48 protein-coding genes and 1 pseudogene (1 of these 49 running past the window's edge) are annotated in these 57671 nt (G+C 49.7%); 8 read left to right on the top strand and 41 right to left on the bottom strand.

From position 1 onward, the window contains the following. The 10 genes from pepB to trmJ all read right to left on the bottom strand — a co-directional run. A protein-coding gene (gene pepB, locus X965_RS13885; RefSeq protein WP_015422612.1) for an aminopeptidase PepB crosses the window boundary here: on the bottom strand, positions 1 to 631 show its beginning. 665 nt of this gene lie to the left of the window's left edge; 631 of the gene's 1296 nt are visible here — the first part of the coding sequence; it begins with the start codon at positions 629 to 631; its stop codon lies off the left edge, out of view. A gap of 157 nt (positions 632 to 788) precedes the next feature. Then, positions 789 to 989, bottom strand: a complete 201-nt coding sequence (gene iscX, locus X965_RS13880) for a Fe-S cluster assembly protein IscX (protein WP_004236931.1) — start codon at positions 987 to 989, stop codon at positions 789 to 791. A 14-nt stretch (positions 990 to 1003) separates the two neighbouring features. Then, positions 1004 to 1339 (bottom strand): ISC system 2Fe-2S type ferredoxin, encoded by a 336-nt coding sequence (fdx, locus tag X965_RS13875; RefSeq protein ID WP_004236932.1) that lies wholly within the window; start codon positions 1337 to 1339, stop codon positions 1004 to 1006. A gap of 10 nt (positions 1340 to 1349) precedes the next feature. Continuing rightward, on the bottom strand, positions 1350 to 3197 hold the full coding sequence (gene hscA / locus X965_RS13870; protein WP_036418514.1) for a Fe-S protein assembly chaperone HscA: 1848 nt from the start codon (positions 3195 to 3197) through the stop codon (positions 1350 to 1352). 8 nt (positions 3198 to 3205) lie between these two features. Further along, a complete protein-coding gene (gene hscB, locus X965_RS13865; RefSeq protein WP_004236934.1) occupies positions 3206 to 3724 on the bottom strand; it encodes a co-chaperone HscB in 519 nt (172 codons plus the stop codon). A gap of 29 nt (positions 3725 to 3753) precedes the next feature. Then, entirely contained in the window at positions 3754 to 4077 is a 324-nt protein-coding gene (gene iscA, locus X965_RS13860) for an iron-sulfur cluster assembly protein IscA (RefSeq protein ID WP_036418512.1), read from the bottom strand. 102 nt (positions 4078 to 4179) lie between these two features. Beyond that, a complete protein-coding gene (iscU, locus tag X965_RS13855; RefSeq protein ID WP_004236936.1) occupies positions 4180 to 4566 on the bottom strand; it encodes a Fe-S cluster assembly scaffold IscU in 387 nt (128 codons plus the stop codon). A 25-nt stretch (positions 4567 to 4591) separates the two neighbouring features. Then, the gene (locus X965_RS13850) at positions 4592 to 5806 is read right to left on the bottom strand and encodes an IscS subfamily cysteine desulfurase (RefSeq protein ID WP_004236937.1); all 1215 of its coding nucleotides are present in this window, start codon (positions 5804 to 5806) and stop codon (positions 4592 to 4594) included. 50 nt (positions 5807 to 5856) lie between these two features. Continuing rightward, positions 5857 to 6348 (bottom strand): Fe-S cluster assembly transcriptional regulator IscR, encoded by a 492-nt coding sequence (gene iscR, locus X965_RS13845; RefSeq protein WP_004236939.1) that lies wholly within the window; start codon positions 6346 to 6348, stop codon positions 5857 to 5859. Between the two features lie 84 nt (positions 6349 to 6432). Then, positions 6433 to 7170, bottom strand: a complete 738-nt coding sequence (gene trmJ / locus X965_RS13840; protein ID WP_004236940.1) for a tRNA (cytosine(32)/uridine(32)-2'-O)-methyltransferase TrmJ — start codon at positions 7168 to 7170, stop codon at positions 6433 to 6435. A 119-nt stretch (positions 7171 to 7289) separates the two neighbouring features. On the opposite strand from trmJ, the gene suhB reads away from it, so the two are divergent. Continuing rightward, positions 7290 to 8093 (top strand): inositol-1-monophosphatase, encoded by an 804-nt coding sequence (gene suhB / locus X965_RS13835; protein ID WP_004236941.1) that lies wholly within the window; start codon positions 7290 to 7292, stop codon positions 8091 to 8093. A 55-nt stretch (positions 8094 to 8148) separates the two neighbouring features. Here the strand turns inward: suhB and X965_RS13830 are convergent, their stop codons facing one another. Together X965_RS13830 and glyA are read right to left on the bottom strand one after the other, a co-directional pair. Next, the gene (locus X965_RS13830; protein WP_004236942.1) at positions 8149 to 9300 is read right to left on the bottom strand and encodes a 3-phenylpropionate MFS transporter; all 1152 of its coding nucleotides are present in this window, start codon (positions 9298 to 9300) and stop codon (positions 8149 to 8151) included. An 80-nt stretch (positions 9301 to 9380) separates the two neighbouring features. Beyond that, the gene (glyA, locus tag X965_RS13825) at positions 9381 to 10634 is read right to left on the bottom strand and encodes a serine hydroxymethyltransferase (protein ID WP_004236943.1); all 1254 of its coding nucleotides are present in this window, start codon (positions 10632 to 10634) and stop codon (positions 9381 to 9383) included. A gap of 370 nt (positions 10635 to 11004) precedes the next feature. On the opposite strand from glyA, the gene hmpA reads away from it, so the two are divergent. After that, entirely contained in the window at positions 11005 to 12186 is a 1182-nt protein-coding gene (hmpA, locus tag X965_RS13820; RefSeq protein WP_036418509.1) for an NO-inducible flavohemoprotein, read from the top strand. Between the two features lie 145 nt (positions 12187 to 12331). Here the strand turns inward: hmpA and X965_RS13815 are convergent, their stop codons facing one another. The 11 genes from X965_RS13815 to purL form a co-directional block, all read right to left on the bottom strand. After that, positions 12332 to 12601 (bottom strand): hypothetical protein, encoded by a 270-nt coding sequence (locus X965_RS13815; RefSeq protein ID WP_125112263.1) that lies wholly within the window; start codon positions 12599 to 12601, stop codon positions 12332 to 12334. Positions 12602 to 12695: 94 nt separating this feature from the next. Then, the gene (gene glnB, locus X965_RS13810) at positions 12696 to 13034 is read right to left on the bottom strand and encodes a nitrogen regulatory protein P-II (RefSeq protein WP_004236946.1); all 339 of its coding nucleotides are present in this window, start codon (positions 13032 to 13034) and stop codon (positions 12696 to 12698) included. Between the two features lie 12 nt (positions 13035 to 13046). Next, positions 13047 to 14669 (bottom strand): NAD+ synthase, encoded by a 1623-nt coding sequence (locus X965_RS13805; RefSeq protein ID WP_036418507.1) that lies wholly within the window; start codon positions 14667 to 14669, stop codon positions 13047 to 13049. A gap of 107 nt (positions 14670 to 14776) precedes the next feature. Then, positions 14777 to 16117 (bottom strand): two-component system response regulator GlrR, encoded by a 1341-nt coding sequence (gene glrR, locus X965_RS13800; protein WP_036418506.1) that lies wholly within the window; start codon positions 16115 to 16117, stop codon positions 14777 to 14779. Between the two features lie 7 nt (positions 16118 to 16124). Beyond that, a complete protein-coding gene (gene qseG, locus X965_RS13795; protein ID WP_036418504.1) occupies positions 16125 to 16919 on the bottom strand; it encodes a two-component system QseEF-associated lipoprotein QseG in 795 nt (264 codons plus the stop codon). A 21-nt stretch (positions 16920 to 16940) separates the two neighbouring features. Then, a complete protein-coding gene (locus X965_RS13790; protein WP_004241960.1) occupies positions 16941 to 18380 on the bottom strand; it encodes a HAMP domain-containing sensor histidine kinase in 1440 nt (479 codons plus the stop codon). A 622-nt stretch (positions 18381 to 19002) separates the two neighbouring features. Further along, positions 19003 to 19716, bottom strand: coding sequence for a TonB family protein (locus X965_RS13785; RefSeq protein ID WP_004236952.1), 714 nt, complete (start codon positions 19714 to 19716; stop codon positions 19003 to 19005). 3 nt (positions 19717 to 19719) lie between these two features. After that, positions 19720 to 22518: a pitrilysin family protein gene (locus X965_RS13780; RefSeq protein ID WP_036418502.1), complete on the bottom strand. Its 2799-nt coding sequence runs from the start codon at positions 22516 to 22518 to the stop codon at positions 19720 to 19722. Beyond that, positions 22515 to 24185 carry an ABC transporter ATP-binding protein/permease gene (locus tag X965_RS13775; RefSeq protein ID WP_230587921.1) on the bottom strand — a complete coding sequence of 557 codons (1671 nt, stop codon included), beginning with the start codon at positions 24183 to 24185 and terminating at the stop codon, positions 22515 to 22517. Before X965_RS13775 ends, X965_RS13780 begins: the two co-directional genes overlap by 4 nt. Before the next feature lie 65 nt (positions 24186 to 24250). Beyond that, entirely contained in the window at positions 24251 to 26602 is a 2352-nt protein-coding gene (locus X965_RS13770) for a TonB-dependent siderophore receptor (RefSeq protein ID WP_036418499.1), read from the bottom strand. Between the two features lie 373 nt (positions 26603 to 26975). Next, the gene (gene purL, locus X965_RS13765; protein WP_036418559.1) at positions 26976 to 30863 is read right to left on the bottom strand and encodes a phosphoribosylformylglycinamidine synthase; all 3888 of its coding nucleotides are present in this window, start codon (positions 30861 to 30863) and stop codon (positions 26976 to 26978) included. Between the two features lie 261 nt (positions 30864 to 31124). Here purL and mltF point away from each other — a divergent pair, with 261 nt between their 5' ends. After that, positions 31125 to 32564, top strand: coding sequence for a membrane-bound lytic murein transglycosylase MltF (gene mltF / locus X965_RS13760; RefSeq protein ID WP_004236959.1), 1440 nt, complete (start codon positions 31125 to 31127; stop codon positions 32562 to 32564). Here the strand turns inward: mltF and tadA are convergent, their stop codons facing one another. The 3 genes from tadA to X965_RS13745 all read right to left on the bottom strand — a co-directional run bounded on the left by tadA (position 32565) and on the right by X965_RS13745 (position 35373). After that, positions 32565 to 33092, bottom strand: coding sequence for a tRNA adenosine(34) deaminase TadA (gene tadA / locus X965_RS13755; protein ID WP_004241953.1), 528 nt, complete (start codon positions 33090 to 33092; stop codon positions 32565 to 32567). A 65-nt stretch (positions 33093 to 33157) separates the two neighbouring features. Further along, positions 33158 to 33796, bottom strand: a complete 639-nt coding sequence (leuE, locus tag X965_RS13750) for a leucine efflux protein LeuE (RefSeq protein ID WP_004236962.1) — start codon at positions 33794 to 33796, stop codon at positions 33158 to 33160. 98 nt (positions 33797 to 33894) lie between these two features. Beyond that, positions 33895 to 35373, bottom strand: a complete 1479-nt coding sequence (locus tag X965_RS13745; protein WP_036418497.1) for an MFS transporter — start codon at positions 35371 to 35373, stop codon at positions 33895 to 33897. A gap of 144 nt (positions 35374 to 35517) precedes the next feature. On the opposite strand from X965_RS13745, the gene X965_RS13740 reads away from it, so the two are divergent. Next, positions 35518 to 36111: a TetR/AcrR family transcriptional regulator gene (locus X965_RS13740; RefSeq protein WP_004236965.1), complete on the top strand. Its 594-nt coding sequence runs from the start codon at positions 35518 to 35520 to the stop codon at positions 36109 to 36111. A 68-nt stretch (positions 36112 to 36179) separates the two neighbouring features. On the opposite strand, the gene map is transcribed toward X965_RS13740, so the two are convergent. From map to X965_RS13715, 6 genes and pseudogenes are all read right to left on the bottom strand, one after another. Beyond that, a complete protein-coding gene (gene map, locus X965_RS13735) occupies positions 36180 to 36956 on the bottom strand; it encodes a type I methionyl aminopeptidase (protein WP_004236966.1) in 777 nt (258 codons plus the stop codon). Further along, positions 36949 to 37155, bottom strand: a complete 207-nt coding sequence (locus tag X965_RS13730; RefSeq protein WP_004241949.1) for a ParD-like family protein — start codon at positions 37153 to 37155, stop codon at positions 36949 to 36951. The genes map and X965_RS13730 overlap by 8 nt, the downstream gene beginning before the upstream one ends. Positions 37156 to 37272: 117 nt before the next feature. Next, entirely contained in the window at positions 37273 to 38286 is a 1014-nt protein-coding gene (gene trpS, locus X965_RS13725; protein WP_036418495.1) for a tryptophan--tRNA ligase, read from the bottom strand. Between the two features lie 1040 nt (positions 38287 to 39326). Beyond that, a pseudogene (locus X965_RS19905) lies at positions 39327 to 39443 on the bottom strand (GDCCVxC domain-containing (seleno)protein); the annotation flags it as partial. 243 nt (positions 39444 to 39686) lie between these two features. Continuing rightward, on the bottom strand, positions 39687 to 39899 hold the full coding sequence (locus X965_RS13720) for a hypothetical protein (protein WP_004236972.1): 213 nt from the start codon (positions 39897 to 39899) through the stop codon (positions 39687 to 39689). Between the two features lie 616 nt (positions 39900 to 40515). Then, positions 40516 to 41415 (bottom strand): DMT family transporter, encoded by a 900-nt coding sequence (locus tag X965_RS13715; RefSeq protein ID WP_004241939.1) that lies wholly within the window; start codon positions 41413 to 41415, stop codon positions 40516 to 40518. Positions 41416 to 41548: 133 nt separating this feature from the next. On the opposite strand from X965_RS13715, the gene X965_RS13710 reads away from it, so the two are divergent. After that, positions 41549 to 42064, top strand: a complete 516-nt coding sequence (locus X965_RS13710) for a type VI secretion system baseplate subunit TssF (RefSeq protein ID WP_225310101.1) — start codon at positions 41549 to 41551, stop codon at positions 42062 to 42064. Between the two features lie 147 nt (positions 42065 to 42211). Here X965_RS13710 and X965_RS13705 read toward each other — a convergent pair whose 3' ends face one another. Next, positions 42212 to 42550, bottom strand: a complete 339-nt coding sequence (locus tag X965_RS13705; protein ID WP_036418492.1) for a hypothetical protein — start codon at positions 42548 to 42550, stop codon at positions 42212 to 42214. A gap of 561 nt (positions 42551 to 43111) precedes the next feature. Between X965_RS13705 and X965_RS13700 the strand changes: the two genes are divergently transcribed. After that, the gene (locus tag X965_RS13700) at positions 43112 to 43492 is read left to right on the top strand and encodes a VOC family protein (protein ID WP_036418490.1); all 381 of its coding nucleotides are present in this window, start codon (positions 43112 to 43114) and stop codon (positions 43490 to 43492) included. A gap of 44 nt (positions 43493 to 43536) precedes the next feature. Here X965_RS13700 and X965_RS19780 read toward each other — a convergent pair whose 3' ends face one another. Next, on the bottom strand, positions 43537 to 43656 hold the full coding sequence (locus X965_RS19780) for a DUF1240 domain-containing protein (RefSeq protein ID WP_225310104.1): 120 nt from the start codon (positions 43654 to 43656) through the stop codon (positions 43537 to 43539). 587 nt (positions 43657 to 44243) lie between these two features. On the opposite strand from X965_RS19780, the gene X965_RS13690 reads away from it, so the two are divergent. After that, positions 44244 to 44504 carry a YfhL family 4Fe-4S dicluster ferredoxin gene (locus tag X965_RS13690; protein WP_015422607.1) on the top strand — a complete coding sequence of 87 codons (261 nt, stop codon included), beginning with the start codon at positions 44244 to 44246 and terminating at the stop codon, positions 44502 to 44504. Between the two features lie 31 nt (positions 44505 to 44535). Here the strand turns inward: X965_RS13690 and acpS are convergent, their stop codons facing one another. The 7 genes from acpS to lepA all read right to left on the bottom strand — a co-directional run bounded on the left by acpS (position 44536) and on the right by lepA (position 51033). Beyond that, complete coding sequence (gene acpS / locus X965_RS13685) at positions 44536 to 44922, bottom strand: holo-ACP synthase (protein WP_004236981.1); 387 nt, start codon at positions 44920 to 44922, stop codon at positions 44536 to 44538. Beyond that, positions 44922 to 45653 carry a pyridoxine 5'-phosphate synthase gene (gene pdxJ / locus X965_RS13680; protein WP_004236982.1) on the bottom strand — a complete coding sequence of 244 codons (732 nt, stop codon included), beginning with the start codon at positions 45651 to 45653 and terminating at the stop codon, positions 44922 to 44924. Before pdxJ ends, acpS begins: the two co-directional genes overlap by 1 nt. Before the next feature lie 36 nt (positions 45654 to 45689). Further along, entirely contained in the window at positions 45690 to 46448 is a 759-nt protein-coding gene (recO, locus tag X965_RS13675) for a DNA repair protein RecO (protein WP_032098547.1), read from the bottom strand. Positions 46449 to 46455: 7 nt separating this feature from the next. After that, entirely contained in the window at positions 46456 to 47364 is a 909-nt protein-coding gene (gene era, locus X965_RS13670) for a GTPase Era (protein WP_004236984.1), read from the bottom strand. Continuing rightward, positions 47361 to 48041, bottom strand: a complete 681-nt coding sequence (rnc, locus tag X965_RS13665; protein ID WP_004236985.1) for a ribonuclease III — start codon at positions 48039 to 48041, stop codon at positions 47361 to 47363. The genes era and rnc overlap by 4 nt, the downstream gene beginning before the upstream one ends. Before the next feature lie 178 nt (positions 48042 to 48219). Then, entirely contained in the window at positions 48220 to 49212 is a 993-nt protein-coding gene (lepB, locus tag X965_RS13660) for a signal peptidase I (protein WP_004236987.1), read from the bottom strand. 27 nt (positions 49213 to 49239) lie between these two features. Beyond that, the gene (lepA, locus tag X965_RS13655) at positions 49240 to 51033 is read right to left on the bottom strand and encodes a translation elongation factor 4 (RefSeq protein ID WP_032098592.1); all 1794 of its coding nucleotides are present in this window, start codon (positions 51031 to 51033) and stop codon (positions 49240 to 49242) included. Positions 51034 to 51563: 530 nt separating this feature from the next. Here lepA and X965_RS13650 point away from each other — a divergent pair. After that, positions 51564 to 57671, top strand: a 6108-nt coding sequence (locus X965_RS13650) for a neuraminidase-like domain-containing protein (RefSeq protein WP_036418486.1), incomplete at its 3' end; no start/stop codon positions are given.

The raw sequence follows: 57671 nt of genomic DNA, 5'->3' as shown, positions 1-57671 counted from the left end.
AAGTTGGTTTCAGGCTGTAGCCGCCGGAGTCAAAGGTTATCCCTTTACCGACCAGGCTGGCGAACACCGGCGCATTTTCCTGTTTGCCCGGATTGTAATCCAGCGCCAGCAGTACCGGCGGACGTACAGAACCACGGCCAACCGTATGGATCCCCATATAGCCCTGCTCGCGTAAATCTTCCCCTTTGATGATACGGTAACCGACTGAATTGCAGGAAACACCGCACAGCAGATCAACCGCACGCTGCGCCAGTTGTTCCGGGCTCAGCTCTTCCGCCGGGGTATTGATAACGTCGCGTACCCAGTCGATGATACGGATACGGTGTTCCAGTTCGGTTTTATCCGCTTCCGGTAATTCCGGCCATTCAATCGAGCGTGCGCCTTTCGGACCACGGAAGCCCTGCCAGAATGCCCAGCTGGTTTCCAGATCCCAGTTACTGCCGCTCAGTACCACATTACGGATACCCTGACCATCGATTTTGCGGCCCGCGCTCTGCACGGCGCACAGCATCCCTTTACGGCTTAAATGAACGGTCATTCCTTTGTCAGTCGCGCTGACCAGGGCTTTCTCTCCCCACGCCGGAGAAGCAGGTTCATACGATAAGGTTACAGGCATGATGAGTTGCGTCATTTCGTTCTCTCTTTTGACTTTTAGACTGCCGTAACAGTCAGATTTTATTTGAGGAATGCACGGCGTGCCGGTCTGCACAGGAGGCGGTAACAGCATACGCGCATCAGAGACCGCACGCTAACACAATTGTGCGGCCTGATGCGCGTAACAAAAGACATCATTCAAATTCGTCGAGCCAGACTAACAAAATTGCTTCTAATACTTTTTCGTTAGATTTTTCAGGGGCATCGTCAAATTCTTCCAGTTCGCAGATCCACTGGTGCATATCGGTGAAACGCACTGTTTTCGGATCTGTGTCCGGGTACAGATCATACAGAGCTTCGCCGATTTCACGGCTGTCCTGCCATTTCAGTCCCATTTCAGGCTCCTTTATCAGTGCTCACGCGCGTGGTTGATGGTGTATTTCGGAATTTCCACCACCAGGTCTTCATCCGCGACTTTCGCCTGGCAGCTCAGACGGCTTTCCGGCTCGAGTCCCCAGGCTTTGTCCAGCATGTCATCTTCCAGCTCACTGCTCTCTCCGAGGGAGTCAAACCCTTCGCGGACGATACAGTGACAGGTTGTGCAGGCACATGATTTCTCACAGGCATGTTCAATTTCGATACCGTTACGCAGGGCAACATCCAGAATTGACTCACCTTCATTTGCGTCGTATACCGCACCTTCAGGGCATAATGACTCATGCGGTAAAAAAACAATCTTAGGCATAATCTTCCCGTTATATCTCATCCACAGAGTGGCCCGCGAGTGCCTTGCGGACAGAATTGTCCATCCGGCGCGCCGCGAATACCTGTGTTTGCTTGTCCAGTTGTTTAATTGCGTTTTCAATGGCGGCTGGTGAGTCGCCTTCAACGCTCTCAATAAGCACACCGACTGCCGCATCAATAGCGGCATTTTCGTCGTCGCTCAGTAAATTGCCATCCTCTGAAAGCGCCTGAGTCAGGCTCTCCAGCAGGCGGGCAGCTTCCACTTTTTGTTCCGCCAGACGGCGGGTGGATAAATCGTTTTCTGCGTTTTCGAGTGAATCTTTGATCATCCCGGCGATATCGGTATCGCTCAGGCCGTAAGACGGTTTGATCTGAACTGAGGCCTGCACACCGGTGGATTTCTCCAGTGCACTGACACTCAGCAGCCCGTCCGCATCCACCTGGAAGGTGACACGGATATGGGCATTACCGGCGGCCATCGGCGGGATGCCGCGCAGGGTAAAACGTGCCAGGGAACGGCAGTCGCTGACCATTTCCCGCTCGCCCTGCAGCACATGAATGGTCATGGCGGTCTGGCCGTCTTTAAAGGTGGTAAATTCCTGGGCACGGGCTGCCGGAATGGTGGTGTTGCGCGGAATGACTTTTTCCACCAGGCCGCCCATAGTTTCCAGCCCCAGCGAAAGCGGGATCACATCCAGCAGCAGCATGTCGCTGTCCGGTTTGTTACCGGCCAGAATATCTGCCTGAATCGCGGCACCGATAGCAACCACTTTGTCCGGGTCAATCGAGGTCAGCGGCTCTTTGCTGAAGAACTCACCGACCAGCTCACGCACCAGCGGCACGCGGGTTGATCCGCCGACCATCACCACTTCGCGGACTTCATCCTGATCCGTTCCCGCATCTTTCAGGGCACGGCGGCAGGTCATCAGGGTTTTTCTGACCAGCGGACGAATGAGTTCCTCGAAGGTCTCACGGGTCAGCACACCCTGCCAGCCATCCAGGGAGATGGTGGTTTGTGCGGCATCAGACAGTGCAATTTTGGCTTCCGCCGCCGCATTTAATACTTCGCGGTGCTGCGAATGCCCCTGTGACTGAATGCCGCGCTGCTCATAAATCCAGTCAGCAATCAGATTATCGAAATCATCACCGCCGAGCGCGGTATCACCGCCGGTGGCCAGCACTTCAAATACACCACGGCTCAGACGCAGCACAGAGATATCAAACGTACCGCCGCCGAGGTCATAAACCGCAATCACCCCTTCCTGACCGGAATCCAGCCCGTAGGCGATTGCCGCCGCTGTCGGCTCATTCAGCAGACGTAAAACGTGTAATCCGGCAAGGCGGGCGGCATCTTTGGTGCCCTGACGCTGCGCATCATCGAAATACGCGGGAACAGTGATCACCACGCCATCCAGTTCACCACCGAGGGTTTCCTGCGCGCGCTGTGCCAGCACGGACAGAATATCCGCCGAGACACGGACAGGATCTGTCAGCCCGGCCGCAGTGCGGATGATTGGCAGGCCGTTTTCACCCGCCTGCAACTGATACGGCAGATCAGGATAGCGCTCAGTGATATCGGTCAGCGAGCGCCCCATCATGCGTTTGACAGAGATAATCGTATTCTGAGGATCGGCCGCCGCATTTGCGCGGGCATCCCAGCCGACCCGGCGGCTGTCCGCGCTGTACTGCACGACAGAAGGCAGTAAATAACGCCCTTCGTGATCGGGCAGCACATCGGTTTCACCACTGCGCACAGTGGCGACCAGTGAATGAGTGGTGCCTAAATCAATACCCGCGGCAAGGCGGCGCTGATGCGGGGCGGGAGCCTGTCCCGGTTCGCTGATTTGTAACAGTGCCATATTTTCCCCTAGAAACTGTCGAGCAAACGTTCTTCAAGATTTTCAATTTGTTGCGTCAGTTTACTCAAAAATCGTAATTTACGCACGCTGTCCGCTGCAGCGGTCCAGTCTTCGTCATCCAGCTGATGAATCATCTCTGCCATCCGGGTTTTTGTCATTTTAGTGATAGTGGCAGCAAAACCGGCCAGTGCATCACTGTCCTGTTTCTGTTCGATGATATCGAGGGCTTCGCGCAGTTCCAGCTGCTCCATCAGAAATGCAGTATCATGCATTGTGTGCTGTTCATTATTGATATCAATATCATGTAACAGCAGCATGTATTCCGCACGTTTCAGGGGATGTTTCAGGGACTGGTAGGCGTCATTGATGGTCGCGGCCATTGTCAGTGCCTGCGCTTGTTCTTTCGCATCACCGGCGGCAAATCTGTCCGGGTGATACTGGCGCTGCAAATCCTGATAACGACCGGCAAGTGCCTGTGTGTCAAGGTCATAACGCACAGGCAGGCTGAACAGGGAAAAATAGTTCATCGTGTTCTCTTCGCGGATAAATGGATCAGTTAAACGTGAAAACTCTCGCCGCAGCCGCATTCGCTGTTGACGTTCGGGTTATTGAATTTAAACCCTTCGTTTAACCCTTCCTTCACGAAATCCACTTCCGTGCCGTCAAGATACACAATACTTTTTCCGTCGATGATCACTTTTACGCCGTGATCTTCAAAGACGACATCATCTTCATTAATGACATCGGCAAATTCAAGTACGTAAGCCATACCAGAGCAACCGGAGGTTCTCACGCCTAACCGCAGACCTACTCCTTTACCGCGGTTTGCCAGAAAACTGGTGACCCGGCTTGCCGCACTTTCTGTAAGAGAAACGGACATTACACACCTCGCTCTATAAACCAGTATGGCGGATGACCGATGGGATCAGTATCCGCCATTATTTTATTGTTTTACCTGCTGCACACCGGCAGCGGCGGGCTATTAGTTGCCCCGGCGTTTACTTTTGTAATCCGCAATTGCTGCTTTGATCGCATCTTCAGCCAGAATCGAGCAGTGAATTTTCACCGGCGGTAATTCCAGTTCTTCCGCAATCGCGGTATTTTTGATGGCTTCCGCTTCATCCAGGGTCTTCCCTTTCATCCACTCAGTCACCAGTGAGCTTGACGCAATCGCCGAGCCGCAGCCGTAGGTTTTGAAACGTGCGTCTTCAATCACGCCGTTATCATCAACTTTGATCTGTAACTTCATTACGTCACCACAGGCCGGTGCACCCACCATGCCGCTGCCGACAGTCGGGTCTTCGTTGTCGAATGAGCCGACGTTGCGCGGGTTTTCGTAGTGATCGATTACTTTATCGCTATAAGCCATTGTTTATACTCCTGAAACCGTCTGATTAATGGTGTGACCATTCAATACTGTTAATATCAACACCTTGCTTGTGCATTTCCCACAGCGGGGAAAGATCGCGCAGGCGGCCAATTGCGTTATGGATAAGTTTGATAGCATAGTCAATCTCTTCCTCAGTCGTGAAACGACCCAGAGAGAAGCGGATTGAGCTGTGCGCCAGTTCATCGGTCATACCCAGGGCGCGCAGAACATATGACGGCTCCAGGCTGGCGGACGTACAGGCAGAACCGGATGATACCGCGAGATCTTTCAGCGCCATCATCAGGGATTCACCTTCAACATAGTTGAAACTGACGTTAAGAATATTCGGTGCGGAGTGCTCCGGGCAACCGTTCAGATAGGTTTCTTCGATATCTTTGATACCGTTCCACAGACGCATACGCAGTGCGGACAGACGCTCAGCTTCCGCTGCCATCTCTTCTTTGGCGATACGGTAAGCTTCACCCATACCGACAATCTGATGAACTGCCAGTGTACCGGAACGCATACCGCGCTCGTGACCACCGCCGTGCATCTGCGCTTCAATGCGGATACGCGGTTTGCGGCGGACATACAGTGCGCCGATACCCATCGGGCCGTAAATCTTATGGCCGGAGAAGGACATCAGATCCACTTTCAGTTTGCTTAAATCAACCGGCACTTTACCGACGCTCTGGGTGGCATCCACATGGAAAACAATCCCTTTGCTGCGGCACAGTTCACCGATTGCTTCGATATCCTGAATCACACCGATTTCGTTATTCACATGCATGATTGAGACTAAAATGGTGTCTTCACGCATTGCAGCTTCGAGTTCAGCCAGGTCGATCAGGCCATTACGCTGCGGCGCAAGATAGGTTACTTCAAACCCTTCGCGCTCTAACTGACGGCAGGTATCGAGTACCGCTTTATGCTCAGTTTTACAGGTAATAATGTGCTTGCCTTTTTTCTCATAGAATTTGGCTGCACCTTTAATCGCCAGGTTGTCAGACTCGGTGGCACCGGAAGTGAACACGATTTCACGCGGGTCAGCGCCGACCAGATCAGCAATCTGGTTACGGGCAATATCGACAGCCTCTTCGGCCTGCCAGCCAAAGCGGTGAGAACGTGAGGCCGGGTTGCCGAAGATGCCGTCCATTGTGAGGCATTGCATCATTTTTTCAGCAACACGCGGATCAACCGGGGTGGTTGCTGAGTAATCTAAATAAATCGGTAATTTCATCGCTCAATTGCTCCATGAACTACGGTTGCGTTGTTAACGCAGGTTTCTGCTTATGCTTGCAGATTGATAATCGTTTCGTTAATTGCCAGATTATGTGCACGACGTTTATCATCCTGGCGATCAGCAACATCAATCACTTCTTTATGATTTACTAACTCTTCCAGACTGATACTGCTTAAGAAATCAGTAATACGGTCACTCAGGTCACGCCACAGCGCGTGTGTCAGACAGCGGTCACCGCCCTGACAGCCTTCCTGGGTTCCCTGACAGCGGGTCGCATCAACGGATTCATCGACGGCCGAGATGACCTGAGCAATGAAAATCTCACCGGCACCGCGTGCCAGAAGATACCCGCCGCCCGGCCCGCGAACGCTGGAAACCAGCTCGTTTTTACGCAGACGGGAGAAGAGTTGCTCAAGATAAGAGAGGGAGATACCCTGACGTTCAGAAATGTCAGCCAGTGGTACGGGCCCCTCATGGGAGTGCAGCGCTACGTCGAGCATAGCGGTTACCGCATAGCGCCCTTTTGATGTCAGTCTCATAACCGGATCCCCGTGATAAATGGTGAAGAAATTGTGTCATTCCTGAGTAATTTAGTCAACTATTTAACCCAGTAATTTACTCAACTATTTTTTCGCCCATTTCTCAACAGAAGTCAGGATTCCACGCAGGATATTCAGCTCCTGTGTTTCCGGATGCGCGCGGGTAAATAAGCGGCGCAGACGGTTCATAATCTGACCCGGGTGTGCTTTGCGGATAAAACCGGATTCATTCAGTACCGATTCCAGATGCGTGTAAAACCGCTCCATATCATCCGCCGGCGGATAGTGTACCTCATCTGCCTCATCATTATTTGCCGGTTCGCTCTCATTCTGAGAGGCAAGAAATGCCATCCGGATCTCATAACTGACCAGCTGCACCGCCATCGCCAGGTTCAGCGAGCCGTATTCCGGGTTGGTCGGGATATAAAGATGATAATTACACTTCTGCAATTCATCGTTGGTCAGCCCGACACGTTCACGGCCGAAAATAATCGCGACCGGTGCGGTCTGTGCGATTTTAACACTTTTTTCCCCGCATTCACGCGGTTCAACCATCGGCCACGGCAGTGTGCGTGACCGGGCACTGGTGCCGATCACCAGTTCACAACCGGCAATCGCCTCATCCAGGGTGCTGACAATCTTTGCATTGCCGATAACATCACTGGCACCGGCAGACAGCGCGATGGCGTGAGAGTCCGGCTGTACCTGCGGATTGACCAGATAAAGGCTGGATAACCCCATTGTTTTCATAGCCCGCGCAGCGGAGCCCATATTGCCTGTATGTGAGGTTTCAACCAGGACGATTCGGATATTTTCGGACATAACACACTTTCTTTGAGAAATTATCGCAATATCTTAACACAAGAATAGTCAGATTGACGATCACCTGTTATACTCTGCCGCGTTTATTTTCGTTCTTTAACATCCCGGTGGACAACCCCATGCATCCGATGCTTACCATCGCCATACGTGCTGCACGTAAGGCCGGCAACCTGATTGCCAAACACTATGAAATGCCTGACACTGTTGAGACAACTCAGAAAGGTTCCAATGACTTTGTGACCAACGTGGATCGCGAAGCCGAGCAGATGATTATCGAGATCATCCGCAAATCTTATCCGAAGCACACCATTATCTCCGAAGAGTGTGGTGAGTTACCCGGTGAAGAACATGATATGCAATGGGTGATTGATCCCCTGGATGGCACCACCAACTTCGTCAAACGTCTCCCGCACTTCGCGGTATCTATCGCATTCCGTATCAAAGGCCGCACTGAAGTGGCGGTTGTTTACGATCCGATGCGTAACGAATTATTCTCTGCGGTCCGTGGTCAGGGCGCACAATTAAACGGCTACCGTCTGCGCGGTGCGACTGCCCGTGATCTCGACGGCGCGGTACTGGCTACCGGCTTCCCGTTCAAAGCCAAACAGCACGCTGATACCTATATCAAAATGCTCGGCAAACTGTTTACCCGCTGCTCAGACTTCCGCCGTACCGGCTCTGCCGCACTGGATCTGGCTTATCTCGCTGCCGGCCGTGTGGACGGTTTCTTTGAAATCGGCCTGAAGCCGTGGGACTTCCTCGGTGGTGAACTGCTGGTCCGTGAAGCGGGCGGTATCGTCACTGACTTCACCGGTGACCACCGTTATATCGACAGCGGCAACATCGTTGCAGGCAGCCCGCGTGTGGTCCGCGAACTGCTGGCAGAACTGCGTGATGAGCTGACTGAGTCTCTGAAACGCTGATTCTGTTCCGCCAGATGTGAAAAAGGGTTATGACTTTCGTCATAACCCTTTTTTATTATGCATTTTCCGGGGTCTGCGGCCGGACTTTCGGGCGCAGGAACAGTGCCGGAAGCACCGTCAGTGCCATCAGATAAAATATACCGCCGTGGATATCCTCATACAGATACCCGGCCACCAGCGTCATCACCGCAATCGCCCCGCCCATCGCCAGCGCGGAATACGCCGCCTGTAACGGAATGATCTCTGTGGATTTGCGGGCACCGATAAAGCGCATGGCCGCCAGATGACACACGGTATAGGTGCCGCTGTGCAGGATCTGCGCCGCAATCAGCACCGGCAGTGCCGCCGACATGCCCAGCAGCGACCAGCGAAGAATACCGCAGATACCGGAAAGCAGTAACAGATTGGCCGCACTCCAGCGGCGGAACAGCTTATTACTGAAGGTAAAGACAATCACTTCCGCCACCACGCCCAGCGACCAGAGATAGCCGATCGCGGCATCAGAATAGCCGACTTTTTGCCAGTAAATCACACTGAAGCCGTAATAGGCGGCATGCGCCCCCTGCAACAGACTCACACACAGCAGAAAGCGGACCACCGCATTATCTTTCAGCAGAACACGGAATTTCACCTGCGGACCGCGCTGTTTCATCTCTCCGGACGGCATAATGCGCGGTCGCAGCAGCGACGTCAGCAACAGCGAGCCGGTACTGACCACTAATGCAGCCAGAATCACCTCATGCTTCCAGATATCCATCAGCATCCCGGTAACCGAGGTGGCGATGATAAATGCCACCGATCCCCAGACACGGATCGAGCCGTAATCCATCGGGAACTGTTTTTGCCAGGTTGCGGCGAGGGAATCCCCCAGCGGGATCATCGGCGAGAAAAAGAGGTTGAATCCGGCCATAACAAAAAAGAGCCAGAGCCAGTGAGAACCGAAATAAAACGCCACCGCGAACAGGAAAGAACAGAGCGCCATCAGTCTCAGGGCAAAAATCAGCCGTGACGGGTCTTTAAACAGCGGTGTGATAAACAGGCTGCCGACGAACCGCGCCACCAGCCCCACACTGAGCAGCATACCGACCGTTGCCACATCATGCCCTTCACCTTTCAGCCATGCGCCCCAGTAGGGAAGAAAAATCCCGTAGGAAAAAAAATACGTAAAATAATCAAGCGCCAGCCAGAGCGATGACGGAACAAACATCTGCCTCTCCTTTCAGGAATACAAAAAACCCGCTCGCGGCGAACGAAGCGGGTTTTGGTTACATCAGATTGGTAACGCGATTATGCGTAAACCGGATATTTCGCGCAGATAGCCAGAACTTTTTGTTTCACAGCTTCAATGGTCGCTTCATCATTGAGGTTATCTAACACGTCACACATCCAGCCGGCCAGTTCACGGGCTTCTGCTTCTTTGAAGCCGCGGCGGGTGATCGCCGGGGAACCGACACGGATACCGGAAGTCACAAACGGGCTCTTCGGATCGTTCGGCACACTGTTTTTGTTGACAGTGATGTTTGCACGGCCCAGTGCCGCATCCGCATCTTTACCGGTGATGTCTTTATCGACCAGATCCACCAGGAACAGATGGTTCTCAGTACCGCCGGACACCACTTTATAACCACGGTTCAGGAAGACTTCAACCATTGCTTTGGCATTTTTCACAACCTGGACCTGATTTGCTTTAAATTCAGGCTCCATTGCTTCTTTTAACGCCACGGCTTTACCGGCGATAACGTGCATCAGCGGCCCCCCCTGGTTACCCGGGAATACCGCTGAGTTCAGTTTTTTGTACAGATCTTCATCACCGCCTTTCGCGAGGATCATCCCGCCGCGCGGACCCGCCAGGGTTTTGTGCGTGGTAGTGGTGACAACGTGAGCATGCGGAACCGGGTTAGGATAAACACCCGCAGCAACCAGACCGGCTACGTGGGCCATATCAACAAACAGGTAAGCACCGATGCTGTCAGCGATTTCACGCATTTTCGCCCAGTCAACCACACCGGAGTAGGCAGAGAAGCCGCCGATGATCATTTTCGGCTGATGTTTTTTCGCCTGTTCAGCGACATCGTCATAATCGATTTTACCGGCAGAATCGATACCGTAAGGGACGATATTGTACAGTTTACCGGAGAAGTTTACCGGAGAGCCGTGAGTCAGGTGACCGCCTTCCGCTAAGTTCATCCCTAATACTGTATCGCCCGGTGACAGCAGTGCGGAGTACACTGCAACGTTAGCCTGGGAACCTGAGTGCGGCTGAACGTTGGCATAGTCTGCGCCGAACAGTTCTTTTGCACGGTCAATCGCCAGCTGTTCAACGATATCCACATATTCGCAGCCGCCGTAGTAGCGTTTGCCCGGATACCCTTCTGCATATTTGTTGGTGAGCTGGGAGCCCTGAGCTTCCATAACGCGCGGGCTGGTATAGTTTTCAGAGGCAATTAATTCAATGTGCTCTTCCTGACGACGATCTTCGTCTTTCATCGCCTGCCAGAGTTGTGGGTCGTAATCTGCAATATTCATTTCACGCTTTAACATTCGCTTCTCCTGACTCGCCTGATGCCGATAAAAAAACACCCCTTTCCGGGGACGAATGCCCTACAGTGTAAACCCTTTTTCTGAATTGAGATAGCCCCGGAAACAAAAAATACGCAAACGATTGCATAGCGGTAAAATCAGGTAATTAGCATGCTTATTATTTCATAAGAATATCCTGTCCATCGGACACAATACCGGATTTGTGATCCCCTCTTACCCACGCTCACTGATCAATTTCGCTATTTTCACCGGATTTTCAGAAACAGCAGAAAAATTTGCGCTTTACAAATTCTGCCCTGTATTATAAGTTGCATAAAAAATACATGTTATAAATTTCACACTGATGTGATGCTTTTTCAGGAGCCCTGCTATGCTCGATGCACAAACTATCGCCACCGTAAAATCCACCGCCCCGCTGATTGCCGCCACCGGCCCGAAACTGACCGCCCATTTCTATGACCGCATGTTTCGTCAGCACCCGGAGTTAAAAGATATCTTCACCATGAGCCACCAGCAGAACGGCGCACAGCGTGAAGCGTTGTTTAATGCGGTCTGCGCCTATGCCATGAATATTGATAACCTCGGCGCACTGGGTGCGGCAGTGGAAAAAATTGCCAACAAGCACGCCAGTCTGATGATCAGACCTGAGCATTATCCGATTGTCGGGGAAAACCTGCTTGCCACCATTGAAGAGTTGCTCAATCCGGGTGAGGAAGTCCTTACCGCCTGGGGGAAAGCGTACGGCGTGCTGGCGGATATCTTTATTCAGCGCGAAGCCGGGCTGTATCAGGAAAAAGCGGCTTTACAGGGCGGATGGGAAGGACTGCGTGAATTCCGCGTGATCCGCAAACAGCCGCAGAGTGAACTTATTACCAGTTTCGAACTGGCGCCGGTTGATGATAAGCCTGTCGCGGATTACCGCCCGGGGCAGTATATCAGTGTCTATATCAATGATGATGCGCTGGAAAATCAGGAGATCCGCCAGTATTCCCTGACGCAGGCACCGGACGGTAAAACCTACCGGATTGCGGTCAAACGTGAAGACAAAGGTACGATTTCCGGCTGGCTGCACGCTAATGTGCAGGAAGGCGATGTGGTCAGACTGACACCACCGCTGGGGGATTTCTTCCTGGAGGCAGAAAAAGAAACCCCGGTGGTCCTGATTTCAGCCGGTGTCGGCTTAACACCGATGATGGCTATGCTGCAGACACTCGCCGCACAACAGCATCCGGCGGATGTGACCTGGCTGCACGCGGCAGAGCACGGCGGCGTGCATGCCTTTGCGGAGGAAGTAAACCGGTTTGGTGCGCAGTTGCCTGCGTTCAGCCAGACCGTCTGGTACAGAGAGCCGCGCGCAGATGAAGCTCATCCGCACCTGACCGGGCTGATGGATTTAACGGCTCAGCAGGATGCTCTGCTCAGTAAAACCCGCCACTATTACCTGTGCGGCCCGGTAGCCTTTATGCAGCACATTGCGCGTCAGCTGACTGCAATGGGCGTTAATGCAGACCAGATCCATTATGAATGTTTCGGTCCGCACAAAATTTTATAATCGCGACAGAACAACAATAACAACACGCTGGATATTCAGCGTATGTGCTTAAGCTGAAGCACATTTGAGTAACAGTGACATAACCGCCGAATTTATATCTATCCCATCCTTTCGCCCGGTTCACTGTTACTCTTTTTTTTGCCCGTCAGTTTTTATACCGGGCCCGGTTCACACATTTTTTTACTGCCTGTGAGAAATACATCACCTTGGCCGAATTGATACACGTTTCCAGCTCATCCTGTTCTTCTTTATTTAAATTCATCCCGGAAACCTCCGCAAAAAGTGCCGGTAATTCATGCTGACCGGGGTCTTTCATTGCTGACTGCAGAATAATAATACCGGCCATAACCAGAATAATAACCACAACACACACCGCCACTATCCATTGTATTGCCCGCACATGTATTGTCCGCACAGTCTTCTCCTTTTACTGACAGATAAAAGAATCCGGCGGTGTCAGAAATAACAGCCGCCGGATACGTTTAATTTGCAGGGATGCTCAGCAGAACTCAGATAGCATCTTCATCCTGTTCCCCGGTACGGATCCGGACAACCTGTGCCACATCGAACACAAAGATTTTACCGTCACCGATCTTACCGGTCTGCGCCGTCTGCATAATGGTTTCCACACAGGTTTCGAGAATGTCATCGGCGACAACAATTTCAATTTTTACCTTCGGCAGAAAATCCACCATATATTCCGCACCGCGATACAGTTCCGTATGCCCTTTCTGACGGCCGAAACCCTTCACCTCTGTCACGGTCATCCCGGTGATCCCCACTTCGGCCAGAGCTTCGCGGACATCATCGAGTTTAAACGGCTTAATAATTGCCTCAATCTTTTTCATTGTCAGATCCTGTTACCAATTTTTGCGGCCAAACCCGGATGTAATCGGGTAACGGCGATCTTTGCCAAAGTTCCGGGCGGTAATGCGCGGTCCCACCGGTGACTGGCGGCGTTTGTATTCATTGATATCCACCAGCCGGATAACCTTGCGGACCACCGCTTCATCAAACCCGGCGGCGATCAGTTCATCTGCGGACATATCTTTTTCAACATACCCGGCCAGCAGGGCATCGAGGATGTCATACGGCGGCAGACTGTCCTGATCCAGCTGACCCGGTGCCAGCTCTGCTGACGGCGGACGGGTGATAACCCGCTCCGGAATCGCCGGAGAGAGTGTGTTGCGGTATCTTGCCAGTTCAAACACCATAGTTTTCGGCACATCTTTCAGGACATTAAAGCCCCCGGCCATATCCCCGTACAGTGTGGAGTAACCAACCGCACACTCGCTTTTATTACTGGTGGTCAGCACAATGCGGCGGCGTTTGTTGGACATCGCCATCAGGATCACCGCACGGCAGCGTGCCTGTAAATTCTCTTCGGTGGTATCAACCGGTGTTCCGGCGAATTTCGGTTCCAGTTCGTGCATAAAGGCTTCAAACATCGGCTCAATCGACACCACATCAAATTCCACCCCCAGCAGCTCTGCCTGCTCACGGGCATCGTGAATGCTGATATCCGAGGTGTAACGGAACGGCATCATCACCGCCTGCACCTTATCTTTACCCAGTGCATCTGCAGCAATGGTGACAGTCAGGCCGGAATCGATCCCGCCGGACAGGCCCAGCAGCGCTCCCTGAAAACCATTTTTGCGGACATAATCCCGCGTTGCCATCACCAGCCCCTGATAAACCTGAGCCAGAACAGGTAACGACGGTGCCGGATCCACCATCGGCGTGATGGTTAAATCCGTAAAGTGACACTGCGCGACCTGCTCTGAAAACGCAGCAAGACGATGCGTTACGCTGCCATCTGCGGCGAAAACAGCGGAATCACCATCAAAAATAAGTTCATCCTGCCCGCCGACCTGGTTGAGATAGACCAGCGGCAGCCCGGTACGGCGGCAGTGTGCCTGTATCAGCACATCCCGGGTATCAATTTTATCAGTGGAATACGGTGACGCATTCAGTGTCAGAATAATTTCCGCACCGGCCGCTTTCAGGGCATCAACCGGACCGTCAGTCCAGATATCCTCACAAATAAGTAACCCGAGGCGGTAGCCGCGAAAATCAATCACACAGGTTTCTGTCCCTGCCGTAAACCAGCGTTTTTCATCAAACACGCCGTAGTTCGGCAGTTCCTGTTTGAAATAACGGGCGCGGAGTTCCCCTTTCTCAAAGAAAGAGAGGGCGTTATAAATGTGACCGTTTTCCTGCCACGGGTGTCCCACCAGCACAGCACAGTCACCGCTGGCCTGTTGGATCCGGGTGAGGCTCTGCACTATCCGCTGATGAAAATCGGGACGGAAAACCAGGTCTTCCGGTGAATACCCGGACAATGCCAGTTCGGAAAACATGACCAGGTCAGCCCCTGCCGCCTGCTGCTCCGCCATGGTTTTCAGAATACGTTCACCATTGCCTTCGATATCTCCGACCAGAAAATTCAGCTGGGCCAGGGCGATATTAAGTGTACGACGCATAAAATCCTGCTCTCCCGGGATAGATCTCACCGTATGTAAAAATTAATAATAAAACAGCTAATAATGAAGATGATAGCAAAATGTGCCGGTTCACACCGATTCTTTGCTTATTCTTTAAAGTCGGCCGCATCCAGCTCATGACGGGACAGTAATTTATAGAACTCTGTCCGGTTACGCCCTGCCAGACGGGCAGCATTGGTCACGTTACCTTTGGTCATCTGGAGAAGTTTGCGTAAATAATTGAGTTCAAACTGGTTACGGGCTTCCGCAAAGGTCGGCAGCGCCGTATTTTCTCCTTCCAGCGCCTGAGTCACCAGAGCCTCACTGATCACCGGCACGGTGGACAGCGCCACACACTGCTCGATAACGTTAAGCAGCTGACGGACGTTGCCCGGCCAGCTCGCGCCCATCAGGCATTTCATGGCATCCGGAGAGAAGCTGCGGACAAACGGCTTATGTTTTTTCGCCGCTTCGCGCAGAATATGATTGGCCAGCAGCGGGATATCTTCAGCCCGCTCATGGAGTGTCGGAATTTTCAGGTTAACCACATTGAGGCGGTAGTAGAGATCTTCACGGAATTCGTGTTTTTCCATCGCCTTGGGTAAATCGCGGTGTGTCGCGGAAATGACGCGGACATCAATATCAATGTCGCGGTTACTGCCGAGCGGGCGCACTTTGCGCTCCTGCAGAACACGCAGCAGTTTGACCTGCAGCGGCATCGGCATATCCCCGATTTCATCGAGGAACAGTGTGCCGCTCTCTGCCGCCTGGAACAGCCCTTCCCGGCTGCTCACAGCGCCGGTAAAGGCACCTTTGGCATGGCCGAACAGCTCGGATTCCAGCAACTGCTCCGGCAGTGCACCACAGTTGATGGCGATAAACGGTTTTTTCGCTCTCGGACTGGCTTTGTGGATAGCCTGGGCCAGTACCTCTTTCCCGGTACCGCTCTGACCATTGATCAGCACACTGACATCGGATTGCGCCACCATACGTGCCTGTTCCAGCAGACGCAGCATCAGCGGGCTGCGGGTCACAATCCCTTCACACCAGGATTCATCACTGACCGTGGTGGTGGAAAGTGCCAGCGCATCGTCAATCGCTTTATATAATGCATCGCGATCCACCGGTTTGGTCAGAAAGCTGAACACACCTTCACGGGTGGCGGCCACGGCATCCGGAATGGAGCCGTGGGCTGTCAGGATAATCACCGGCATGCCGGAATGGGTTTTCTGGATCTCGGCAAACAGCGCCATACCATCCATTTCATCCATCCGCAGGTCACTGATGACCAGATCGATTTTTTCTTTATTGAGTACCTTCAGCGCTTCAGGCCCGCTTTCTGCCGTTGATACCCGGAAACCTTCACTGCTCAGGCGCATACCCAGCAGTTTCAGTAAGCCCGGATCATCATCAACCAATAATAAGTTTGCGCTGCGGCGTGCTGTCATGCCGGGGTTACTCCTTTTTTTCCTGTGCCGGTTTCGTTTCTGCGGCTTTTGTTTCTGCGGCTGCCGGTTTGGCTTCTGCCGGTTTAGCATCAGCAGGTTTTGCTTCCGCCGGTTTCGGCTCTGCCGTACCTGCCGCCTCTTCTAATGCCTCACGGCGCTCCTCGAGCGCATTTTCCAGTTCCGCATCCGCTTTGGTCGGCTGTTTGCGGCCGGCCAGCTGGCGCTCAATGTTGCTCAGGTTATCCAGCTTGCGGGTGGTATTCTGTAATTCAAACTGCAGGCGGGAGTTAACCGCACGCAGCTGATCAATTTTGCCGTCCGTATCGCTCTGCAGGCGGCGGTAGCGCTGGCGTTCGTCACTCAGGGCAATCGCCTGTTTCAGCTGATCACGCCACAGGGTCATCAGCGGACGCAGGGAGACCGGGAACCCGGCACTGTAGGCATTCAGGGTTTCGAGCACCTTACGCTTGTCATTGGCGGAGGTACCGGTGTTATTAAGCAGAATGCTCTGACGCAGTGCGGTATCCCAGCTGTCCGGGGTGATTTTCCCCGCCATAATGCGGGCTGTATCACTGCTGAGCAGATCAGCACAATCCATCATCCGCAGCCAGTAAAGCGCGTTTTCTGTCGCGGCCGCAGAGTTGAGTTCCCAGATAGCGTGGCAGTCCGCAATCCGGTAATCCGCCGTCCGCTCCTGCGGCAGGACGACAGAGGCCAGCGCGGAGAGATCCGGCGGCGTTGCGGTTTTTACGCAACCGGCCAGCAACAGCGGGACGGCGGCAATCAGGGACTTAAATGTCATTTTCAAGTTAATGCTGACCTGTTATTCCAGTAAGGTGTGGAACGGAAGCTGAATACGGAAGCACACATCCGCACCTTCAGAACCGACTAATATCAGTTCGCCGCCCATCCGGTTAATACAATCCCGGGCAATACTCAGTCCCAGCCCGCTGCCTTTGACAGCACCTTTGCGCTGAAGCGAGCCCTGATAGAACGGTTCGAAGATCATTTCCTGCTCTTCTTCCGGGATCGGCGTACCGGTATTGGCGACATCAATCTGTATATGCTGACCGGCTTTCCGGCTGGTTATCCGGATCTTACCCGATTCAGCGCCATAGTGTACCGCATTTGAGTAGAGATTATCGAGTACACGTGTTAATAAGACGGGTTCAGCCCAGACACTTGTTTCATCCAGAGCAAGGTCTGTAGTGATTTCTTTGCTTCTCGCCGGTAAGCTGTGGGCATTAACCACCTCATGCACTACCGTATCGAGGTTAACCCATTTGGCTTCTGTCGGGCTGTCCACCAGCGTGCGGTTATACTCCAGCAACTGTTCAATCAGCACCTGCAAATGGCGGCTGCTTTCACTCAGTATTGATACCACATCTTTCTGATCCGCCGTCAGCGGCCCCGCGACTTCATCCGCCAGCAGTTCGGTACCTTCACGCATACTGGCCAGCGGGGTTTTCAGTTCATGGGAAATATGACGCAGAAATTCATGACGCTGGGATTCCAGCCAGTCGAGGCGCTCACTCAGCCAGACAATCCGCAGCGCCAGCGAGCGCAGTTCTCTCGGGCCGTTAAAATTATCAAGGCGCTGTATCAGGTTGCGCCCTTCCCCCAGGCGGTTAACCATCCGCTCAATCACTTTTACCGGCCCGATAATCATGCGGGTAAACAGAATGATAAGGCCGGTGCTCAGGACAAACACCAGCAGGCTCTGCCAGCCGAATGACTGGCCTTTGCGGGCGATGGCATTCTGAAGTTCCTCACCGCGCCGGAAATTCGCCTCACGGATAGCCTGCACCAGATCAGCGTTACTGCGGGCAAAGGCTTCCAGGTGAGTGGTCATCGCCGCAACCGGCTCGCCGTTCTCACACTGGAGGACAGACAACTGTCCGAGGCTGCCGGCGATATCATCAGTATAACGCGGATCCGGGGTGGATTGTTTCTGGCGGGCGAGATAGTCCTCATAGCGGAGATACTGTTTGTGCCAGACATTTTTCAGGGTTTCATTACCCAGCACACAGTACTGGCGGTAGCTGCGCTCCATTTCCAGCGCCAGGCTCGACATTTCCTCACTGCGCCGCGCATCCTGTACAGTTGAGATACTGATTTGCGCCGCCTGATTACTCAGCTCATCAAAGCTCTGATACGCCTGCCATGCCAGTCCCAGCAACGGCAGCAATACCAGACAGAATGCCACCACAACCAACTGACGCAGCGAGCGCGGAAATAATCGCCATTTTTTCAAGATTGTCATCTCTTAACCTGTTGTCATGAGCATGATGCTAACCGGATCCGGGATAAGAGAAAAGGATCAGGATGCATCTGTGCGAAAAAGAGAACAGAAAGAATGCAGGGAAGGTATAAAATGATGACGGGACGACAGTTTCCTGCCGTCCCGTCAGTGAGATTAAGGTGGTGCCTCACTCAACGTGTCGCCCTGTGTCTGATAAAGCTTGCGCAGTTATCGGTATTAACGGACGGTAGGCACCTTACTCTGGCATCATTCCCGGGCTTATGTGGCATGTTTCCGCCATATTGCGGGCCGACATAAAAAATTGAATGAGCAACTGCAGAAGACATTGCAACTGCTGTGCCAACTTTGAAAAATAAAATTCAATACACTGTTATTAAAGAGAAAATATTTTTCATCACCCGCTATTTTTTTCCGGCGTGCTGTCATACGCATCTTATCTTCCGGTTTCTTCCCCGTTTTACAAAAAAACGTCTCTGATTTGCGACAGTCTTTTTTGCTCTTTTTTACCTCTTTAAATATCAATGCATTAGATGTCTCCTTTTGGAGACATTAAAAATGATGACTGTCGTTATTTTATGACACAGGTGATTTTTTATACCGGACATGCAAACAAACACGCAGTTTACTTAATAAAATCCACCGTCAGGACAATGCTTTTGTCCAACCCCGGTGGCGGAATTCCTACCGGCTGATATTTACTGACCGCACTGAGCGCAATTTTATCCAGTATCCGGTTCCCCGAACTTCTGATCACCACGGGGTCAGAAAGTGTACCGGTTCCGGAAATACTGACATTAATATCAACGGCTGCGCTGACCTTTCTGATTCTGGCAGGATAATAAATATACCGCAGGATCTCTCTGCGCATTTTTTCCCGGTATAACCACAGCTCGTCGTCACTCCGCTGCCCGGCAACGGTATCGGCTGTTGTCAGGTTATGATTTCCGGCCGACAGAGATGACTGTAAACCGGTATCCGGAACCTCTGCCGGTTTATGCACATCTTTATCATGCCGCGGTGCAGTAACCGGCTTTTTAATTTTCTGCCGCAGTTTATTCTCACGTTTTTTTCTGTTTTTTTCCGCCTGCCATTCTGATTTTTTATCCGCTGCCGGGCTTATCACCGGTAACAGGCTTTTCTCGCTCTGTTCCGGTATATCCGGAGAGTGTTCCTCCGCCTTTTCCGGCGCAGGCAGCAATAACATGGCACTGCGGTTATCCGTCCTTATATTGCCGTTTTCCGCATAATCAGTCTGGCTGATACAGAATAAAAAAATAAGCAGTCCGCCGTGAAGACACAGAGAAAAGAATAAACCGGCCAGTTTGCAGCGATTCATTGATTACTCCGCAGGCAGTAATACCGCATGGAATTTTCCGGCATGACGTAAAAAGTCCTGTAAAACCATTTCAGTCTCTTCCGGAGATGCCTTTTCATTTGCCCGCAGTGAAGCGCCGATTAATAACGGGCCGCCGGTCAGCATATAACTGCGTTCAATATCTTCCAGTATGCCGGTCACCGAATTATGGGTTCGCTCAAGAATATTGCGGCTCTGAACGATTTTATTTCTGAATACCTGCCGATCAATCCCGTTGTGCTCAAATTCCGTCAGTACGCGTTCACTCAGGGCAATCAGTTCATCCACCCGTTCCGGTGCACAGGTGAACATGATCCGTCCCTCATCCTGTATTTCAGACGGGTTGTGCCAGAACCATGCGGTGACACTGTAAACACCTGATGCTTCCTCACGTAATTTTTCCCGCAGTTTTTCCTGAATCACCTCACCGCCGATCTCCAGATAATAGGCATTATCCGGCCGCCAGCCATTTTTGCGGACAAGATAGATCTCCACTTCAGCCCGCGGCTCCTGCAATCCCCTGACAATTAATGGTGTTTCCGGTGTTCCGGCTTCAATCGCAACGGGTTCTCTGCCATCCTTTTTTACACCAACAGATGCCAGATATTTTCCTGCAATTTTTTCCGCATCGCGGGGCTGAATATCACCGGTAATAAAATACGTAAAATCGGTTTTATTACTGATATAACGTTCATACAATTGCGTCAGTTTTTCCGCACTCAGTACGTCAAGATCCTGCTGTGTGGCATCATATATGGTATGTTTACCCGGATAACGCAGTGATGATATTTTCTGCATAAAGAGATGCTGACTGTCTTTATTATTCTCAGCCAGCTGTTTATCCATTTCCGATTTATATTTACGCCATACTTTTTCCGTTACCCGGCTTTCATTTAATTTCAGATGAAAAAGCGTCAGAATTTTTTCAAGATTATCCGTCTCTGCCCAGCCGGAAAAACCCTGCTGATGCTCATCCAGTAATGTTGACATTACCACCGGACTCTTATTAAAAACAGCCTGTAATGCGGATAGCGGATAACGGCCAAAACCGGTTTCATCCGTCAGGCTGACGGCAATCCGCAGCGCATGATAATCGTCATCCGGTACTGACCGTAATCCGCCGGGTGTCAGCGCCTTAAAGAACACTTTTCCCGGATTATCATTATTGTACTGATAGATTAACCGGCTGCCGTTACTCAGCTGATATTCCCTGATATTATATTCTTCAGCCGTTCTGATAAGTTTCACACTACCGTCCGTGACATTAATATCCGGTAGTTCTGTTATTTGTTCTGCGGCCGGGTCCCATTTTTTCTGTGGTAGCCGGTGACTTTCAATCCAGTTTTTTTCCAGTGCTGCCGCATCCATGGCCTGCGGCTGTATTTTCTCCGGATGCGTTATCATCACCAACCGGGATTTCACGGCTGTCATAGTATGAAATGCGCTGTTCACATCGGCTAAGGTGATATTTTTCAGATAATAGCGATTGAGAAGAAATTTATCATTCTGCCCTGCAAGCAGCTGATGACTGGCTGCCGCCGTCATCATATCCGCCGCAAGATCAATACTGTAAATGGTTTTATCTTTCTGTTTTTCATTAAGGCGGGTTAACCGCTCAAGCTCTTCATCCAGTTCAGCCTGTGTAAAACCCTGCTGCTCAACAGTAGCAAGAAAATTAAAAATACTCAGTGTGGCTTCATCATATTTTTCATCTGATAATTGCAGGGAAAATACAGATTGTATGGTTTCCCGTCCGGTCGCTGAAGAGTAATAATTCGCGGTACTGATAAACTCATCATTCTCTTTTTCCAGGTGTTGTAACCGGATATTTATCAGCCGGGTCATAATCTGATTAACCAGATCATCCTTATAACGGGCCAGTGAATAATCCTCCTGATAAGGACTGAAAAAACTGATTTCCACCGCCGGTGTCCGGATTTCATCTTCATGAACAAAAGCCGTACGCCAGTGTTCCGGCAACGGTACAGAATAATCAATCATCTCAGGCGGATCTGTTCTGACCGGAAGCATCGTTAATTTTGTTTTCAGCAGAGACAGGATGTGTTGTTTATTAATATCCCCGGCGACTACCAGAGACATATTATCCGGTCTGTACCAGCGATAATAAAAATCAGCCACCCGTTTACGGCTGACATTCTGTATTGTTTCCGCATCCCCGATAGGGTCACGTAATGCATAGCGCGACCCCGCCATCTCAATGGCGCTCTTTTTATCCCCCAGCCGCAGCATAGCTCCCAGTCTGGCGCGCCACTCTTCCAGAACAACGCCCCTTTCTGCATCCAGGTCCGCCTGATTTATGGTTACCCGCCCTGCCCAGTCAGCAACAATATCCAGCGCAAGGTTAATTTTTACCGGGTCATTGTCCGGCAGATTTAATGTGTAGACCGTATTTTCAAAATCCGTGAATGCATTAATATCAATACCGAATTTTAATCCCGCTTTTTCCAGGTCACGGATCAGCTTATTACCGGGGAAATGCGTTGTTCCGTTAAATGCCATATGTTCGACAATATGTGCAACGCCTCTCTGGTCATCATCCTCATTCATTGATCCGGCATTAACAACCAGCCGGATATACACTTTTTTCTCCGGTGTGCTGTTTTCCGCCAGAAAATAACGAAATCCGTTATTCAGCGTGCCGGTTTCTATTGCCGGGTCATACCGGAGTGTTTTCATTTTCAGCAGGTCATTAACCTGTGTCTGCTGACCGGAACAGGCGGACAAAATAAATAACATGCCGGTTATCAGTAGTATTCTTTTCATAAAATCAACCCGGGCTTATCATTTCTCACGTCTTCCCTGTGAGATATTTCGATAATATGACTGTGAGCCAGTTTTTCCCTGAGTAACCGGCTCAGTGTTTTATAATTTTCCTCATCGAGTGCGGATAAGGCCTCATCGAGAAACAGCCAGGCCGGTTTTTGTATCAGACACCGCGCCAGCATTATTTTCTGAAGTTCTCCGCCGGATAATGTGTGCTGCCAGTTTTTCACGGTATCCAGTTCAGGAATAAAATGACTGAGTCCCACATCCGTTAATGCACCGGCCAGCAATGCATCGTCATATTCCCCGTGAATATGGGGATATATTAAAATTTCCCGCAATGTGGCTTCCGGTAAATACGGTTTCTGGGGAATAAACATGCAGTTATTATCCGGAGGCATGGATAATGAACCTTTATAATGCGGCCATAATCCGGCGAGTGTGCGCAGGAATGTACTTTTCCCGCATCCCGACGGGCCTGTTATTGAGCTGCTGTCCGGAAAGGCACCGGACATATTTTCCTGAACCGGGCGGTTATCCGGTAAAAATACTGATAACTCAGACCATTCGGGAGAATCAGACTGACGGATTGTGCCGGTGCCGGTAATAGAATCCAGCTGCGAACTGAATGTCACCAGACGCCCGGTGACTGCCCGCCAGTTTGCCACTGACTCATAAGAATCGACAAACCAGCTGAATGCTTCCTGTACCCGGTAAAATCCGGTTGCGGTCTGCATCATATCCCCGAGTTGCAGGCTGCCGCTCATCAGCCGCGGCGATGCCACCAGATACGGGAAAATGCGGGCGACCTCATTATATCCGCTGTTAAAGGCCTGATATTTCATTTTCATTCCGGTCAGATATTGCCAGTTCTGCCATATTTTCCCGAATAACCGTTTTGATGAGGATAATTCCGCCTTTTCACCGCGCAGAAAACTGATCGATTCCGCGTATTCTTTTACCCGCATCAGATGAAAACGAAAATCGGCTTCACATTTTTCCTGCTGAAATGTCAGCGGGATCAGTTTTCTGGTAATTTTATGGGTGAGCCATGTACCGATAACGGAATACAATATTGCCACCCATACCATATATCCCGGTATTACCCATGTCATTCCGCCCAGTTCAAATGTCAGTATTCCGGAAAGATTCCATAAAATAACGGTAAAAGACACCAGACTGGTGATAGTCCGCAGTAATCCCAGTCCCAGCTGCAATGTCTGATCGCAAAATTCTTTTATATCCTGAGCAATACGCTGATCCGGATTATCACTCTCTTTGTATAAAAGCTGATGCCGGTAAATACGCTTATGGCTCAGCCACTGCGTAAGAAACCGCTCTGTCAGCCAGCCCCGCCAGCGGATACGTAATGTCCGGCGCAAATATTCTTCAATAAGATCGACAGAAGAATAAACCACCATGATCAGAACAAACTGACTCAGCATCGGCCAGAAATTATCCCAGTCCTTATTCTGCATAAGATTAAAAAAATCACGGTTCCAGTCGCTGTATTTCACTGCAATTTCAACAACAATATAATTAAGTGCAATAACAGAAATAATCAGCGGCCAGGCTATTTTCCATTCCCGGCTTTTCCAATACGGACAGGCCAGGCTCCAGACCTGTTTGATAAATTTATTTTTATTTAATTCAGATTTACTATTCATACTGTGTTTTGTCATGGGCTGCCGGCAGAAAACAGAATTTCCGCCGGCAGTTTCTTATGTCTCAATTAAAATTCATAACCGACTTCAAGCCAGAATTCACGTCCCGGAGTATAAATTCCGTACTCATTTGAACTGTAGCCTTTATTTTCCATTTTCCTGACCTGGTTCAGCACATTGAGTACTTCGGCACGGAAATAAAGCTGATGTGAACCGTAAATAGCCGGCTGCCAGCTCAGGCTGGTATCCCATTGAGTATGTGTTCCGAAGTTCTGCGTTTTATAAACAGTAATATCATCCGTACTGTTGGTTTCTGCATAAGAATGGACCGGTGCTTTAATATAAAATTTATTCGACCAGGTAATATTATTATCCGGGATCTTCATATCAACACCCAGACGGACCATCCACTCCTCTTCATTATTATTGACTTCTTTTTCCATCTGAGCACGGGACATCAGACGTCCATCAAGAATAACCGCCTCATCCGGATCTAATGTTTTCTCAAGATCGGCTCTGCCGGTATTCAGCCAGTCAGCACCTAATGTGGTATTCCACTCTGTCGCACCAAGAGTCCACGGTGTTTTATTGGTTATTTGCAGCGTATAAATCTGAGCATTAAAATCATCGCCGTTGGTGAATGAATCAACTTTCTTATCATCCTGAGTACTGCGCTTAACCACAATCCGCTGCTTATACTTTCTGTATGTATAATCTGCGGAAATACGCCAGTTATTCCAGTCCTGATTAACCCCGAAGTTCAATTCATCGGAATGCGGCGTACTTAAATGTGTCAGTGAACGGTAATCCCGGGTACGATCCTGATTCAGTTCCAGTATTTTCCCGGATAACTTCATCGTGGCAAATGAACGTCCGTAATAACGATTAAGTCCGAACTTAAACCGGGTATCCGGTAATGCCTGCCAGTAAGCCGTAAAACGGGGAGCGATATTTGTGTTACTTAAATAATTATCCCGTTCCAGACGTAAGCCGGGACGGAATGTGAAATCACCGGTTTTAATCGTGTCCTGAGCATAAAGTGCATAATTCTGATGAGAGGTATTTACGGTTCCTTTTGACGCGGTCAGTTCACTTAAAAGAACATCCCGGCCGGTACTGTCAATTAATGATACCGTTGAGTGAACATCTTCATCCCGCTTAAACGCATATGCCGTATGACGGTAATCTGCCCCTGTATTGAAAACGTGCTCTGTATTTCCGAAGAATACGGGGTCAGCATTATAATCCAGAATTAAATTGATATTTTCCTGCGTCAGCTGACTGTTACCATAACCGCCTTCTTCAAAATCAAGACCGGTATCCAGGTCAGTCACCACACTGGCTTCGGTACTGTTGGAACGGCGTTTATCGGAAAACTTGTCATATGCTGCCGTTGATGTCAGTTTACCGCCCGGCACAGACTGAATATACCGGATCGTCGTACCGTAAGCCTGATGGGTATCATTGACGTTATTATCAATATTATTGGCGTAAAACTTACCCTCTTTATAATCTGACATGCGGAACCCGGCTTCCAGTGTCCGGCCGGTATCCGGTGTCCAGTTAAAATTGACCAGCATATTATCGGAACGGCGGGTGTGATTACGGTTATCCGTCTCTCCTTTCGAATTCAGCATCCGGGTCTGGCGGATATCAGAATCACGGCGGCTGAAGCCGAATACCATACCGGTATTCTCCGTTAATCCGTATTCCGCCGTCAGATTAAAGAATTCCTTTTTATAAACGGGCTGAAATTCTGCATTCATTCCGTTGGGGACTTTTTTATCCAGCGCGTCTTTTACAGCCTCATCCGCTTTTAATGATGCCCAGGAGGACCGGGTGGTACGGTAACTGACTGATGCGTGATTTTCCCCGCTGTACTGCCGGGTTTCCGCCACAACTGCCCCGCCGGTAAATCCGCCCAGGTTTGCCGGAACGTTATTACTGTAAACCGTTATTCCCGAAAGTAGTTTCGCATCAAAGAAATAAGCCTGCTCTGAACTCTTATTCGGATTGACGCCCATGGTGCCATCAAATAAGGAGGAAGCCGGGTCAATATCGTTATTAATATTCACCCCGTCTATCATATACGCCGTCTGTTCTGAAGGCGCACCGTTAATGGAAACAGAGAGCGGTTTAATTTCACCATTGGTAAATCCTGTTTCTGATTTACTCTCCACACGGGCACCAGGGACGGCTTTCAAATAATCACTCAGGTTACTATTAGATGATGGTGAATCCTTTATTTCCTGCTCTGTTATCGTTTGAGACGACAGAGGATCATCTGTCTCTGCGTGTGCATCCGATTTAACCGCAACCTTAATATGGTTATCGGGGTTATATTGAGCTGCATGTGTATAAAAACTACAAAATGAACTGCCTGTAATAGCTGCAATAAGTAATTTATCTTTATTTTTCATTTGGTTAACTTTATTTGAAAGCAAATGATATCTATTCGCATTATCATTATTGTTTGCAAATGCTAACATGGTGAAACTACGTATTCAACGAAAAAAATTATAATGAAACTATGTTTCATCACATTACTGATAAAATCATTATTGAATATAATTGGATGGCAATATCGATACAGTGGAATTTTAAACTGGCTAAAATACTATTTTTAAATAGATTATCTTATTATTTATGTTTGTATTCAGGTGGGAACTAATTAATAACGATTATCAATACTGTTCAGCAACTGACAGAAGCAGAGAGGATTTATTATTGCGGTAATATTATTGTGGTAAGTAAAAAAGCGGGTAAAACTGAAAAGTTATACCCGCGTGTTTATCAGCCTAATTGTTTGCGGGCATTACGGAAGATCCGCAACCACGGTCCGTCCTCTCCCCAGTTTTCCGGATGCCAGGAGTTGCTGACGGTACGGAAAACACGCTCCGGATGCGGCATCATAATAGTGGTACGTCCGTCATCGGTCGTGACTGCAGTGATACCGTCCGGTGAGCCGTTCGGGTTGGCCGGATAGCGTTCAGTGACCTGTCCGTAGTTATCCACATATTGCAGCGCCACCAGGCCGCGTTCCGTCAGCGCCTGCTGATGTGCTGCATCACGGAATTCCGCCAGCCCTTCGCCGTGAGAGACCGCAATCGGCATCCGCGAACCGGCCATGCCGCTCAGCAGCAGTGACGGGCTTTGTGCCACTTCGACCAGACTGAAACGCGCTTCAAAACGTTCAGAGCGGTTACGGGTAAAGCGCGGCCATAAATCCGCCCCCGGAATCAGATCCCGCAGGTTTGACATCATCTGACAGCCGTTACAGACCCCGAGTGATAAGGTATCCGGACGCGCAAAGAACTGCGCAAATTCATCCCGTACCTGCGGATTGAACAGAATCGATTTCGCCCAGCCTTCACCGGCACCCAGTACGTCCCCGTAAGAGAAGCCGCCGCAGGCAACCAGCGCCTGAAAACTGTCCAACGGAAGGTGCCCGTTCAGCAGGTCACTCATATGCACATCGATGGCATCAAACCCGGCACGGTGGAAGGCGGCCGCCATTTCCACATGGGAGTTAACCCCCTGCTCACGCAGCACCGCGACACGCGGACGCACGCCTTTTACAATATATGGCGCGGCGATATCGTCATTCTGATCGAACGTCAGTACCACATTAAGGCCCGGGTCTGTCAGATCCTGCTTGGCTTCATGCTCTTCATCCGCACAGGTAGGGTTATCACGCTGACGCTGCATCTGCCAGGTGGTTTCCGCCCACATGATCCGCAGTTCACGGCAGGACTGGTGATAGACTTCTGTATTATGGCTGCGGACAACAAAATCATCCCCCGGTACAGCTTCACCGAGAACATGCAGCATATCTGCCAGACCGGCATCGGTGAAGGCCTGCACAACGCCATCCAGATCCGCTTCACGCACCTGGAGCACAGCCCCCGGCTCTTCGGTAAACAGCGCGCCGAGGATATCCTCATCAAATGCACTGATATCCGCATTCACACCACAGTGTCCGGCAAAGGCCATTTCCGCCAGTGTGACAAACAGGCCGCCGTCTGAGCGGTCATGATACGCAAGCAGTTTTTCATCCCGCACCAGGGTCTGCATTGTGTCAAAGAATGCACGCAGCGCCTGCGGATTACGCAGATCCGCACCTTTCTGTCCCAGCTGACGATACACCTGCGCCAGCGCGGTTGCACCGAGGGTATTACGGCCTTCCCCCAGATCCACCAGCAGCAGACGGTTCGGCACATCACTCCGCAGTTGCGGAGTAACGGTCCGGCGCACATCATCCACACGGGCAAATGCCGTGATCACCAGCGACAGCGGCGAGGTCATCTCGCGCTCTTCGCCCTGCTCGTTCCAGCGGGTTTTCATCGACATGGAATCTTTGCCGACCGGGATAGTCAGGCCGAGCGCCGGACATAACTCCTCACCCACCGCTTTCACCGCTGAATATAACCCGGCATCTTCGCCCGGATGCCCGGCTGCGGCCATCCAGTTGGCGGATAATTTAATCCGCTTAATATCGCCAATCTGCACACCGGCAATATTCAGCAGCGCTTCCGCCACCGCCATACGCGCTGAAGCGGCAAAATCAAGCAGAGCAACCGGCGCACGTTCACCGATGGACATTGCCTCGCCATAGTAACTGTCAAGGCTGGCAGTGGTCACCGCGCAATCCGCCACCGGAATCTGCCACGGGCCGACCATCTGATCACGGGAAACCATGCCGGTCACCGTGCGGTCACCGATGGTGATCAGGAAGGTTTTTTCCGCTACCGCCGGTAAGTGCAGCACGCGTTTTACCGCTTCATGCAGATTAATATCGCGGCGATCAATCGGTGTGCCTTCCGCGGTCAGTGTGGTGACATCACGGCGCATTTTCGGGGTTTTACCCAGCAGGATATCCAGCGGCATATCAATCGGCTGATTATCAAAATGGCTGTCATTCAGGATCAGGTCACGTTTTTCTGTCGCTTCACCAATCACCGCATACGGCGCGCGCTCGCGCTGACAGAGTGCCTCAAACAGCGGCAACTGCTCAGGCGAGACCGCCAGCACATAGCGTTCCTGGGATTCGTTACACCAGATTTCCAGCGGGCTCATACCCGGCTCATCACTGAGGATATCGCGCAGCTCGAAACGTCCGCCGCGCCCGCCGTCACTGACCAGTTCCGGCATGGCGTTGGACAGACCGCCCGCACCGACATCATGGATAAACAGAATCGGGTTGTTATCCCCCTGTTGCCAACAGGCGTCGATCACTTCCTGGCAACGGCGCTCCATTTCCGGGTTATCGCGCTGCACAGAGGCAAAATCCAGATCCGCATCCGACTGACCGGATGTCATGGAAGATGCCGCACCACCGCCCAGGCCGATATTCATCGACGGGCCGCCTAATACAATCAGTTTCGCCCCCGGCGGGATCTCTCCTTTCTGCACGTGATCAGCACGGATATTACCGATACCGCCCGCCAGCATAATGGGCTTATGGTAGCCGCGCAGTTCCTCGCCGTTGTGGCTGCTGACTTTCTCTTCATAGGTCCGGAAATAGCCGAGCAGTGCCGGACGGCCGAATTCGTTATTAAATGCCGCGCCGCCGAGCGGACCTTCAGTCATGATGTCATAGGCGCTGACAATGCGGTCCGGTCTGCCGAAATCCTGCTCCCAAGGCTGGGTAAAGCCCGGGATACGCAGGTTGGAGACAGAAAAACCGGTTAATCCCGCTTTTGGCTTGGCGCCGCGCCCGGTCGCGCCTTCGTCACGAATTTCACCGCCGGAGCCGGTTGCCGCCCCCGGCCACGGGGAAATGGCGGTCGGGTGGTTATGGGTTTCCACTTTCATCAGGATATGGGTTTCTTCCTGATGATACTGATAACTGCGGTCTTCCCCCTGCGGGAAGAAACGTCCGGCGGAGGAGCCTTCCATCACCGCCGCGTTATCTTTATACGCGGACAGCACATGATCCGGTGTCTGCTCGAAAGTATTTTTAATCATCTTAAACAGAGATTTCGGCTGCTCTTCGCCGTCAATCACCCAGTCCGCATTAAAAATCTTGTGGCGGCAGTGTTCGGAGTTTGCCTGGGCAAACATATAGAGTTCCGCATCGGACGGATTGCGGCCGAGTTTCGTGAATGCATCCGCCAGATAATCGATTTCATCTTCCGCCAGCGCCAGCCCCAGCGATATATTGGCTTTTTCCAGTGCCGCGCGGCCCTGACCCGCGAGGTCAATCACGGTCAGCGGTGCCGGTTCATGACGGGCAAACAGCGCCTGTGCCTGTGACAGTTCGCTGAAAACCGTTTCTGTCATGCGGTCATGCAACAGCGCACTCAGTTGCTGATGTTCATTCTCTGTCAGCCCTGTGGTAGTAATATAGTAGGCGATTCCCCGCTCCAGCCGGGTAACGGCTGACAGACCGCAGTTATGCGCGATATCCGTGGCTTTCGATGACCAGGGAGATAATGTTCCCGGGCGCGGCGTGACAAGAAACAGGATCCCTTCCGGCGCATGCTCTGCCAGCGACGGGCCGTAGCGGAGCAGCTGCTGTAATTTGGTGTGCTCATCGTCGGTCAGGGGTGCGGAAAGATCAGCAAAATGCACATATTCCGCATAGATGTTGGTCACCGGCAGGTGGTGTTCAGTGAACGCGCTGATAAATTTTGATACGCGAAACGCAGATAACACAGGTGAGCCACGCAAAATTTCCATAGTTGTCAGTTCTCTCTTTTTAACACGCAGAGCCATCGGCCCGGAGGGGAAACGGGCACATTATAGAGCAATACTGACGCCGACGAAACCGTTTGCGTGACGTTTTTTCCCGGGGGGATTTTTTCCGGATTTCAGCCCCGGAAAACGGAATAAAGTTGCACAGTGACAAAATGTTGAGCAAAATGTCCGATTACTGGAAATATAACCATGGTAATTTATGCCTCAGAATGAATCCTTTTGTGTAACCGGTGAGATGCGCCTTTGGTACATAAAAAGCTAAATTATGTCGTTATCGTCGTCGTCGCGCTGTTCGCGGCGGCGCTGATCGCCATCAATATCAGCTGGCCATCGCAGCAGCCGCAGCTCAACCGTATTCTCGCGCGGGGGGAACTGCGTGTCAGCGCAGTGGCATCACCGCTTATCAGCTTTAATAAGCAGGGACAGGCCAGCGGTTTTGATTACGAACTGGCGCAGCGTTTCGCGGACTACCTCGGGGTAAAACTGGTGGTGCGGGAACGCGACGGTGTCAATGACCTGTTCAGCGACCTTGCCAATAATGATGCCGATCTGCTCGCCGCAGGGCTTATCTATAATGAAGACCGCCTGGACAACGCGCTGAGCGGCCCGACATATTACACCGTCGCACAGCAGCTTCTCTACCGCATGGGTAACAAACGTCCGCGGGATTTGGGCGATCTCGGCTCTCCGGTCTGGGTCACAGCCGGCAGTGCTCACGCCCGCCTGCTCCGCCAGCTCAAAGCAGATAAATATCCGGATCTGGATATCCGTGAAATTGCCGATAAAAACAGCAGCCATCTGCTCCAGCGCCTGGCAAAAGGTGAGATTGATTATGTCGTCAGCGATTCTGTCAGCGTGGCACAGGAACAGCATATTCATCCGAATGTCACGGTGGCCTTTGAGGTCACAGAAAACCAGCCGCTGACCTGGTATCTGAAACGCAGTGAAGACAGCAGCCTGAATGCCGCCCTGCTCGATTTTTTCAACCAGACACGGGAAACCGACACCCTGGCGCGTCTGGAAGAGAAGTATTTCAGCCACATGAATCAGTTTAATTATGTGGATACCAAAACCTTTATTAATGCCATCAACACCCAACTGGCCACTTACCGCCCGCTGTTTGAAAAGTACGCGGGGAAAATGGACTGGCAGGTACTGGCTGCGATAGCCTGGCAGGAATCACACTGGAACCCGACCGCCACCTCACCGACCGGCGTGCGCGGCATTATGATGCTGACCCGGCCGACGGCGGATTTCTTCGGGATTGAGGATCGCCTTGACCCGGAGCAGAGCATCAAGGGCGGCGGGACATATATAAATTACCTGATGGACAAACTGCCGGATTCCATCCCCGATGATGAAAAAATCTGGTTTGCCCTCGCCGCTTATAATATGGGCTACGGTCATATGCTGGATGTCCGCAAACTGACCGAGATGCAGGGGGCGGATCCGGACAGTTGGCTGGATGTGAAATCCCGTCTGCCGCTGCTGAGCAAAAAAGCCTATTATCAGTCTCTGCCGTACGGCTATGCGCGCGGTTACGAAGCTTACCGCTATGTGGAAGGGGTGCGTCGTTACCAGCTCAGTTTACAGGGCTATCTCGATTTACATCAGGAAGAGCTGCTGTTACAGCAGCCGCAGGAAGAAACGGCAGAGATTCTGACCTCTGCCGCACCAAACTGATCACTCATTCTCTGATTTCTGACTTTCCGCATGCTGTTTTTTCAGGGCTTTTTTCTCCGCACGGCGGTGGCGGAAAAATTCACTGAGCATTGCCGAACACTCCTCCCCCAGCACGCCCCCTGTCACTTCCATATAATGATTGAGACGCGGTAAGGTCAGCAAATCAATAAATGACCCCGCAGCACCGGTTTTCGGCTCTGCCGCGCCGTACACCAGACGTTTGATCCGGCTGTGGATCAGTGCCCCGGCACACATCATGCAGGGTTCGAGGGTGACATACAGTGTGGCATCGGTAAGACGGTAATTTTCCAGCACCGCCCCGGCCCCGCGCAACGTAACAATTTCAGCGTGGGCTGTCGGGTCATGGCTGAGGATCGGCTGATTGAAACCACCGGCAATGCGCTGATTATCTTTCACCAGCACAGCCCCGACCGGGATCTCTCCGGCCAGCGCCGCCTCTTCTGCCAGCGCCAGCGCCTGCCTCATCCAGAATTCATCATTATTATAAGGTGTTGTACTGTCAGTCACGTGGATACCTGCTTATTTAAAATCAGGCACAGTATAGCGTCACTTTTGTCAGGCAGGCAGTTTCTTTACGCCGTAAACAGCGCCAGTTTGGCGGCAAAGCCCATAAAAAACAGTCCGATGGTGCTGTTGCCCACTTTTGCCGCCTGTTTTTTGTGGCGGAAGAACTGTGATAATTTAGTGCCGCTGTAAATTAAAAAGGAGAGATACAAAAAACTGACCGTTTCCAGAATCAGCGCCAGCACGCCATAACTCACCGCCGGATGAGAATAATTAAAATCAATAAACTGGATAAAGAAAGAGACATAAAACAGAATCGCTTTCGGGTTTGTCAGGCTCAGGATCAGGGCTTTATTAAAGGCATTTTCCGCTTTCAGCGGCTTATCCTCATGATGCCCCTTCTTCTGCATAAAGGTGGCATAGAGGATTTTCAGTCCCAGATACAATAAATACGCGGCACCGAGGTAACGCACGGCGGTAAATAATGCCGGAGAGGCTTTAATCACTGAGGCCACGCCCAGAAATGACAACATGATCAGTACCGCATCACCGGTAAATACGCCCAGTGCGGCCTGGTAACCTTTTTTATATCCGAATGTCGCACTGGATTTAAGGACATACAGTGAGTTCGGCCCCGGCACAAGGATAATAAAAATAACGCCGATAATATAAGTACCGATATTCAGTATGCCCAGATTTTCAAACATAACGCCTCCGTGGTGTGTGCAAATTTACTGCTGATTTTTATTATTTTGTGTTCAGATTAATAAATCACAAAATACATGCCACGGATATACCCACTCTGTTATAAGGTTATTTTCCCGTTTTCCTGCGGCATTTTGCGGCCGCGGGGATAAAATATCAGGATAAATACCCATACTGCCGATAATGCTGCGCCTGCCATTGCCAGATTAAACCCGCCCGCAAAGGCTTCATAAACTGTATTCTGCACGGCAACTGTCAGTTCTCCGCTCTGTGCGCCGGTAATAAGCTGCTCTGCAGACGGCAGCTGACGGTGCTGCGCAATACTGACCGCCCGCTGTATCATCAGTGTACCGAGCAGTGCCACCCCCAGCGTCATACCGGTCTGGCGCATCATATTCAGTGTCGCCGATGCCACGCCGGAACGCGCCGGATCAGCGGCATGCATAATCAGCGCCCCGGTGGCGGGAATCGATAATCCCATACCGGTGCCGAGCATAAACAGCATCAGCCCTGTCAGCGGATACGGCGTATACGGCGTCAGTAAAGTCATCAGCCCGCAGGCCGCTGCGGTCAGCAGCAGACCGGTGCCGAGGATCAGCCGGATACTCAGTTTGCGGGCGATCCGCCCGAAAGAGAATGCAAACAGCGCCATGGCGATAAATTCCGGCGACATCCGCCATCCTGCTTCAACGGCATTCCAGCCCTGCGCTTTCTGTAAAAACAGCGCGATAAAAAACACATTGGTGTAAGCCGCAAAACCAATCACAAACGAGGCCAGATTATAGTGCAGATACTCGCGGCGTCCGAAATCCGCCAGCGGCAGCAGCGGTTTTGCCACCCGGCTTTCGGTGTACAGAAATAATAAAAGAAAAATAATTCCGCCGGTGACAGTTAACAGCGTCAGCGGATGCAGCCAGCCATGAATACCCGCCTCTGTCAGCCCGTATGTCACACAGCCCAGCGCTGCGATACTGAGTAACTGCCCTGCCGGATCAAACGCCGCTTTCTCCGGATCCGCACTTTCACGGATGCCGTACTGCCCGAGCAGAAACGTGATTATACCAACCGGAATATTGATCAGAAAAATGCCTTCCCAGCCGGTGGTATGCACCAGCACGCCGCCGAGGATCGGCCCGGTAATCAGTGACAGCGCACTGACCGATGACCAGATACCAATCACACGGATCCGCTGCTGATTATCCGCAAAAGTATGCGTGATCAGCGACAAGGCTCCGGGGATCAGTAACGCCGCCGCTATCCCCTGTACCACCCGTCCTGATAGCAGCAACGGCAGCGTATCCGCCAGTGCACAAAGCAGTGAGCCAAAGGTAAAAATCAGTACTCCCGCCAGCCACATCTTTTTACGCCCGTAACGGTCACTCAGCGGACCGGCGGACAGGATAAGGGCGGATAAGCACAATGCATAAGCATCTATCAGCCACTGTAATGACACCATCGGTGCATCCAAATCATGCTGAATGGCCGGCAGTGCCACATTCACGATACTGATATCCAGCGTTGCCATAAAAGTACCCAGGCAAATCGCGGTAGTAACGGCAAAATAACGAAGTCTGTTCATAGTGTTCTCCTTTCACAGAGGCAGAATACACATTGACTGACCGACGGTCAATAAAAATGAGAACGTATTTCATTTGCGCATTTTTTTCGCCTTCATACCCCGGAAATGGCATAATGAGGGTTTTCCGTTATACAAGGCACGTTTATGACTCAGTCAGCAGAACACAAACCCCGTTTTAAACCTGCCGATGTCCGGATCAATGAACTGATGGATGCCGCCGAATCACTGTTTCTCGAAAAGGGATTTGATGCCACTACAGTCAGTGACATTGTGGCGCGGGCCGGTGTCGCCAAGGGAACCTATTACCACTATTTTGCCGCCAAACCGGACATTTACGAGGCATTACGCCACCGTTATATGGACTGGTTTCTGTCACAGACTCAGCAGGCGATGGATGCCTGTGCGGCAGGTGATGCGGATGCCAGACTGGCAGCCTGGTGTGATCGTTCTGTCACGGCCTATACTGAAAAACAGGAACTGCATGATGTCCTGTTCCATCAGGGATTTCACCAGCAGGGCAATGACCATGAAAATGCCGTGCTGAATCAGCTGCTTGCCCTGATTGCGGAAGGTGAGAAGCACAGTCACTGGCGGGTGGCACATCCGGATATCACGGCCATGATTATTTATCACGGTATGCATGCGGCGGTGGATACCCTGCCGCAGTCCGGACACTACACCGCACAGACGCTGGGCGGCGTGCTGTATGAACAGTTTCTGCGCTTTCTGAAGGCCTGATCTGCTCTGATAAAAAAAGCCCGGTCGCAGCCGGGCTTTGCACACTCTGTTGTTTATACAGATAAAAATCAGCGTAATGTTTCATCCGCACGCAGAGTTAACACTTCATAGCCGGTCGCGGTCACCAGAATGGTGTGTTCGGACTGCGCGGATAATTTTTTATCCCGCGTCACCACCGTCCAGCCATCTTTTTTGGTTTTGATTTTCGCGCCGCCCTGGTTAATCATCGGTTCGATGGTAAAGGTCATCCCCTCTTTCAGTTCCGTTCCTTTACCGCGCACACCATAGTGCAGCACCTGCGGGGCTTCATGCATCTCACGGCCGATACCGTGACCGCAATACTCGCGCACCACGCTGTAGCCGCGTGATTCCGCGTAATGCTGAATAGCTGAACCGATATCCCCCAGCGTCGCGCCCGGTTTCACCTGCTGAATACCTTCCCACATGGCATCATAGGTGGTTTTCACCAGTTTACGGGCCAGCGGCGATGCTTCCGGCATCACATACATTTTACTGGAATCGGCAATAAAGCCGTTCTTTTCCAGTGTGATATCCACGTTAATGATATCTTTATCTTTCACCAGTTCGTCCGCTTTCGGAACGCCGTGGCACACCACTTCATTCAGCGAGGTATTCAGCACATACTGAAACCCGTACTGTCCTTTACTGGCAGGGCGTGACTGAAGGGTATTCACAATATAATCTTCAACTTTGTCATTAATCGCCAGCGTGGAAACACCCGGTTTAATGAAATCGTCCAGCATGGCAAAAACGCTTGCCAGCAGACGGCCTGATTCCCGCATCAGCTCAATTTCTTCAGGTGTTTTTATAACGATACTACTCATGCTGTTCTCCTTTCCGGCTGACAGACTCTTTTTCCAGCATTTCGCTGACAAGCATTGTGAAGGTTTTATCCGGATTCATTTCAGCCTGCATTCCGATTTTGATCCAGAATTCTGCCTGAGCATTGATAGAGCGCGACATCACTGTGCTCGCCCGGCGCAGATATTCATGTAATTCATCGGAGATTTTAACAATACCCACGTGAAATCCTTAACTGATAAACCATATATAAAACAGATATGGTTCATATAGTAGACCTCCCGCAAACGGGAATCAATCGCATCCTGCTTATTCAGCATAATCCGCAAAAAATGCGGTTCAAAAAATAAGCAGCCCCATTCCTCTTTTTACCTGATCCAGCGTCTGCTGTGTCACTTCCCGCGCTTTTTCTGTCCCGCGGCGGATAACCGAAAGCAGATAAGGTTTATCCGCCATCAGCCGCGCCCGCTCCTCACGGATCGGTGCCAGCAGTGCCTGCAGGCATTCGTTCAGCACTGATTTGCACTCCCTGTCGCCTAAACCGCCCGCCTGATAACGGGCTTTCATCTCAGCAACCAGGGCTGTATCCGGATGAAACGCATCAAGATACGCAAACACCACATTGCCCTCAATCCGGCCGGGATCAGACACCCGCAGATGCTGCGGATCGGTAAACATAGCATTGACGGCACGCGTCAGGTCATCCGCACTGACAGAGAGATTAATGGCATTTCCCAGTGATTTGGACATCTTACCGTTACCGTCAATCCCCGGCAGGCGGCCGGTTTTACCGACTTCAGCACGGCAGTGAACCAGTAATTCCTGCCCGGTAACATGATTGATTTTGCTGACAATCTCATTGGTTTGTTCAATCATCGGCAGTTGATCTTCCCCGACCGGCACCAGATCAGCTTTAAACGCAGTGATATCCGCCGCCTGGCTGACCGGATAAATCAGAAATCCGGCCGGCAGTGTACGGGAGAACTGCTTCTGAATGATTTCCTGTTTAACCGTCGGATTCCGCTCCAGCCGGGAAACGGTCACCAGATTGAGATACAGCAGTGTCAGTTCAGCCAGTGCGGGCAGCGCCGATTGCAGACAAATCACCGAACGGGCGGGATCGATGCCTGCCGCCAGGTAATCCGCCGCTACATCATAAAAATAACGGTTTACTTTTTCGGGTTGCGCACCGTTATCCGTCAGTCCCTGCATATCCGCCATCAGAATATACTGCACGGCAGAATGCTGAAGTCTGACCCGCTGTTGCAGCGAGCCGGTATAGTGTCCGAGGTGTAACGGCCCGGTGATACGGTCGCCGGTCAGAATAACGGATTGGGTGTGATGAACAGACATACGATTTCCTCTTTTATTGTGATCAGAGGCCGCCGGGGTGAATGCAATATGTCTGAAATGAAATCGCCGCACTCCGGCGGCGATTTTTGCAATTAAAACTGAATAACAAAACCGGCGCCGCATGTTGTGCGCCACCAGAAAGCATTGTGTGATAAACAGCCTGGAATTTTATTATTCATCATGCTGACAATGTACAACCTTTATATCTTATTGCCACTCTTTTTTTTGCTGCGACGGATATTTTCATTTCTGCTGTTTTTATTTACATACTTTATTCTTTGTCAGCACACCCCGGACAAAGATGACAAATCATGACAATAAATCAGTTTTCTTTCATTGAGTTACCGGCTTTATCAGGTAGAATCAGTCAGTGAAGACACATTATGATTTATTACCTTCCGCCGGAGAATGTTTATCGGATCAGACTAAAGTTATATTAAGGAGAATATATGTTTTTACTGACACTCGGATTTATTATCTTATCCTGTCTGTTTGCCACCGTCATGAGCCCGAAATGGGATGATTAAATGAACGCAGACGTATTGTCTCTCTGAACGCCTTTCAGTGTTATATCAAAACTGAAAGGCGTTTTTATTTATGATGCTGTGCAATACTCTGTTCTCCCTTTCCTTCCCGGCAAAAGTACATTTTTTTGATCAGTCATTTTTTGACTAATTCATATAATTTAACTATCTTTAAGATGTTACCAAGCTGAAAGTAACGCCTGACGCCTCTGAACCGGTTTCGTTTGTTCAGAGAATTTTTTATTTCCCGCGAAAAAACCTGATCAACACCCTGTCAATATATTGTATTTGCTGGATAAATCACGTCGCAACACATAAACCCGGCCTGATATAAACAACTACGTGTAAATACTAAAAATAACCGTAAATACATTTTTATGCTGTACATCTTCCGTACAGCGACTATATTGATAAGCAATTTTAATTAATTGATATTCACATTACTGACCTGCTCCTGACTGTGCAGGTACACGTTCTGACATGATTTACCCGCACACTAACCTGTGCGGGTATTTTTTATTCCCCGGACGACTGACAGCAGCAGGATTTTTTCCCCGTCAGCGCGGCTTCCTGTACCGGCGGACAAGCCACCGTGCCGTAAGAACAAAATACACAGCAGTCTCCCGGAAGCGGTTATGGTGTGACACCGTATAAAACAACACCTGCCACCAGTTTCCCTGTAACGGCCTTGTGTTGTGCTTTTGTTTAGACAGCTCCCTTTATTATACACACATGAACTTTCCATACTGTTCATGATTATCATACCTATATCCTTTCCGCCCGGTCACGTTTTGTGTCCGGGCTTTTTTTTATTCTTTTCACTTTCTTCCGGGCACAAAAAAGGTCACCGCAGTGACCTTATTTATTATCTTTGTATCAGCGGGGAATTTTAATGATCCCGCCAATGAAAACACCGACGATAAACGGGAATCCCCCGAAGCCCAGACCGATTCCCCCGCCGATAATCAACTGACCACCGGTTTTTTCCGGTGTTACCGACGGAGAAACATCACCGCTTCCCGGCCGGAGAAAATCAGCGATTCCGCTGCCGATGACAGCGTCACACTCACGAACAGATAATTCTTTCATACGGATATCCTTATCAATAAAAAAGTCATATAGCGACACACCGGTTTACAGATAACGTCATGGTATGTGCATATATACTCCATATTATTTAAATCTTAATCAAGAATTCCTTTTTTACATCATGAAAAACAGAGAATAATCCGTATATACCGGTATTCATGCTAACTAATCCGTGGTCTTATTTATTATTCACAGCGACAATATAATCAGACATTACCTATCACCCCTCTTCAATAAAAAATAATTTCATTATTTATCTTACACTTCAATTTTAATTACTGACTGTTATTAAATAACACATTACTTACACGGACTGAATCGTTCTTTATTAGCCTGAGACAGTTCCAATGCCGCAAAAGCTTTGGCTTTTTCATCATACTGATCACTTTTCAGTACATCAGAGGCCAGAGTTTCAATATCGCTCTGGTTTGTTTTTTAGTATTTGATTGTACCAGTACCGATGTGGCCAGTTTCTTTATCATAGGAGATGGATTTTTATGTCCCGGCACCCGGCCGCCTGTGATATTAATTTTTAAAATAATCGGGATTAATGACACTCCATTATTATTTACCAATGGAAATAAATAAAAAATAACAAGCATCATCCCCCTTTACTTTACCCCTGTTTTTTCGCAGAAGAACAAAAATAAATTCCGGAAATAATTAAAGCACCACTTAAAAAATGGAAACTGTGTAATTTTTCACTGAGGAAAAGAACACCAAAGAAACCGCCACTCAGTGGGATCAGGTGAGAGAAAATCTCCCCTCTTGTTGCACCGATAGTCAGGATACCTTTATTCCACAGCAGGTATGATAGCCAAGACGGAAAAATAACCAGATAGGCAAGCCCGGATATAAACAGCGGCGAGGCATAATTTCCCATATTGCTGATCTGAAAATCATGTGAAAACAGATAAATAATCAGTATTGGTAACATCATCAGGCTGCCGGTCACCGAGCTGATGGCCACAAATGCATTACCTTTCACCTCACGGGGTTTCAGTCTTAAAAAAGCACAATACAACGCCCAGCTGATGGCGGACCCCAGTGCCCACAAATCTCCTTTATTCAGATGACTGATCACTTCTGAAAAATTCAGATTACCTTTAAATATCAGATAAATCACACCTAACGTACTCAATAATACGCCGATATAATTTTTCCCCTGAATTTTTTCTTTAAACACCAGCGCATTGATCAGTAAAACAATTGACGGCGTTGCCGACATATAAATAGCAGCATTAAGTGCTGTGGTATATTGCAGACCAATATACAATGTGACCGGGAATAAAACCTGTCCGCATAATGACAGAAACAGAATTATCCCTTTTGCCTTTTTCATGAATTCCCACTGCTGTTTCACCTGACTGAAATACAGCGTCATCAGTAAAACCGCCGTCACCAGCCAGCGCAGTTGCGATAAAATCACCGGGTCGGCTTCTGTCACCAAAAGATGCCCGACAACATAGTTCCCGCCCCAGAAACACGCCGCCAGCGTTAAGAATAAATAAGGCATATCCCGCTCCCGCCTGGCCAATATTTATCCGACCGTAACATGGTGACCACAAAGCAGACTTGTTATTTATCAAAATAGTTATGGTTTTTAAAATAATTTTTAATGAATGTGGCCAGGAGTGGCCGCCGGTTCTGTGCCCGGAGATGTCATAATCATATTCCGCCCGCTGCTGCCGGATCTGCTGGAAGCCACCGGCATCACACAATGCACGCCGTGCTACCCGCCGATAACGGATAATCACGCTTACTGGAATCTGCTGTCACACTACAGTGCCAACAGCTTTATGCTGTCGTCAGTGGATTCGGTAAAACAGCTGATCAGCGACTATGTGCTGTATCAGGATACAGACCGGCAGCGCTGCAAACAGATAAACCAGCTGCTGAGCGGTATTCACGCGGTTGATTCAGTACTGGATGACCGCCTTGTCCGGGGAAAACCTTACCGCTGTCTGGATCTGACAATGACTCTTGATCCGCATAAATATGACAATACCGGCGATGCCTTTATGTTTGTCATGCACTTATATCATTTCTTCCCGTTCTGCCTGTCAGAAAATATGATGCTGAAAATGAATGTGCAATTTACCGATAATGATACGGTCTGGCATTTGGCGCCTTATTTACTGAACGGGTATAAATCACTGATTTAAACATGTGCATCTGAGGGAAGTAGCTGAAATAAACGGGCCGCTATCACAGATTAACAGCCCGTTTTCAGAGACAGGAATTAACAGCGTATTTATTCGTCAACCGCCAGCGCCGGCGCTGAAAGAAGCAGGCACAGAGGTAACAGTAAATTAATTTTTATTTTCATCATCATCCGTACTGTTATTTGAGTAGTTACTCCGGACATCTGCCAGCATTTTTTCCTTGGCAAAATCTTCTTCCAGCGCATTCATGCAGTAGTTGATATAGAAGTATTGAAATAAAAATGTCCAGAATCCGTTAAGACGCAGAGAAATGCCGAATTCTTTTGCTGCATAATATTCTAAAGCGCTCTTCATCTTAAATGCCCAGATAATCCAGAAAACAGTCATCCCGATTGTGATGATAGTACCCAATATATCATAAATATTGTTTGATTCAGCGATATACCCGTAATTATAGGCATCACTCATAAAGCTGAATACATCCATAAAGACACCCCCATTGCAATCGCCAGATAAATGAACACTGAACTTTCAAATGGTTTCATTTTCAGCTCTGAATTAAAGGCATCAGTATTTTTTCAGGCCCACATTATCGGATAAATACCCGCAGTTAATATGCTGAGCAATACAAATTTACCGGTTCCCTGATTTGTGATTGACTTCAATGTGTTGATATTTTTCATTGCATACCTGTTGCTTTGAGTGAAGAATATACAGGAAGTCCCTGTTCTGTTGATTCATACCGATATAAATTGTGTCAGCAATTCCTGCCACAACTGTGCAAGATAATTTTTTCACTGTTACAATATATTTTATTCTGCAAATGTTACACTTCCGGCAATAAATAATAAAGCCACAGCAATACTTCGGCCCTTTATTCCGGAAAAACAAATAACATCAAAATAATGATTTACCAATCACATCAGATCATTATTATTTTTTTATAAAAATACACAGGTAACCCCGGTGGCACTATTCCGGATTTATCACTGCTGACAATTTCTGTCATTCAACGGGGCTATGATATGAAAAACCACAGGAGGCAGCATGTTTAAACCAAACAGCATTATTCTGTACGTCAGCGACGTTGAGAAAAGTACCCGTTTTTACACCAGACTTCTTAATGCAGAGCCTGTTGAACAATACAGTGAATTTTCTGTTTTTGCCTTATCGGACGATATGATATTAGGACTTCAGGCAAAATCCGGTATCGACCCTGCACCACAACCACATATTGGCGGTACGGAAATATGCATGTCAGATATCAGTAACCGGGAAGTTGATGTGATTTTTCGCAAATGGAGTGAACTGGATGCGAAGATTATTATGAAACCCGCAATGCTGGATTTCGGCTACACTTTCGTGGCAACCGACCCCGACGGACATCGCCTGAGAGTCTGTGCGACTGACACCACAAATATTGATTGATGATAATCTGTGATCTGAAAAAATAACAGGGAATACACTCCCTGTTATTTTTTGCACAAACCAGTATCAGCAACATAAACCGTTGATGACCTGAATGAGGCTTTCGGGCATTCGATATATCCCTCAGATATAAGTTTTTTATCCATGTACATCGGACCGATTATTAATAAAATAAAATGAAAAAATAGCCAAAGAAAGGAATATATAAAATAACACTTTGAAAAATTTATGCTTTTTAAGAAATTTTTCTTTATTTAAAAAAATCATGATACTGCCTGATGCAAAGTACAGTAACAATGGTACAGAAAGTATAAAAAACTGACCAATATGAACCTTGATAATATCTTTTTTATTTATATAGTCTGAAAAGTACACTACCGATAGCCATATATAAAAAACAGATAGCATAATCAGCAGCAATGCCATGAACGCTATATTATATTTTTTCTTCACCGGCTCATCCATGTCTCTGTTCCCTGAAAATGTACATCTATGATGAAAGTCATGTCCTGACTCGGTATACCGGTACATTATATTGAATTCTGTGCACCGTTCAGTTTTTGAGGCATTTTATCTCCGTTCCGGAAATTTTTGGGCATACTGTCATCTGTAACAGCCTTACCGGGTGTTACCAACCGATAAAAGCCGCTATAATCAGTTCTGGGAACACTGCCGGAAGCGGCAGAGAGTAACGTATAAGTGCAAGATATAAGTTACTGAATTTTAAATAATTTATATGGTGATAGCGACTATGGCGTTACTGATTACCGAACGTTGCATAAACTGCGATATGTGCGAACCTGAGTGCCCTAATGAAGCAATTTCAATGGGGGATTCTATCTATGAAATTAATCCTGATTTATGTACTGAGTGTGTCGGGCATTATGATAAACCGACCTGCCAGTCAGTCTGTCCGATTACCAACACCATTATTATCGATCCTGAGCATACCGAAACACAGGAAATGCTGTGGGATAAGTTTGTGCTGATGTATCACGCCGATAAGATTTAAGCGTAATGATGCGCCCGCAGAGGGCGCAATTTCAGGTGTTTGTTTCGAGAATAACCGTAGCACAAGCGTAATGACGCTCGTCGGCAATAGAGACATGGTAGTGTGTGACTTCACGGGCGGCAGCCAGTTCTCCGGCATAGCCGAGAAAGGTCAGATTAGGTTTGCCGAGTGAATCATTACTGACTTCAAACTGGTTAAACGCCAGCCCCTGACGGATCCCGGTGCCCAGTGCTTTGGATGCCGCTTCTTTAACCGCAAACCGCTTGGCCAGAAAGCGCACCGGCTGTTTATGCTGCCGGTACACGTCCCATTCCGCGTCACTGAGGATCCGTTTTGCAAAGCGGTCGCCGGAACGCCCGATAACCGCTTCAATACGACTTATTTCAACAATATCTGTACCAATGCCGACAATTGCCATTAACGACGGGCTTCCCGCAGCAGGGTTTTCATATCCGCAACAGCAGCAGCCAGTCCGCTGAAGACCGCACGGCCGATGATCGCATGGCCGATATTCAGCTCATAAATCGCCGGCAGTGCCGCAACACGCTGGACGTTGTGATAGTTCAGACCGTGTCCGGCATTCACTTTCAGGCCCTTACCAGCCGCATAGGCAACCGCATCTTTGATACGGATAAATTCTTTGTCTTCTTCCTGAGACGTTTCCGCGTCCGCATAAGCACCGGTGTGGATCTCAATAAACGGCGCGCCGACATCGTCCGCAGCATCAATCTGGGTATGGTCAGGGTCGATAAACAGGGAGACTTTAATTCCGGCTTCAGTCAGACGTTTCACCGCACGGGCGATTTTTTCTTTCTGACCGGCAACATCCAGACCGCCTTCCGTAGTAACTTCCTGACGCTTTTCCGGTACCAGACAGCAGAATGCCGGTCTGATACGGCAGGCGATATCGACCATTTCATCAGTGACCGCCATTTCCAGGTTCATACGGGTCTGAATGGTTTGTCTCAGCAGTTCCACATCACGGTCGGTGATATGACGGCGGTCTTCGCGCAGATGCACAGTGATACCTTCCGCCCCCGCCTGCTCTGCGACAAATGCCGCCTGAACCGGGTCAGGATAGTTGGTGCCGCGTGCATTACGGACAGTTGCAATGTGGTCAATGTTTACACCCAATAAAACTTCACTCATTTTTTATCATCCTCCGGGTAACTTTTGTTATTCAGTTTAACCTTTTTCAGACGAAGAGGAACCACTGCGGCCATTTTCTTTTGAAACCAACGGCGGGCGCACAAATTGACGAAATAATTCGCGGCTTTTCAATGGCTTTCCGCCGAGATAGGGTTTTAAAGCGATGCGGGTGAAGCGTTTGGCGGCACGTAAAGTTTCCGCATCCGGGAATTCCCTGGCGGCAAGTGCTTTCAGTTCACGGCCGGTGAAACTGCTGTTATCCATCACCAGGCTGGCGATAAAGCCTTTTTCCTCACGGTAGCGGTACGTCATGGTATCAGAGACTTCCTGTCCGCTGCCCGCACAGTGGAGAAAGTCCACGCCGTAGCCGATATGGTGCAGCAGTGCCAGCTCAAACTGACGCAGTGCCTGCTCCGGTGTGGTGTCACTGGCCGCGAGATACTGAAGGCAGCGCAGATAATCAAAAAACAGGGCGGAATAGGTGACGCCGTTAGCCAGCACACGGGAGAGCAGCTCATTGATATACAGGCCGCTGTAAAGGACGGTACCGCTCAGAGGTAATGCAAGGGAGATAGGATCCGCATCACGCAGGGTTTTCAGTTCCCCGCGCCCGCCCCAGCGGATCAGAAGCGGCGTAAAGGGCTGTAATGCCCCTTTGAGACCGGAACGGCGGCGGCGTGCCCCTTTCGCCAGCAGGCGCTGCCGCCCTTCCTGTTCAGTGAACACATCCAGCATCAGGCTGGTTTCACTGTAAGGGCGACTATGGAGTACAAATGCGCGCTGCCAGCCGTCCATTGGTGCGTTACTTCAGGTCGTCAACATAACCCAGGCTGCGCAGTGCACGTTCATCATCTGCCCAGCCGGCTTTGACTTTCACCCACAGTTCGAGGTGAACACGGGCATCAAACAGGCGTTCCATATCAATACGGGATTCCGTCCCGATAGTTTTGATACGGCTGCCTTTGTTGCCGATAACCATTTTTTTCTGGCCTTCGCGTTCAACGAGGATCAGACCGTTGATCTGAAATACGCCGTTGTCCTGCACAACAAACTGTTCGATTTCCACAGTCACCGAGTACGGCAGTTCATCGCCGAGGAAACGCATCAGTTTTTCACGGATGATTTCAGAGGCCATAAAACGCTGTGAACGGTCAGTGATGTAATCTTCCGGGAAGTGGAACGGTGCCTGCGGAATGTGCTGACGCACGATGTTCGCAATGGTATCGACGTTCATTTTCTTCTCGGCACTGAGCGGCACCACGTCGAGGAAATCCATCTGCTGGCTGAGAAACGCAATATGCGGCAGCAGTTTGGTTTTATCTTCCACGTTGTCCACTTTGTTGATGGCAAGCAGTACAGGGCAGCGCAGAGAGCGGACTTTATTCAGTACCATCTCATCATCCGGCGTCCAGTTGGTGCCTTCAACCATGAAAATCACCAGCTCAACATCACCGATGGAGCTGCTGGCCGCACGGTTCATCAGGCGGTTGATCGCCCGTTTTTCCTCAATATGCAGCCCCGGGGTGTCCACATAGATAATCTGGTAATTATCCTGTGTATCGATCCCCATAATGCGGTGCCGCGTGGTCTGCGGTTTCCGCGAGGTAATAGAGACTTTCTGCCCCAGTAACTGGTTCAGTAAGGTGGATTTGCCCACATTGGGACGTCCGACTATCGCGACAAAGCCGCAATAGGTGTTTTCTTCGCTCATTCAAGCTCCAACAAAATTAATGCTTGTTCCGCCGCGGCCTGTTCGGCTTTCCGGCGGCTGGAACCGGTTCCTTTTACCGGCTGTTCAACACCGCTGATTTGGCAGTGAATGGTGAACTCCTGATCGTGAGCTTCACCTTTTACCTGAACAACCAGGTAGTTCGGCAGAGGCAGATGCCGCCCCTGAAGGTATTCCTGTAACCGGGTTTTCGGGTCTTTTTGTTTATCCCCGGGCGAGATTTCGTTCAGTCTGGATTCATACCAGCTGAGAATAATCCGCTCAATTGTCTGAATATCACTGTCGAGAAAAATCCCGCCAATCAGGGCTTCGACGGTATCCGCGAGGATCGATTCACGGCGGCTGCCGCCGCTTTTCAGTTCCCCGGGCCCCAGGCGCAGACATTCGCCGAGGTTAAATTCGCGGGCCAGTTCCGCCAGGGTATTTCCGCGCACCAGTGTGGCGCGCATCCGGCTCATATCCCCTTCATCCACTTTCGGGAAGCGGTGATATAAATCATTGGCAATAACAAAACTTAAAATAGAATCGCCGAGAAATTCCAGGCGTTCGTTATGTTTGCTGCTGGCACTGCGGTGAGTGAGTGCCTGCATTAATAAGTCCTGACGGGTAAAAGTATAGCCGAGTTTTCGCTGCAGCTGGTTTATCACTATCGGGTTCATGTGCGACCAAAAATTAGGATGTTTATAAAACGCACACGCAACAGACCTGTAGCCGCGAAAAGCCGCGATACAAAACTGTTGCGTTTGCACTGGCTCCCCGTATACCGGGGAGCCAATCATTTTGCGGGGCATATTCTACACTGTGATTACAGGTAATGCTCAGCAAATTCTGTTTTTTCTATTCTATCCGTCCGAAACGGCTCAGGCGCAGACCGGTAGGCCATTCACCTTCCTGTTTTTCAAGGCTTAACCAGATAAAGCTTGCACGGCCGACCAGGTTTTGCTCAGGCACAAATCCCCAGACGCGGCTGTCCGCACTGTTATCGCGGTTATCACCCATCATAAAGTAATGCCCTTCCGGCACCACCCAGGTGTACTCCGGTAATCCCGGCTGACGGAACAGGCGCTGCCCGCTGATGCTGTCCGGGGTGATTTCCGGAACAGTCAGAATATGGTGAGCAACCGGCCCCAGGTTTTCAATCCGTTCCGCCTGACGACGATAACCGACTTCCATATCATCTTCGATAGGGAACTGACGTGCGCCGCCACTCATAAAGGAGCCGCCCAGCGGGGATTTTTCCCAGCGGATAGCCCACTCGCTTTCATACTCCTGACCATAGGTGACCGGCAGGGTTTCACAGCTGCTCTGGTCTTTGGTACAGCCCGGATAGACCTGTAACTCTTTGGCATACGGGTCATAAACAACTTTATCGCCCGGCAGGCCAATCACACGTTTGACATAATCGACACGCGGATCTTCCGGATATTTAAACACGACAATATCACCGCGCTTCGGCTCCCCGGTTTTGATCAGGGTGGTCTGCGTGATCGGGTCTTTTAACCCGTACGCGTATTTTTCCACCAGCATAAAGTCGCCGATTAACAGCGTCGGCATCATGGACCCAGACGGGATCTGGAACGGCTCATAAATAAATGAGCGCACGATCAGGACAATCGCCAGCACCGGGAACAGGGATGCGGTACCTTCCACCCAGCCCGGTTTGGCCACAGTCTCAGCCAGATGGGCCTGATCCATGGTTCCTTCAGTCAGCTCCGCCATGCGCGCCAGTTTTTTCTTACGGGCCGGCTGAATTTTAAATTTATTCACCGCCCAGATGATCCCGGTAACCAACGTTGCCAGGGTCAGGATCAGCGCAAAGGTGTTCGCCATTATGTCTCCTTACAACCTGCTGAATGATTAATCTTTGCCGACATGGAGAATGGCTAAAAACGCTTCCTGCGGTAACTCAACGTTACCGACCTGTTTCATGCGTTTCTTACCGTCTTTCTGTTTCTGCAACAGTTTCTTCTTACGGCTGACGTCACCGCCGTAGCATTTCGCCAGAACGTTTTTACGCAGCTGTTTCACTGTTGAACGCGCAATAATATGCATACCGATGGCAGCCTGGATCGCGATATCAAACTGCTGACGAGGGATCAGGTCTTTCATCTTCTCCACCAGCTCACGGCCGCGGTACATAGAATTATCGCGGTGCGTAATCAGTGCCAGTGCATCCACCCGCTCACTGTTGATAAGGATATCAACACGCACCATGTCAGACGCCTGGAAACGTTTGAAGTTGTAATCCAGTGATGCGTAGCCGCGTGAGGTGGATTTCAGGCGATCGAAGAAATCGAGCACCACTTCCGCCATCGGAATTTCATAGGTCAGAGCAACCTGATTACCGTGATAAACCATATTGGTCTGCACACCGCGTTTTTCGATACACAGGGTAATCACGTTACCGAGGTATTGCTGCGGCAGCAGCATATGACATTCCGCAATCGGCTCGCGCAGCTCTTCAATATTGTTGAGCGGCGGCAATTTGGACGGGCTGTCGACATAGACGATTTCACCGCTGGTGGTTTCCACTTCATAAACAACGGTCGGCGCGGTGGTGATCAGATCGAGGTCATATTCACGCTCCAGACGCTCCTGGATAATCTCCATATGCAGAAGACCCAGGAAGCCGCAGCGGAAACCGAAGCCCAGTGCGGTAGAGCTTTCCGGCTCATAGAACAGGGAAGCATCGTTGAGGCTCAGTTTACCAAGTGCATCACGGAAAGCTTCATAGTCATCAGAACTGACCGGGAACAGACCCGCATAGACCTGAGGTTTGACTTTTTTAAAGCCCGGCAGCGGTTTATCCGCCGGTGCGCGTGCGCCGGTTAACGTATCGCCGACCGGTGCCCCGAGAATGTCTTTAATCGCACAGACCACCCAGCCGGCTTCACCGCATCTGAGGATCTCTTTATCGACCTGTTTTGGTGTGAAGATCCCGAGGCGATCGGCGTTATACACCTGACCGGTGCTCATCACTTTGATTTTGTCGCCTTTGCGCAGTGTGCCGTTTTTAATCCGGATCAGAGACACAACCCCTAAATAGTTATCAAACCAGGAGTCAATAATCAGTGCCTGTAACGGCGCATCAGGGTCACCTTCCGGCGGCGGAATATCACGTACCAGGCGTTCGATCACATCGGTCACGCCCACACCGGTTTTCGCCGAGCAGCGCACCGCATCGGCGGCTTCAATCCCGACGATATCTTCAATCTCTTCCGCCACCCGCTCCGGGTCGGCAGCAGGCAGGTCAATTTTGTTCAGAACCGGGACAACTTCCAGGTTCATTTCCATCGCTGTATAGCAGTTTGCCAGCGTCTGCGCCTCAACCCCCTGCCCCGCATCAACCACCAGCAGCGCCCCTTCACAGGCAGCCAGTGAACGGGAGACCTCATAAGAAAAGTCAACGTGTCCCGGGGTATCGATAAAGTTGAGCTGGTACGTTTCACCATTCTGTGCGGTGTAATCCAGCGTCACGCTCTGTGCTTTGATGGTAATGCCGCGTTCGCGTTCCAGATCCATTGAATCCAGAACCTGCGCCGCCATTTCACGATCGGATAAACCGCCGCAAATCTGAATAATGCGATCCGATAAAGTAGATTTACCGTGATCGATATGAGCAATAATGGAAAAATTTCGGATATGGTTGATTTTCAAGATAAAATTCTTCTTTGTAATGCCCTATAAAACTAGCTTTGGACACCTGTAAGGACTCAAAGCCAACACTCTATATTGCTGGTTAATAGACTTATTGGCAGCATTCTACATGCTACAGACACTCAACTCAAAGAAACGTTCATTTTACCGCAGAAAAAAACGGGCACGGCGAATAATCCATACGGATCGCATTCGTTTTGTCATTATCACCGACACCATTTTTTATATAAATAAAATTGATGATAAAAGCAAAACAATAAAATCAGCTCATTACTCCCGCTCGCGTAATATCTTTTTTATGATTAATAATCATATAGATAATTAATTTCCATCAAAATCAGCACATCATGCTAATCGTTCTGATTGACTATCCTCATTCCAAAACCGACACTCAATTTTAGTAATATATATCAATAATTTCATTTTTTTAGAAATATAACATCGGTAAATAATGAATTTAAAGAGTACTGCAAAGTACACACTTATGTCATTAACTAAATTTCATATTTATGAGGCCATTATCAATGGATCAAATAACCCGAATTCTTGAAAAACTGAATCAGCAACGCAGCGGTGAAACAACCGTGACACTGGCAGATTTTATGCCGATGTCCCTTGCAGAGATCCGCAGCCAAAACACAGGCCGGTTATCGCGTGAAGAAGCACAGTTACTACACCGCGCAGCGCAAAAAGAAAAGCAAAACAACATTCTCTATACCGCCAGGATTCTGACCCGCGCTAACCCGCTGCTGAAAAAAGAGATGAATGATGCCTGTTATTACGGCGCCACCCCATATGGCTATGATGATATTATTCCGCCTCGCGCAGAAAAATTTGTCGCACCCGGCGCCGTCTCTTCCATATTTTCCCCTGCCGGTTATCTGACTGAGCTGTACCGTGAAGCCCGGGAACTGCATCCAAAAGACAGTGACCGTAATCTGGATAAGCGCCGTCCGGACCTGGCAAAACTGGTGCTCTCTCAGGACAATCTGGATAACGAAATCTCTGCTCTGTCACTGGCTAATGAGCAACTGGAAACGGCGCTGATGGCGCAAACCGGTCAGACAGACAAAAACAAATATTATGAAACCCTGGCAAAGTCCCGCAACAGTGGTGTAACGCCGTATAACGTGCCGTTTGAGGGAATACATAATGCCCTGGCACAACGGAATTTTGTCCTGCCGGATAATATTCTCAGTAACCCCGCGAAGTTTGCCATACTGGCGGCATACGACGCCGGTATCTCACCAAAGTTATATAACATACTGACAGAAGACACAGAGTCATTAACCGGCACCGATCTGGAAAAATCTCTCAAAAGAAACTTCCCGAAGGTTAAGATTAAAGACCTGATGACTCTGGATGCGCTGGCCAATTATTATGAGCTTCCGGCAGATGACATTCAGGCCCTTATTGCTGCCGAAATAACAGGCCGGTTACCAACACCGGATGTATATAACGACGATAATAAACTGGTAATACCGGCAATAAACACTGGCGGAAAAATTACATTCAGTGAACTGGCCAAAACACAGAGTGATGAAAAACAGGCTGACTATATTGATTTAATTCCGCAGGGTGGTAATCAGTTTTTAGTTAATTTTAGTGTAAAGGAAACCAAAAAAGACGCGACGCATTTTAGTATAGGCTATAATAAATCGTTTAATAATCTGGCAGATAAAAATGGTTTTGTTCCTCTGGCCGGGGAGCACTACAGTATCCCCGTCACACTGGATGCTAAAATTTTAGAAAAAAAAACTAAAATCGGCATCACCAGAAAAAAACCAGAACCTGCCAGCGACGAAAATCATTACACCTCAGCCACCTTCACCATCCATCCCAATGCGGAACCGGGTATATGGCTCCTCAGACTCAACAAAACACTGCGTCTGGCAAAAGTCAGCGGTATGACCCCGCACGAAACACAACATGCATTAATCCACGTAAGAAATGATTCAAGCGAATACGAATTACGCCGTTTCACCGAAACGCTGCTTTACCGTAAACGTTACGGTATTGATACTGAAACAGCATTAATGCTGTGTAACGCCAGTATCAGCAGAATCAGCTATGACGGGCAGCTCAGCCATTTTGACCGCCTGTTTAATAATCCGCCGCTGAATGGTGTAACTTACACTTTAGGTGGTGATGATATTCCGATGGAACCGGATGCCGGAGACCCGCGTCGTGAAGTCCTGAAACGCGCTTTCCGGGTAGATAATACCGGCTTGTGGCAACTGCTTGTTATCACAAATCGTGAAAACAAATCCAAAACTATCGAAAACAAGACAGAAAAACTTCGTGGTCTGTTATTTGTTCGTCTGCTGGCGGATGTGCACAACCTGACAGTAGCACAACTGGATGCCCTGCTGCAGATTTCCCCTTACAATTCAATGAACGTTTACGCTTTAGATGGCAAAACACGCCAGAAAATGCTCTCTTTTCTGTCCCGGATCACCCAATGGCTGAATACACAAAATATCACGGTTGAACAACTGATGCTGCTGCTGGATAAAATATCTCCGGCGGCGCCGACCAAAGAGATGCAGGTCCTGCTGGATCTCCTGCGCAATGGTGGTATTGACAAAACCAATACAAAAACGCTGTATACCACCATGGCACCAGTGATTACTGCGGCTATGCAACTGGACATCACGGAATCAGGGGAAGCTCTGCTGCGCTGGCTGGATAACAATCATCCCGCAGGGATACTCACCACCAGTGAGGCCTGGAAGCTTATTATCAAAAAAGGGCAGACGGCCGGCGACAAGGAAAAATTGGCGGCATGGTGTCAGGCACTGGCACAGCGTGTATTGGTCATTCGCACCTTTACACTCAGTAATGCCGAACTTCAGACATTGTCACAGGGTGCACCGGCCGGAACCATTACTGAACTGTATAACATCAGTGATTTCCATAACCTGATTAACCGCTGCGGTGAACAGGCCGGTACGGTACTGGATGCACTGCAAAGCGGGACACTGACAGTTAAAATTCTGGCACAAGCACTGAATCTGTCAGAAGAGGTGATTACTCAGGCACTGACACTGGCCGGACAAAAACCGGAACTGACCACATGGGCACAGCTGGCCACATTGCCGCCACGGCTGGATTTGGCAGATACCCTGCATATCACCCCGAAAGATATCACCACTCTGCTGACAGTGTCTGAAAATGCGAAACCTTCTTATACAGACCTCTCCGCACTGGCCGGATTGTTACAGGCCGGTCTGAGCGAACAACAGACCAAACAACTGCAAAATCAGTCTGAGCCGCGCCGCAATGAAGCCCTCAGCGGGGAGTACCGCTCTCTGGTTATGAACAACCCGGTGGCAGACCGTGATGATATCTGGCGTAATCTGCTGGTGGACGGAAAAGTCAGCGCTGAAATCACCACCACCCTGCTGGCAGATGCCATCGCCGGTATTCAGCTCTATATTAACCGCACTATTGCCGGTGATGAGCCGGGTGCTGACAGTGACGCTCTTGAGCGTCAGTTCTTTAAAGACTGGGATGCCTGTAATAAACGCTACAGTACCTGGGCGGGTGTGTCTCAGTTAGTCTATTACCCTGAAAACTTCGTTGATCCGACCCTCCGTACCGGTCAGACCGGGATGATGAACACCATGCTGGAGCAGCTTTCACAAAGTGAGCTCAACAAAGATACCCTGGAAAACGGCTTCCGCCAGTACCTGACCGCCTTTGAGCAGGTCGCTGACCTGAAAGTGGTCAGCGGTTATCATGATACGGTTAATATTAATCAGGGTAACACCTGGTTTATCGGTACCAGCCAGACTGAGCCGAAAAAATATTACTGGCGCAAAGCCGATCACAGTAAATGTCAGAATGGCCGTTTTGCCGCCAATGCCTGGAGTGACTGGAAAGAAATTACCTGTGCGGTGAATCCTTATGGGGATATGGTGCGTCCGGTGATTTTCCATTCACGTCTTTATTTGTTATGGATTGAAAAACAAGTACAGAAAGATAACGCCGGTAAAGATACGGCATCTTTTACCCTGAAACTGACTCATATTAAATATGACGGCAGCTGGGCTTCGCCGTTCAGTTATGATATTACTGAAAAAAACATATCCGGGTGGAAAAAAACGGGTCTGTACTGTGCCGCCAGCCAGGAAGATAATTCACTGCTCATTGCCTGGTATCAAATAGAAAAGGAAACACAGCCCAATAGCTTCGGGCTACATATTCAGCCGGACATGAGCTGTAAAAAAGAACCGAATATAGCAGGGATATTAGCCACGGTTACCCATCAATTAGATACAGAAACTACCGTCAGGGTAAACACCCTCCTGAATCGTATATCCTCTTTCGAATTTACCCTGGAAAAACAAGAGGGGAATAAAGAAATTGATCTGGTCATCTCCCATGGCGACTATACTGTCAAAACTGAAAATAGTATATCTGCACTGATATTGAACCCTACTGCTTATATTAACATCACCCCCTATAAATTATTTAATTATATTCCTGATTTTTATCGCGAGAAATATATTACTCATCTTAACTCTCATTCCGGTACGGTTTATGCTCCGGAATCAAAAAAAATGGAGCCTGCCAATAATGCTATATCCGATAAGGTTAATGCTTGTGCTGTATATACTTATAATAACAAGCCACCGAAAAAACACATTTCTCTTTCCATTGGTAAAAATTATCCGCTAATTACTCATCTTGAGCTGGTAGGGCGTAAACTTGAGAGTTTCTTTATAAAGCACAAAGAAACATCAGCGTTGTATTATACATATGGAGATGTTACCGACGATAGGTTAACGTTGGAGGAAGATAAATATACTATCAGCACTGGTGGAAAAAAACTGGGCACGCTTAGCTTGGGCAAAATGATAGCACAAGTCAAAACAATCAGTTCAGATGATATCTCCATTGAGATTGAACTAAATAGTACGAAATTTGAAACAATAACAGGTAGTGACGTCGGACTCCGGCCACCATTATACCCGACAGTCTCAAGAGAAACACTGGCATTCCCGTTTGGGAAACTGTCTATAACCATTCCCGCTGGTGCAGATATTAATAACCTGGATTGTACTATAAAAGTCAGGTTCAAGAATACAGATGTTCTTGCAGCTACTACCACTTATAAACTGGTTATAAAAAAAACTGATCCAGTTCAAAAAGTCATCTCCCTGTACACCACGCCGGACGGCGCTCAATATATGGAATGGGATGGTTACCGTACCCGGTTAAACACACTGTTCACCCGCCAGTTAATTGAGCGTGCCAATAACGGAATTGACGCAATATTATCCCCTGAAACCCAGTATCTGCCTGAACCGAAACCGGGACAGGGCACCTATGTCACACTGACACTGAAACCGTATGACAAGAATACCCACGGCACTAACCGGGCATTTACGATTTATTACAGCAATGATGCCACAGGCTCCGGCAAATTTCCTGTTTACAGTGGCTCACTCAGTGTTACCGATAATACAGAAGTAAAATTATTTATTCCGCTGATTAAACCCGGAAAAAATGCGGTGAGTCAGTCTGCTGGTGCGCAGCAGGATACTTTATATCTCAATGCTACATACCAGAAAGAAGCAACAAAACAAATCCTGCTGTTCCGTACCGATAATAATCCTGAAGGCTGGACATTGGATAAAAGCGTTAACAACGGCACCTTCGCCGGCCTGGCAGAAAACGGCGTCACCGGTTTATTACAATCCGGTGAACCGATGGATTTCAGCGGTGCCAATGCCCTTTATTTCTGGGAATTGTTTTATTACACTCCGATGATGGTAGCAACGCGTCTGTTGCAGGAGCAAAACTTTACCGAAGCTAACCGCTGGTTAAGCTATATCTGGCAGCCTGCTGCAAGCGGTGCCGGTGACTGGCGCGTGCGTCCGCTGAAAGAAGACACGTCCTGGAACGCCGACCCGCTGGATTCGGTTGATCCCGATGCGGTCGCCCAGAATGATCCGATGCATTACAAAGTCAGCACCCTGATGAAACTGCTGGATCTGCTGATTGCCCGTGGTGACAAAGCTTACCGCATGCAGGAACGCGAAATGTGGTATATGCAGGCGCTGGGGCTGCTCGGGGATAAACCTGTCAGCATTTTCAGCAATGGTTGGGAAAATCCGTCACTAAGCAATGCAGCAGATAAAACTCAGGCAAAACAGTTTCATGACGAAATCAGCCGTATCCGCAGCGGCGGTCTGCTGCCTGACGTCCGCACTGCTAATACCCTGACCGGATTGTTCCGGCCACAGCAAAACGAAAAACTGCTCGGCTACTGGCAGATGCTGGAAATGCGCCTGTTTAACTTGCGTAATAATCTCTCCATTGATGGTCAGCCGTTATCACTGCCAATTTTTGCCGCACCGGCAGACCCGGCCGCACTGCTCAGTGCCGCAGCCGCAGCCTCCGGTGGCAGCAAACCTTTACCGTCTGCTGACATCCCGGCAATGCGCTTCCCGCAGGCACTGGACAGTGCACGTTCACTGACCGGGCAGCTGATGCAGTTCGGTTCCACCCTCCTGGGGCTGATTGAGCGCCGGGATGCGGAGGCGATGAGTGAACTGCTGCAAAACCAGGCCGGTGAGCTGATGCTCTCTTCCCTGCGTATGCAGGAACAGGCTCTCACCGAA

The organism is Morganella sp. EGD-HP17, assembly GCF_000512315.2.
In the GTDB taxonomy this organism is placed as follows: domain Bacteria; phylum Pseudomonadota; class Gammaproteobacteria; order Enterobacterales; family Enterobacteriaceae; genus Morganella; species Morganella morganii.
The sequence above is the reverse complement of the archived record's forward strand: the minus strand, read 5'-3'. Positions and strand labels throughout refer to the sequence as shown.

Bases quoted from the DNA above. Each gene is read 5' to 3' on its own strand.
- iscX (WP_004236931.1), bottom strand. From the start codon at position 989: ATGGGACTGAAATGGCAGGACAGCCGTGAAATCGGCGAAGCTCTGTAT.
- fdx (WP_004236932.1), bottom strand. From the start codon at position 1,339: ATGCCTAAGATTGTTTTTTTACCGCATGAGTCATTATGCCCTGAAGGT.
- hscA (WP_036418514.1), bottom strand. From the start codon at position 3,197: ATGGCACTGTTACAAATCAGCGAACCGGGACAGGCTCCCGCCCCGCAT.
- hscB (WP_004236934.1), bottom strand. From the start codon at position 3,724: ATGAACTATTTTTCCCTGTTCAGCCTGCCTGTGCGTTATGACCTTGAC.
- iscA (WP_036418512.1), bottom strand. From the start codon at position 4,077: ATGTCCGTTTCTCTTACAGAAAGTGCGGCAAGCCGGGTCACCAGTTTT.
- iscU (WP_004236936.1), bottom strand. From the start codon at position 4,566: ATGGCTTATAGCGATAAAGTAATCGATCACTACGAAAACCCGCGCAAC.
- X965_RS13850 (WP_004236937.1), bottom strand. From the start codon at position 5,806: ATGAAATTACCGATTTATTTAGATTACTCAGCAACCACCCCGGTTGAT.
- iscR (WP_004236939.1), bottom strand. From the start codon at position 6,348: ATGAGACTGACATCAAAAGGGCGCTATGCGGTAACCGCTATGCTCGAC.
- trmJ (WP_004236940.1), bottom strand. From the start codon at position 7,170: ATGTCCGAAAATATCCGAATCGTCCTGGTTGAAACCTCACATACAGGC.
- suhB (WP_004236941.1), top strand. From the start codon at position 7,290: ATGCATCCGATGCTTACCATCGCCATACGTGCTGCACGTAAGGCCGGC.
- X965_RS13830 (WP_004236942.1), bottom strand. From the start codon at position 9,300: ATGTTTGTTCCGTCATCGCTCTGGCTGGCGCTTGATTATTTTACGTAT.
- glyA (WP_004236943.1), bottom strand. From the start codon at position 10,634: ATGTTAAAGCGTGAAATGAATATTGCAGATTACGACCCACAACTCTGG.
- hmpA (WP_036418509.1), top strand. From the start codon at position 11,005: ATGCTCGATGCACAAACTATCGCCACCGTAAAATCCACCGCCCCGCTG.
- glnB (WP_004236946.1), bottom strand. From the start codon at position 13,034: ATGAAAAAGATTGAGGCAATTATTAAGCCGTTTAAACTCGATGATGTC.
- X965_RS13805 (WP_036418507.1), bottom strand. From the start codon at position 14,669: ATGCGTCGTACACTTAATATCGCCCTGGCCCAGCTGAATTTTCTGGTC.
- glrR (WP_036418506.1), bottom strand. From the start codon at position 16,117: ATGACAGCACGCCGCAGCGCAAACTTATTATTGGTTGATGATGATCCG.
- qseG (WP_036418504.1), bottom strand. From the start codon at position 16,919: ATGACATTTAAGTCCCTGATTGCCGCCGTCCCGCTGTTGCTGGCCGGT.
- X965_RS13790 (WP_004241960.1), bottom strand. From the start codon at position 18,380: ATGACAATCTTGAAAAAATGGCGATTATTTCCGCGCTCGCTGCGTCAG.
- X965_RS13785 (WP_004236952.1), bottom strand. From the start codon at position 19,716: ATGAATCGCTGCAAACTGGCCGGTTTATTCTTTTCTCTGTGTCTTCAC.
- X965_RS13780 (WP_036418502.1), bottom strand. From the start codon at position 22,518: ATGAAAAGAATACTACTGATAACCGGCATGTTATTTATTTTGTCCGCC.
- X965_RS13775 (WP_230587921.1), bottom strand. From the start codon at position 24,185: ATGAATAGTAAATCTGAATTAAATAAAAATAAATTTATCAAACAGGTC.
- X965_RS13770 (WP_036418499.1), bottom strand. From the start codon at position 26,602: ATGAAAAATAAAGATAAATTACTTATTGCAGCTATTACAGGCAGTTCA.
- purL (WP_036418559.1), bottom strand. From the start codon at position 30,863: ATGGAAATTTTGCGTGGCTCACCTGTGTTATCTGCGTTTCGCGTATCA.
- leuE (WP_004236962.1), bottom strand. From the start codon at position 33,796: ATGTTTGAAAATCTGGGCATACTGAATATCGGTACTTATATTATCGGC.
- X965_RS13745 (WP_036418497.1), bottom strand. From the start codon at position 35,373: ATGAACAGACTTCGTTATTTTGCCGTTACTACCGCGATTTGCCTGGGT.
- X965_RS13740 (WP_004236965.1), top strand. From the start codon at position 35,518: ATGACTCAGTCAGCAGAACACAAACCCCGTTTTAAACCTGCCGATGTC.
- map (WP_004236966.1), bottom strand. From the start codon at position 36,956: ATGAGTAGTATCGTTATAAAAACACCTGAAGAAATTGAGCTGATGCGG.
- trpS (WP_036418495.1), bottom strand. From the start codon at position 38,286: ATGTCTGTTCATCACACCCAATCCGTTATTCTGACCGGCGACCGTATC.
- X965_RS13720 (WP_004236972.1), bottom strand. From the start codon at position 39,899: ATGAAAGAATTATCTGTTCGTGAGTGTGACGCTGTCATCGGCAGCGGA.
- X965_RS13715 (WP_004241939.1), bottom strand. From the start codon at position 41,415: ATGCCTTATTTATTCTTAACGCTGGCGGCGTGTTTCTGGGGCGGGAAC.
- X965_RS13705 (WP_036418492.1), bottom strand. From the start codon at position 42,550: ATGGATGTATTCAGCTTTATGAGTGATGCCTATAATTACGGGTATATC.
- X965_RS13700 (WP_036418490.1), top strand. From the start codon at position 43,112: ATGTTTAAACCAAACAGCATTATTCTGTACGTCAGCGACGTTGAGAAA.
- X965_RS13690 (WP_015422607.1), top strand. From the start codon at position 44,244: ATGGCGTTACTGATTACCGAACGTTGCATAAACTGCGATATGTGCGAA.
- acpS (WP_004236981.1), bottom strand. From the start codon at position 44,922: ATGGCAATTGTCGGCATTGGTACAGATATTGTTGAAATAAGTCGTATT.
- pdxJ (WP_004236982.1), bottom strand. From the start codon at position 45,653: ATGAGTGAAGTTTTATTGGGTGTAAACATTGACCACATTGCAACTGTC.
- recO (WP_032098547.1), bottom strand. From the start codon at position 46,448: ATGGACGGCTGGCAGCGCGCATTTGTACTCCATAGTCGCCCTTACAGT.
- era (WP_004236984.1), bottom strand. From the start codon at position 47,364: ATGAGCGAAGAAAACACCTATTGCGGCTTTGTCGCGATAGTCGGACGT.
- rnc (WP_004236985.1), bottom strand. From the start codon at position 48,041: ATGAACCCGATAGTGATAAACCAGCTGCAGCGAAAACTCGGCTATACT.
- lepB (WP_004236987.1), bottom strand. From the start codon at position 49,212: ATGGCGAACACCTTTGCGCTGATCCTGACCCTGGCAACGTTGGTTACC.